General features: G+C 38.4%; 39 protein-coding genes and 2 pseudogenes. 20 read left to right on the top strand and 21 right to left on the bottom strand.

Annotated features, from left to right (window positions below):
- A partial coding sequence (locus tag J671_RS20065) for a helix-turn-helix domain-containing protein (RefSeq protein WP_230400570.1) occupies positions 1-237 on the bottom strand: 237 nt, incomplete at its 3' end.
- 773 nt (positions 238-1,010) lie between these two features.
- Here J671_RS20065 and J671_RS20060 point away from each other — a divergent pair.
- Positions 1,011-1,242: pseudogene (locus J671_RS20060) on the top strand (hypothetical protein).
- Between the two features lie 210 nt (positions 1,243-1,452).
- Here the strand turns inward: J671_RS20060 and J671_RS20055 are convergent.
- A complete protein-coding gene (locus J671_RS20055; RefSeq protein WP_031983190.1) occupies positions 1,453-2,274 on the bottom strand; it encodes a DUF4365 domain-containing protein in 822 nt (273 codons plus the stop codon).
- A 570-nt stretch (positions 2,275-2,844) separates the two neighbouring features.
- Here J671_RS20055 and J671_RS0104945 point away from each other — a divergent pair.
- The 6 genes from J671_RS0104945 to J671_RS20030 all read left to right on the top strand — a co-directional run bounded on the left by J671_RS0104945 (position 2,845) and on the right by J671_RS20030 (position 8,702).
- Positions 2,845-3,051: a helix-turn-helix domain-containing protein gene (locus J671_RS0104945; RefSeq protein WP_371864264.1), complete on the top strand. Its 207-nt coding sequence runs from the start codon at positions 2,845-2,847 to the stop codon at positions 3,049-3,051.
- Positions 3,052-3,122: 71 nt separating this feature from the next.
- Positions 3,123-3,785, top strand: a complete 663-nt coding sequence (locus tag J671_RS20050; protein WP_021510243.1) for a dUTP diphosphatase — start codon at positions 3,123-3,125, stop codon at positions 3,783-3,785.
- A 13-nt stretch (positions 3,786-3,798) separates the two neighbouring features.
- Positions 3,799-4,719 carry a hypothetical protein gene (locus J671_RS20045; RefSeq protein ID WP_021510242.1) on the top strand — a complete coding sequence of 307 codons (921 nt, stop codon included), beginning with the start codon at positions 3,799-3,801 and terminating at the stop codon, positions 4,717-4,719.
- Entirely contained in the window at positions 4,716-6,641 is a 1,926-nt protein-coding gene (locus J671_RS20040) for a hypothetical protein (protein ID WP_031983188.1), read from the top strand. Before J671_RS20045 ends, J671_RS20040 begins: the two co-directional genes overlap by 4 nt.
- The gene (locus J671_RS20035; RefSeq protein ID WP_031983186.1) at positions 6,634-7,629 is read left to right on the top strand and encodes a hypothetical protein; all 996 of its coding nucleotides are present in this window, start codon (positions 6,634-6,636) and stop codon (positions 7,627-7,629) included. The genes J671_RS20040 and J671_RS20035 overlap by 8 nt, the downstream gene beginning before the upstream one ends.
- Complete coding sequence (locus J671_RS20030) at positions 7,629-8,702, top strand: methyltransferase (RefSeq protein ID WP_031983184.1); 1,074 nt, start codon at positions 7,629-7,631, stop codon at positions 8,700-8,702. Before J671_RS20035 ends, J671_RS20030 begins: the two co-directional genes overlap by 1 nt.
- A 134-nt stretch (positions 8,703-8,836) precedes the next feature.
- On the opposite strand, the gene J671_RS25980 is transcribed toward J671_RS20030, so the two are convergent.
- The 9 genes from J671_RS25980 to J671_RS19995 all read right to left on the bottom strand — a co-directional run bounded on the left by J671_RS25980 (position 8,837) and on the right by J671_RS19995 (position 17,438).
- Positions 8,837-8,977: a Tn7-like element transposition protein TnsE gene (locus tag J671_RS25980; RefSeq protein ID WP_371864247.1), complete on the bottom strand. Its 141-nt coding sequence runs from the start codon at positions 8,975-8,977 to the stop codon at positions 8,837-8,839.
- A gap of 189 nt (positions 8,978-9,166) precedes the next feature.
- Positions 9,167-11,005 carry a glutamine--fructose-6-phosphate transaminase (isomerizing) gene (gene glmS, locus J671_RS20025; RefSeq protein ID WP_031983182.1) on the bottom strand — a complete coding sequence of 613 codons (1,839 nt, stop codon included), beginning with the start codon at positions 11,003-11,005 and terminating at the stop codon, positions 9,167-9,169.
- Positions 11,006-11,017: 12 nt separating this feature from the next.
- The gene (gene glmU, locus J671_RS20020) at positions 11,018-12,382 is read right to left on the bottom strand and encodes a bifunctional UDP-N-acetylglucosamine diphosphorylase/glucosamine-1-phosphate N-acetyltransferase GlmU (protein WP_004884978.1); all 1,365 of its coding nucleotides are present in this window, start codon (positions 12,380-12,382) and stop codon (positions 11,018-11,020) included.
- A gap of 8 nt (positions 12,383-12,390) precedes the next feature.
- On the bottom strand, positions 12,391-12,924 hold the full coding sequence (locus tag J671_RS0104940) for a phosphatidylglycerophosphatase A (RefSeq protein ID WP_004711405.1): 534 nt from the start codon (positions 12,922-12,924) through the stop codon (positions 12,391-12,393).
- Positions 12,902-13,819: a thiamine-phosphate kinase gene (thiL, locus tag J671_RS20015; protein WP_031983181.1), complete on the bottom strand. Its 918-nt coding sequence runs from the start codon at positions 13,817-13,819 to the stop codon at positions 12,902-12,904. The genes J671_RS0104940 and thiL overlap by 23 nt, the downstream gene beginning before the upstream one ends.
- Before the next feature lie 15 nt (positions 13,820-13,834).
- On the bottom strand, positions 13,835-14,284 hold the full coding sequence (gene nusB, locus J671_RS20010; RefSeq protein WP_002053850.1) for a transcription antitermination factor NusB: 450 nt from the start codon (positions 14,282-14,284) through the stop codon (positions 13,835-13,837).
- A 3-nt stretch (positions 14,285-14,287) separates the two neighbouring features.
- Entirely contained in the window at positions 14,288-14,758 is a 471-nt protein-coding gene (ribE, locus tag J671_RS20005) for a 6,7-dimethyl-8-ribityllumazine synthase (protein ID WP_001007829.1), read from the bottom strand.
- A gap of 11 nt (positions 14,759-14,769) precedes the next feature.
- Complete coding sequence (ribBA, locus tag J671_RS20000) at positions 14,770-15,891, bottom strand: bifunctional 3,4-dihydroxy-2-butanone-4-phosphate synthase/GTP cyclohydrolase II (RefSeq protein WP_002053756.1); 1,122 nt, start codon at positions 15,889-15,891, stop codon at positions 14,770-14,772.
- 239 nt (positions 15,892-16,130) lie between these two features.
- The gene (locus J671_RS19995; RefSeq protein WP_079377159.1) at positions 16,131-17,438 is read right to left on the bottom strand and encodes a hypothetical protein; all 1,308 of its coding nucleotides are present in this window, start codon (positions 17,436-17,438) and stop codon (positions 16,131-16,133) included.
- Positions 17,439-17,497: 59 nt separating this feature from the next.
- Here J671_RS19995 and serB point away from each other — a divergent pair, with 59 nt between their 5' ends.
- The 3 genes from serB to J671_RS19980 all read left to right on the top strand — a co-directional run bounded on the left by serB (position 17,498) and on the right by J671_RS19980 (position 20,199).
- Positions 17,498-18,721: a phosphoserine phosphatase SerB gene (serB, locus tag J671_RS19990; protein WP_031983180.1), complete on the top strand. Its 1,224-nt coding sequence runs from the start codon at positions 17,498-17,500 to the stop codon at positions 18,719-18,721.
- Positions 18,722-19,130: 409 nt separating this feature from the next.
- Positions 19,131-19,466 carry a ciprofloxacin tolerance protein AciT gene (gene aciT / locus J671_RS19985; RefSeq protein WP_002054010.1) on the top strand — a complete coding sequence of 112 codons (336 nt, stop codon included), beginning with the start codon at positions 19,131-19,133 and terminating at the stop codon, positions 19,464-19,466.
- Positions 19,467-19,719: 253 nt separating this feature from the next.
- Entirely contained in the window at positions 19,720-20,199 is a 480-nt protein-coding gene (locus J671_RS19980) for a hypothetical protein (protein WP_031983179.1), read from the top strand.
- Positions 20,200-20,238: 39 nt separating this feature from the next.
- On the opposite strand, the gene dtd is transcribed toward J671_RS19980, so the two are convergent.
- Positions 20,239-20,682 (bottom strand): D-aminoacyl-tRNA deacylase, encoded by a 444-nt coding sequence (gene dtd, locus J671_RS19975; protein WP_006581428.1) that lies wholly within the window; start codon positions 20,680-20,682, stop codon positions 20,239-20,241.
- Between the two features lie 168 nt (positions 20,683-20,850).
- On the opposite strand from dtd, the gene pncB reads away from it, so the two are divergent.
- From pncB to J671_RS19950, 5 genes are all read left to right on the top strand, one after another.
- Positions 20,851-22,065, top strand: coding sequence for a nicotinate phosphoribosyltransferase (gene pncB / locus J671_RS19970; protein ID WP_004711411.1), 1,215 nt, complete (start codon positions 20,851-20,853; stop codon positions 22,063-22,065).
- A gap of 150 nt (positions 22,066-22,215) precedes the next feature.
- Complete coding sequence (locus J671_RS19965; protein ID WP_031983177.1) at positions 22,216-23,064, top strand: sulfurtransferase; 849 nt, start codon at positions 22,216-22,218, stop codon at positions 23,062-23,064.
- A complete protein-coding gene (gene asd / locus J671_RS19960; protein ID WP_031983176.1) occupies positions 23,061-23,912 on the top strand; it encodes an archaetidylserine decarboxylase in 852 nt (283 codons plus the stop codon). Before J671_RS19965 ends, asd begins: the two co-directional genes overlap by 4 nt.
- A 135-nt stretch (positions 23,913-24,047) precedes the next feature.
- Positions 24,048-24,467: a hypothetical protein gene (locus J671_RS19955; RefSeq protein ID WP_002053721.1), complete on the top strand. Its 420-nt coding sequence runs from the start codon at positions 24,048-24,050 to the stop codon at positions 24,465-24,467.
- A gap of 42 nt (positions 24,468-24,509) precedes the next feature.
- Positions 24,510-25,706: an alpha/beta fold hydrolase gene (locus J671_RS19950; protein ID WP_031983175.1), complete on the top strand. Its 1,197-nt coding sequence runs from the start codon at positions 24,510-24,512 to the stop codon at positions 25,704-25,706.
- Between the two features lie 67 nt (positions 25,707-25,773).
- Here J671_RS19950 and phoR read toward each other — a convergent pair whose 3' ends face one another.
- The 3 genes from phoR to J671_RS19935 all read right to left on the bottom strand — a co-directional run bounded on the left by phoR (position 25,774) and on the right by J671_RS19935 (position 28,779).
- Positions 25,774-27,132: a phosphate regulon sensor histidine kinase PhoR gene (phoR, locus tag J671_RS19945; RefSeq protein WP_002053999.1), complete on the bottom strand. Its 1,359-nt coding sequence runs from the start codon at positions 27,130-27,132 to the stop codon at positions 25,774-25,776.
- Between the two features lie 9 nt (positions 27,133-27,141).
- The gene (gene phoB, locus J671_RS19940) at positions 27,142-27,852 is read right to left on the bottom strand and encodes a phosphate regulon transcriptional regulator PhoB (RefSeq protein WP_000650776.1); all 711 of its coding nucleotides are present in this window, start codon (positions 27,850-27,852) and stop codon (positions 27,142-27,144) included.
- A gap of 255 nt (positions 27,853-28,107) precedes the next feature.
- A complete protein-coding gene (locus J671_RS19935) occupies positions 28,108-28,779 on the bottom strand; it encodes a TetR/AcrR family transcriptional regulator (RefSeq protein ID WP_002053829.1) in 672 nt (223 codons plus the stop codon).
- A 196-nt stretch (positions 28,780-28,975) separates the two neighbouring features.
- On the opposite strand from J671_RS19935, the gene J671_RS19930 reads away from it, so the two are divergent.
- Entirely contained in the window at positions 28,976-29,809 is an 834-nt protein-coding gene (locus tag J671_RS19930) for an SDR family NAD(P)-dependent oxidoreductase (RefSeq protein WP_002053911.1), read from the top strand.
- 56 nt (positions 29,810-29,865) lie between these two features.
- On the opposite strand, the gene J671_RS19925 is transcribed toward J671_RS19930, so the two are convergent.
- From J671_RS19925 to J671_RS19905, 5 genes are all read right to left on the bottom strand, one after another.
- Positions 29,866-31,233, bottom strand: a complete 1,368-nt coding sequence (locus J671_RS19925; RefSeq protein ID WP_009503931.1) for an MATE family efflux transporter — start codon at positions 31,231-31,233, stop codon at positions 29,866-29,868.
- Between the two features lie 105 nt (positions 31,234-31,338).
- Positions 31,339-32,493: a pyridoxal phosphate-dependent aminotransferase gene (locus J671_RS19920; RefSeq protein WP_031983174.1), complete on the bottom strand. Its 1,155-nt coding sequence runs from the start codon at positions 32,491-32,493 to the stop codon at positions 31,339-31,341.
- A 27-nt stretch (positions 32,494-32,520) separates the two neighbouring features.
- Positions 32,521-33,831, bottom strand: coding sequence for a DUF445 domain-containing protein (locus tag J671_RS19915; protein ID WP_004884953.1), 1,311 nt, complete (start codon positions 33,829-33,831; stop codon positions 32,521-32,523).
- 13 nt (positions 33,832-33,844) lie between these two features.
- The gene (locus J671_RS19910; protein WP_004884951.1) at positions 33,845-34,408 is read right to left on the bottom strand and encodes a CC0125/CC1285 family lipoprotein; all 564 of its coding nucleotides are present in this window, start codon (positions 34,406-34,408) and stop codon (positions 33,845-33,847) included.
- A 58-nt stretch (positions 34,409-34,466) separates the two neighbouring features.
- Positions 34,467-35,006 carry a DUF924 family protein gene (locus J671_RS19905; protein WP_009503942.1) on the bottom strand — a complete coding sequence of 180 codons (540 nt, stop codon included), beginning with the start codon at positions 35,004-35,006 and terminating at the stop codon, positions 34,467-34,469.
- A gap of 168 nt (positions 35,007-35,174) precedes the next feature.
- Here J671_RS19905 and gshA point away from each other — a divergent pair, with 168 nt between their 5' ends.
- The 4 genes and pseudogenes from gshA to J671_RS19885 all read left to right on the top strand — a co-directional run.
- On the top strand, positions 35,175-36,752 hold the full coding sequence (gene gshA / locus J671_RS19900; RefSeq protein ID WP_031983173.1) for a glutamate--cysteine ligase: 1,578 nt from the start codon (positions 35,175-35,177) through the stop codon (positions 36,750-36,752).
- 14 nt (positions 36,753-36,766) lie between these two features.
- Positions 36,767-37,282, top strand: coding sequence for a disulfide bond formation protein B (locus J671_RS19895; RefSeq protein ID WP_006581420.1), 516 nt, complete (start codon positions 36,767-36,769; stop codon positions 37,280-37,282).
- 167 nt (positions 37,283-37,449) lie between these two features.
- Positions 37,450-40,776, top strand: coding sequence for a type VI secretion system Vgr family protein (locus J671_RS19890; protein WP_031983171.1), 3,327 nt, complete (start codon positions 37,450-37,452; stop codon positions 40,774-40,776).
- 2 nt (positions 40,777-40,778) lie between these two features.
- Positions 40,779-42,251: pseudogene (locus J671_RS19885) on the top strand (LysM peptidoglycan-binding domain-containing protein); the annotation flags it as partial.
- A gap of 5 nt (positions 42,252-42,256) precedes the next feature.
- Here the strand turns inward: J671_RS19885 and J671_RS0104930 are convergent.
- A partial coding sequence (locus tag J671_RS0104930) for an IS30 family transposase (RefSeq protein WP_000296298.1) occupies positions 42,257-42,648 on the bottom strand: 392 nt, incomplete at its 5' end.

Genomic DNA, 42,648 nt, shown 5'->3' with positions numbered 1-42,648 from the left:
CTGAGGAGACCATAAACAACGGATCGCTTCAACAATAAATTTCCAGAGGATTGAATCGATTTTGAGTTTTCTGTGACCACGTCTACGTCTAGCGAAGGTGTTATCAGAAGCATATCGAGCTTGATAAACGTCATTGATGCTATTTCTTTTAAGCTCACGATAGATCGTACTAGGATGTCTTTTAATGAGTTCAGCAAATTTTCTGGCTGAAAAGCCTTCTTTTCTTGACTCAAGCATTAATGCAGTACGATCTTCAAAGTTAAGATGATGGTATGACAATTTTATATACTCCATAAACCCTTTAAATTAATTAGGTGGTTTATGTCGCACTTCAAGTTTTACTCTGCCGACTATTAAATTAAAATTAACGATTAGTCTATTTTATTAACTAAATATATAACCCAAGTTTATATTTTAAATTTAATTAAAAGCCATAAATATAATAAGAGGGGTAATATTATTTAAATATGAATAAAATAATTATATTTAAACTTTTTTATTAAAATAAATTGACGTAATTAAAATCACCGATTATTATCTCGTTGCTGGCCTACATTGCCAGCCGGTTTTGACAGACCGAGTCTAGCGTATGGGTTATACTTCCTCAGTATTACCCGTGTGGAACCTTTGTGCCCCCTTTTTCTCTATGGTAGGGCGGAAGGGGGACGCGTACGCGCGTGCTGATCGCTAGACCAGTCTGTCAACCCTCTTTCGTTCTACCACCCTAAATTAGTTCGCGGTGATTTGGTGGTAGAACTCCATTTTAAGGAGTTGGCCATGCCATTATTCAAACTCATTTTCTCTCTTATTTAATTATTTTATTTATTTAAAATATGGGTTTTTTTGTGACCTGTTTTTTTAAATTTATAAATTGTTTCTATTCTAAAATTTTAATTATTTTATTTTTCTATATTGATGGGAGGGTTAATTATTATTTGAAAAATTATTTTAATATTTATTCGAATCATATTTTTATTTTATTTAAATTTATAAATAATCATGAGAATAATATGAAACTTTATAAATTTACATTGATTTTAAGCCTTTTGGTCGGTGCTTACAGTATTACAAATGATAACGCCAATGCTCAGCAGGAATTTAAAAGAATTTGTTCACCTCAAACCGTACAACGTTTAAAACGTACCAGTTTGCAAAGTCCTGTTCTCCCACAGGACTTTGCCCCTAACTTGTTTAGCAGCATTCAACGCTGCGACAAAACTGAAATGGGCTAAGTTCGCTTAGCTCTTTTATCTCTGTGTCGCAATGATCTCTCAAACTTTAAATCAGCGCAAAAGTAAAAGACTGTTGTGGCACGGGGGCCTAGGGGAGTGTCCTTTATGTTCTGGTATGAACGCAATAAAAAAGCCCGATAGGCAACTAATGCATATCGGGCTTTCTAATCAACAGAAGCGATCTACGTTTTTATTATAGCGAAATAGTATAAAACTAAAATTAATAAGAATGATAGTCGGTAGTATTTTCCATCAAAACATCAGCAATTTGATCTTGATTTAAGAAGTTGAACTTAATTTCCTCAAGAAAAGACATTGCAGAAGTAATAGTTTCTTCATCGGCAGAATCAATTTCTGATGTATTTGCAATGTTGTCGTAAGCAGCATGAAAAGTGTTGAAGTCTTTATAATTTCCGTTAAAAACTAGATCTTTATATTCATTAATGAATGAAGACAACTTTTGTAGCTTTCTTGCTTCTATCGCACATCCTATTGCAACAGCAGTTTGTCCTAATAACACTGATTCTGAATGAAACTTTAATGACTCATAAATTGCTAAGAACTTGACTCCCATTTTCTTTAGCTTATCATTTTTAATGATGTCGGTAATTTTAGAATCATTAGCTTGCAGATCATTTTCTTTAGGAAAATAGATGGTTACACTTTTTTGGTTTTTCCAATGCGGATTATCTTTTTCAAGCCGCGTTTCCACGTAGTTTTGCAACCATACATACTTTGTCTGCTGGGAAGTATTCGAGGTGTGGAAGATAAAAAAAGGTACGTCAAACATTAAGGCATATTTTATTGTATCAACAGGAAAACTAGAAAGTTTTACCGTCTTCTGGAACTTCTTGTCAGTACCTTTAACCTGAACAAAGATAAAATCGCCAGTCGCATCATTCAAATCAAATCTTTCTAATTGTAGATCGACTCCATAATCTCTCTCCTCAAGATTACGGACAAGCCAGTTTTCATTTAAGTGAGTAAAAATAGTTCTGATCGCCTTAGTATCAATACGATGTGTCTCTATTCTTTTTGGCATGGTAATGGCTTCCTCTCTTATCAGCTATTTTACAGATAATTTTCCATTCGATTATGAAAAACTCACAAAAAGATTCTTCTATGTGTCTAGAATTTGCGGGTTAATCAAACAATGAAATTAAAAATCATTAAAAATCTTTATTACTTCAATATTTTGAAGTAATTAGTTTTTTTTTTAAATTTCTGTTTTAGCTCTGGAAATACCGCAAGCGTTTGGTCAGATGGTTTGGTTTTTATATATCTTTTGCTTTTTAAAGATATACATACTTTAAATTTCAACAAATGCTGAAAGTCGTAGATTGTATGAAGGAATATGTTTGACTAAGTGACCTTATTGTACAATTTTGCTGAAAAGACTATAAAGTTGTTGTTTGTTTTTACTTTTCTTTTATATAAAGATTTAATTTATTCCCAATCATTGAATATCCATTCAACGATTTGTCCTTGATATAAGGAAAGATTGGTGAAACGATTTATTCCATAATGAAAAACTAGAAAAAGAAGAATATAATCCGTAGGTATTACATTCCTCAAGCAGTGATCCTTCTGTTTTTTAAGCATTTGAATGTTTATGTTAGAATTTACTATTCAATTTAGTCAATTAGTTTGTAAATACAGAGAAGAAAAAAATATGTCACAAAAGCAATTAGTACTGGTCTGTAATATGGATAGATATTACCTAGGGCGAATTGAAAGAGGTAAGGTCAATCCTACCTTAGAAAACGTTTACGATTTAGCAAAAAATTTTAAAGTATTGCCAGTGCAATTATTGTCATAAATTTAGGTGAATTAAATTTAGATAATTTGTAAAGTAGTATAGCAACAATAATTTATACCTTAAGAGTTTTTATGAAAAATCAATATGCTGAAATTATGGAAGAAATGTTAGAATTGCAGAATTCTACTAATAGTTTAATCAATAAAGAATGGAGAAATGCAAATAATCCTTGGTATAGGGCTATATGGACTGAATGTGCAGAATTAATGGATCATGTCGGTTGGAAATGGTGGAAAAAACAAGAAATTGATATTGAACAAGCTCAAATAGAGTTAATAGACATTTGGCATTTTGGTCTTAGTGATATTCTTCAAAGAAGACTCAAAATCGATGATCTTTTGAAGGGGTTAGAAAATGTTAACTTAGATCCTTTAGTAGAAATTCATCGTAAAACTATCAATAAAGCTGAAATATTAGAAAAAATTGAAGATTTCATGGCTTTTACAATACAACATAAGAAATTTGATATTGAAAGTTTCATGAACCTTTCTCTTCTGTTATCGCTTGATATAGTCGAAATCCACAAACTATATATTGCAAAGAATGTATTAAATAATTTTAGACAGCATAATGGATATAAATCTGGAGAATATATAAAGATTTGGAATAATCGTGAAGATAATGAACACTTATATGAGATTCTGAATACATATTATGAAGGTAATCTTGATACTCAATTATCAACTTATTTATATAATCAATTAGAAAAAAGATATAAGCAATTAGATAAATAAGTTGGATATAGCAATGTTTCAGAGCGATGATCAGTGGAAGTATTTTGTAGAGACAGGAGTTTGGCCAAGAAGAAATCAATTTGCTCCACAAGAATGGATGAGCAATTTTGATTCAGACGAGTCACGTTTTGCAAAAAGGTTATTAGAAAAATTCACATATTTTTCAGAAGATATGGTTAAACAATTATTTAAAAGTAGTTTTGTATCACTTTCAAAATATATTCTGACAAATAAGACGGATTCTATTTTATCAGCTAGAGAGTGGTCAGTTTTTTTAGATAATCTTTATATAATGAGGGTTACGGGAGAGGATCCAAGTGATGCGGATAGTGGTTACATATTCACAAGAAGCTCTAGAGATGTGCTAGGTATACCAGAAACACAAATAATTACCTCACAAAAGTTTATTGAAGTAATTCAATCTAATTCTGAAGCAAGCTTTGTTTTTGTCGATGATTTTGTTGGTTCTGGTAATCAATTTATTAGTTTCTGGCATCATCAAGAAATTTTACCGAATATAACTTTTCAAAAAATATATGAGCACTTCCCGAATAGGAAATTTTTTTATTGTCCAGCAATATGTACTCAGATGGGATATAACTTAATTAGCAAATTTTGTCCTGTAAAAGTACTACCTGCTCATTTATATACTGAACTTCATAGTGCATTGAATTCAGAATCCTATATATGGAGAGATTTCTCTAAAGATGGTCCAGATTTTATTAAAGAAATGAGTATGAAAGTTGGTATACCTGAATTAGAAAATGCTGGGGTGATTGTAAATGCGGATGGGACAAAGATTGTTAGTTGGCAAGGATATTTAGAATTGGGGTTAGCATTAAGTTTTTCCCACGGTTGGCCAGATGCAACACTGCCTTTATTTTATCATAATGAAGGAGGGTTTAAGCCTCTTTTGAAAAAGGGAGAGTTATGAATAATTATTTACTGAGATTAACACAAGCTCAAAATTTATTAGGTTTATATAGGGCTGAATGGTTAAGTTCAAAGCTGTTCGACCACTTCAATGAACCAGGATATTTTTCTGAATTAAAAACAAATAGACCATGTGTTTTAATTGGGGGCAGAGGAACTGGGAAAACTACTGTACTAAAGGGGCTCTCTTATGATGGACAATTCACTCTTAATCAATTGTTTACGAAAAGAGAAAAAATTAAAGATTGGCAGTTTATCGGTATTTATTATCGTGCAAATACTAATCGAGTAACTACATTCGGTGGCAATGATGTTTCTTTAGAAAAGTGGATAAGATATTTTAGCCATTATATAAACTTATGTTTTTGTAAAGAATTAGTGAGATTTTCGTTATGGTATGAGCAAACTACAGGTGAGAAAATAGAAATATCTTCAAGAAAATGGAGAAATATAAATAAAATATTTCAATTTGACCAATCAATAGAGTCTTTAGACTATTTAGATGAAGAAATTGAAATCTCTTTATTAGAGTTTGAATCATCTATAAACCAAGTAATTGATAATCCACCTACTAAAATTACCATGTTGGGCCTCCCAATTGATATTTTAAGTGAAGCCTTAATATCAAACACTGTACTAGAAGGTAAACAGTTTTTCTTCTTAATTGATGAGTTTGAAAATTTTCAAGATTATCAGCAACAGATTTTGAATACGCTTGTTAAGCATAATAATAGCTTTTATACTTTTAAAATTGGTGTAAGAGAACTGGGTTTTAGACAAAAAGCTACTTTAAATCAGAATGAGCAGTTAACATCACCTGCGGATTATGTGCGTATAGATTTAACTGAAAAATTTCAGAATGCTAGTGGAAAAGATGCTAATAAATTTAAGGAATTTGCTGAAGCAGTAATTGATAGCCGTTTAAATGATCCGAGTTTTCTTGGAAATGAGCAAGAGCTTAGAATTACTGATCTTTTACCTGCACTTACTCAACTGGAAGAGGCAAATTTACTTCTAAGAGATAGTCATCTTGAGTGGTTAAAAGAGCTAGAAAATAAATTAGATAAAGATAGCTTTAAAAAAGCAAAAGAGATTGAACCTGGGTATCTATATTTTATAAAGTATTGGAGTGAAAAGGAAAAAGATAAAAGTTTTCCTGAATTAGTTGTAGATTGGATATCAAATGGTAGAGATATTTGGAATACCAGATTAAATAATCACTTTTACGCATCACTGTTTGCCATTCGATCAGGTAAAGTAGGAATACGTAAATATTATACAGGCTGGGATACATATTTAAATCTAGCTAATGGAAACATAAGATATTTATTAGAATTGGTACATGCAGCATTACTTGAACACTTAACAGCTTTAGAAGGAAAAGAAATCAATAGCTTTATTCCTATTTCTTTTGAATTACAAACTAATGCAGCAATTCAAATTGGAAAAAAGAATCTTTCTGAATTAGAGGGACTCAGTGTTGAAGGTGCCAAACTTACAAAATTATTATTAAGTCTAGGGCGAGTTTTTGGAGTTTTGGCTGCTTCACCTTTGGGGCATACGCCAGAAGCAAATCAATTTCAGTTGATTCCTGATTCTGATGTAGCAACTGAAGATAAGGTAAAAATGATTTTAGACCAAGCAGTGATGCATTTGGCAATAACTAGAACCCCAGGTAATAAGCTTACAGATAGAGCTGATACTAAAGCTTATGAATATATGATTCATCCAATTTTTGCTCCTTTCTTTGAATTTTCACATAGAAAAAAACGCAAAATTGCATTGTCATCTAGCAGTCTTTTAAAGTTAATACATCAGCCAAAAGCAGGGATTAAAGAAGTTCTTGATAATTCTAACCGTAGTGAGAGTTTAGGAATACAGTTGCCAGATCAGCTTCAACTTTTCGGAAGCTACTATGAATAAATTAAAAAATATTCCTATTTTTACAGATACTTACAATGATGTGGCTGAATTTAAACCACTTGATAATAGTGTGTATGTTTTTGGGTTTACAGATGAAGCTAGAAGCCAACACATTGCTGAATGGAAAAGTTCTACTACTAATGTTAGTTTCATTGAAATTTCAGAGCAAACAATGAGTTCATTTATCATTAATGGAGATAAATCGAATGAAATTTTCTTAAGAAGCGATAAAAATATTGCAAGTCTTTGGCAAGGAATCCAAAAAAGTACAAATATTTATATAGATATTACAGGTCTGTCTCATTCAACTTGGGCCAGTATTTTAAAATCCTCAATTGATAATGGTTTTAAAGTCTTAGTTGTATATGTTGAACCTAGTTTATATAGTCGAAGTTCAGCCCCTTTAGAAGGTCAAATATATGATTTAAGTGATAAAATTACTGAAATTTCTCCTTTGCCAGGTTTTGCTGTTCTAGCTCCTAAGAAAGCTGAGACATTATTTATCCCACTACTTGGTTTTGAAGGAGCTCGATTAAAATATATTATTGAGCAAACTCAGCCAGCAAATGAGCATATTTTTCCTATCATAGGCCTACCAGGATTTAAACCTTGGTATGTTTTTGAAACTTTGAAAGGTAATAAAGCTTCATTAAGTGAGACTCATTCATGGCAATCAATTCGATATGCACCTGGAGATTGTCCATTTAGCTGTTATTACTTATTAACTGACTTATATAGCAGGTTTAAAGATCAACATATCAAAATAGCTCCAATTGGAACGAAACCTCATGCTTTAGCAGCAGTTATGTTTGTGTTGAATCATCCCCAAATAGAGATAATCTATGATCATCCAGTTAGAAAACCTGGAAGGACTGATGGGTCTTCAAAGCTGCATGTTTATCATGTTTCTAGTATAGTTAAGCCTAATCCAACCAGGACACAAGATTTCATCAGAAGTTTGAGAACACGTAGGGCAAGTTTAACTTAATGATAGATCAACACTTTACTCCTCCTCTTTTAGCAAGTCTTTTGGTGGATTCCTTGCCAACTGCATTTCAGCCTTCTTATATTGCAGACTTTGCAGTTGGTGAGGGGAGTTTAATTTATGCTGCTTTAAAAAAGTGGCCTAGAGGATTAAATGTTGTTGCAAATGATTTATCTATAAATACTCTAAATTTATTAAATAATGACTGGGATAAGTTCAATGTTGATTTTTTAGATAGAAGAGCTATTGCTAACTCTGAACTAAAGAAATTCGAAAATAAAATTGATTTAATTTTATTAAATCCACCATTTAGTCAAAGAGGAATTAAACCAATATTATGGGAGAATACAGAAGCGAAAATCAAATCTGGTGTGGCCCTTAATTTTATTTATAACTCCCTTAATTTTTTAAAATCAGGTGGCTTTTTAGTTGCTGTTGTTCCTAATGGCTGCTTAACAAGCCAAAGAGATAAAAAAGCACTAACCTACTTAAAAGAAAATTATAAATTTAAAATTATTACACATAATAGAGAAGCTACTTTCGATAAAGTAAGAGTAAAGACATCAATCATTATGATTGAAAATATAAAACCAACTAATTATCAGGAGGATATTCAATTATCTATTGATAGATTAAATCCAAGAGTGTTTAGAGGAAAATTTCAGATGCATACGGCATCAATTAATAGCTTCGACAAAGGTTATCCATTAGTTCATACCTCTTCATTAAAAAACAATACTATCGATTTTTTAAATTGTTTTAAAGTTGCTAATAAAAACTCTATAGTAAGGGGGCCTGCAGTTCTATTTCCTAGAGTAGGTAATTTTACTCAGGAAAAAATTTGTATCTTATCTTCAGGACTAGAAATAGTAATTTCTGACTGTATTTTTTCCATAAAATGTAAAAATTTAGCAGAAGCAGAATGTTTGAAAAAAGCTATATACATGTATTGGGACGATTTTAAAAAAAATTACTCGGGGACAGGGGCTCTGTATAGCTCCTTAGATAAAATAGAGTATTTTATAAATAGTTTGTATTTAAGCAAGTGTGCTCAATTAAAAGAAATTGCTGCTTAAATAGTATTTAGCAATCACTTGGACGATCACGCCTTTTTTTAAATCTTTATTTGTTAATATCTGATTATTTGTAGTTCCATTGCTGATATTCGAAGCTTTATTTTTTATAGCAGGTTTTTAAAGATTTCTTTTGGCTAACATAAACATCGAGTAACTACTAGCTCAAGTACTTTGGCATGATTAGTAGTATTGCAATGATTTCTATCTTTAAGTGATAAAACACGAGTTGAAAGTAGTTTCTTATTATCAGAAGTATCAGCCTCTAAGATGATAATGTTTTGTTTATTAAGCTGGAAACTAACTTCGGCTACCCATCTAGGATTGCCATCAGTTTTTACATTTTTATATCTGTTTTATATGAATCCTTTGAATCAGGCAATAAAAAAGCCCGATATGCGTTACATATCGGGCTTAATCAATCAGTTATTAAAGCAAGTGATGCCTTAATAATGATCTTTTTTGAATTACTCTACAGTTACTGATTTCGCCAAGTTACGTGGCTGGTCAACGTCTGTACCACGTAATACAGCAACGTGATAAGACAACAACTGAACTGGTACGCTATAAATGATTGGAGCGAGCCATTCGTTTACTGCCGGAATTTGTACAACGTGTTGACGATCTTTTTCTACTACGCCGCTATTTTCATCAGCGAATACGAATAATTCACCGCCACGCGCCTGAACTTCTTCCATATTTGACTTAAGCTTATCAAGCATTTCATCGTTTGGCGCAAGAATCACGATTGGCATTTCAGTATCAACAAGTGCCAATGGCCCATGTTTTAACTCACCAGCCGCATAACCTTCTGCATGAATATATGAAATTTCTTTGAGCTTTAACGCACCTTCCAAAGCGATTGGATAGTGTGTGCCGCGGCCTAAGAATAAACAGTGTTGTTTTTCAACAAACAATTCTGATAAACGTAAAATTTCAGCATCATTCTTAAGCGTATCAAGAATTACTTTCGGGCTGTGCCACAATTCGCGAGCAATCTCTTCAATCATGGCATTGCTAATACGCTGTTTTACTTGTCCAATTTTTAAGACGAGTAGCATAAGTGCAGCAAGCTGAGTCGTGAACGCTTTAGTTGATGCAACACCAATTTCAGGCCCAGCAAGGGTCAATAAGTGGTGATCAGTTTCACGTACCATTGAAGACGTCGCAACGTTACAGATAGTCAAAGTTTGAATATCGATATTGTTTGCTTTGGCACGTTTTTGAGTTTCACGTAATGCAGCTAAAGTATCGGCTGTTTCACCTGATTGAGAAATACAGATATAGAGCGTATTTTCAACAATCACAGGTGTGCGATAGCGGAATTCACTTGCGATTTCAACTTGGCAAGGCACGCCAATCAGTTGTTCAAACCAATATTTCGCGATCATACCTGAATGATAACTTGTACCACATGCAATAATCTGTACGCTTTGAACTTTGCTAAAGTCTGCTTCAGCATTTTGCAAGAAGTCTTCGCGTAAGCTGTTGCCATCCAGTGCTTGAGAAATCGTTTGTTTAATTGCTTCTGGTTGCTCATAAATCTCTTTGAGCATGTAGTGCTTGTATTCACCTTTTGAAGCATTGCTTACCGTTGCGTCAAGCTCTTTCACTGGACGTTCAACAAGTTCACCGTTTGCAAATACTTCAATTGAAGTACGAGTCAGGCGAGCAATATCACCTTCTTCTAAATACATAAAACGGTTAGTCACAGGTAAAAGCGCAAGTTGGTCTGAACTAATAAAGTTCTCACCAATACCTACACCAATCACAAGTGGTGAACCTTCGCGTACAGTGATTAACTCATCTGGGTAATCGCTATGAATAATACCCAGTGCATATGCACCTTTAAGCTGAGGAACAACAGATTGTACTGCTTCAAGTAAGCTGTCAGTGCTTTTTAGTGCTTCTGCAACTAAGTGAGCGACAACTTCTGTATCTGTTTGAGAGGTAAATACATATCCTAAAGCTTGAAGGTCATCTTTAAGCTCTTGATAGTTTTCGATAATACCGTTGTGTACGACTGCCACTTTACCCGACATGTGCGGGTGAGCATTATTTTCAGTTGGTTTACCATGTGTTGCCCAACGTGTATGAGCAATACCAACTACCCCAGTGAGCTGCTGATCAGCAACTGCATCGGCAAGATTAATCACCTTACCTACACGACGCTCACGTAAAACTTCTTCATTATTCAGTACAGCAACGCCTGCTGAATCATAACCGCGATATTCAAGACGTTTTAAACCTTCAATTAAAATTTCGGTTACACAACGCTCTGCAACGCCTCCGACGATACCACACATAATTCAATCCTCTTATTTTTCACGCTTTTGGGGACGTTGATAATTTGCCTTAGAAATTTGTTGAGCACGTTCAAAGGAGAGACTTTGTTCAGCCACATCTTTCGTAATCACAGAACCCGCACCGACTGTTGCTCCATTTCCAATAGTCACAGGCGCAACCAGCGAGCTATTAGAACCGATAAAGACTGCATCGCCAATAGTGGTTTTGTGTTTATTTGCACCATCATAATTGCAGGTAATTGTACCTGCCCCAATATTTGAGTCAGCACCGATCTCGGCATCACCTAAGTAGGTGAAATGATTGGCTTTACTTCCAAGACCAATGGTTGTGTTTTTGACTTCAACGAAGTTACCAATGTGTACTTCGTTTGCCAATTTAGCGCCTGGGCGTAAGCGTGCAAATGGACCAATTTGGGTGTTTTCACCAACAATTGCACCATCAAAAACACTATAAGGCTGAACTTTAGTTCCCGCTGCAATTTTTGTATTTTTCAAAATACAACCAGCACCGATTTCTACAAAGTCACCGAGTTCACAGTCACCTTCAATAATGACATTTACGTCAATACGGACATCGTGTCCAACTTTCACAGAACCACGTAAATCGAAACGAGCAGGGTCGGCAAAAGTTACGCCTTGTTGCATAAGTTCTTTTGCTTGCTGTTGCTGAAAATCGCGCTCAAGTGCCGCAAGTTGTAAGCGGTCATTAACCCCTTCAACTTCAAAAGCAAGTTCTGGTTGAATGGAGGCAATTTCTAAGCCATCTGCAACTGCCATCGCAACGATGTCAGTTAAATAGTATTCGCCTTGCGCGTTTTCATTAGAAAGCTTAGGCAACCATTCATGAAGTTTTGCATTGCTGACACAGTAAATACCTGTGTTGATTTCTTGAATTTGGCGCTGAGCATCAGTTGCATCTTTATGTTCAACAATCGCTTGAATTTTTCCGTCTTGGCGAACAATACGGCCATAACCTGTTGGGTTATCGACATGTAAAGTAATCATGCCAATACCGGTTTTACTTGATACTTCAACAAGTTGCTCTAGCGTTGTTTGACGAACTAAAGGAACATCACCGTATAAAATTAATGAAATACCGTCTTTAGGAAGTACCGGTAAAGTCATTTGTACAGCATGACCTGTACCTAATTGTTCTGCTTGTTCAACCCATTGAATGTTTTCTTGTGCAAACGTCTGTTTTACGTGATCGCCGCCATGTCCATAAATGGTAATGATATTTTTTGCTAATAGTTGTTTTGCTGTCTTAATAACATGTCCTAGGAGTGGGCGACCAGCTAAAGGTTGCAATACTTTAGGTAGTTGTGAACGCATTCGCGTTCCTTTGCCTGCAGCTAGGATAATGACGGTAGTTGACATGAGTAAACCTACTTAAATGGCGTTACGCCCCAGAAAGTAATAAATATGATGATACAGAGTGCCGCCCAAAGCCCTGCAATGATGTCATCCAGCATAATTCCGAAACCGCCAGCAACTTTCTGGTCGGCAACACGGATTGGCCAAGGTTTCCAAACATCAAACAGGCGGAATAAGCAAAAACCAATTAGTGCCCATTGTAACGACATTATATTAAAAAATATTAAAGGCAGAAGAGTAATTGATTGTCCTGCAAATTCATCCCAAACAATTCGCCCATCATCATGAACATCAAGGACTTTTGCCGTTTGACCACAAATATAAATTCCCACCAAGGACATGATGAGAATAGCGATTAAACTTAAGGTAAATCCGAGAGATAACCAGATAGGAATGAAAAGTAAGGCAAAAGCAGAACCAAAAGTACCGGGTGCTTTAGGAGCGAGACCAGATCCAAAACCAACCCCACAGAAAACGATGCAGCGGTTGAACCAAGACATGTTCTTAAAATGAATCGGCGGTTTATGCAAAGTGTTGGTATCCATGAATTTGCAATGGGTAATCTGAACCCAAATGCTCAAAAGTTAGTTTTGTTTGCTCAACGATCTGTCCGATCATTGTAATCTTAACGTCCAGTTGTTTTTGCAAAAGTTTTCCATAATTTTGCGGTGTTATTGTAAAACATAATTCGTAGTCATCACCACCTGCAAGTGCATACTGCCAACGTTGTTGTTCTTTTAATTGTTGCAATACAGGGTCAACAGGTAATTTTTCCAAGACGAGTCGGGCTCCAACCTTGGATGCTTTTAAAATATGTCCTAAATCTTGCGCTAAGCCATCTGACACATCAATCATGCTAGAGGCAAGGCCTTTTAGCTCTTGTCCAAGCTGACAGCGTGGTGTCGGATAGTCGAGTCTTTGCTGTAGAGGATGGCCCAAGTGCTGTAAACCGTAGGCTGCATCACCTACCTGTCCGCTCACACATACATAATCACCAACTTTTGCGCCTGAACGTAACACGGCTTTTCCGGTTTCAATCCAGCCCATTGCGGTAACGGTAATGGTGAGATGTGGGCCTTGAGTGGTATCTCCACCAATTAAGGCAACACCAAATTGATTACAACAGTCATAGATTCCCTGACTAAACCCTTTAAGCCACTCATGGTCAACTTGAGGCAAGCTGATTGCTAGTAAAATACTGTGCGGTTTGGCACCCATTGCGGCAATATCTGAAAGATTTACAGCAACACTTTTCCAGCCAATCGCATGAGGTGAGGTTTCAAGAGGGAAATGACGTCCGGCAACAAGTGTATCTGCACAGATCACCAGTTGTTGATTTGGAGGAGGAGTGATTAAGGCTGAGTCATCACCAATACCAAGCGCGACATCGGGGTTTGACTGCCGATTAAAGTACTGGTCAATAATTGAAAACTCAGCCATAGAACACCAAGCCTATTAGTTTGCTTGTTGTTTTTCTGCGCTACGCAGTGTCGAACTTAGGCGGTCTAATACACCATTGATGTATTTATGACTGTCTGCTCCGCCAAAATGTTTAGCGAGTTCGATTGCTTCATCAAGTACCACACGGTATGGAATTTCTAAATGATCACGTAACTCGTAAGCACCTAAACGTAAAGTCGCAAGCTCTACACCATCAAGTGCGTCAATTTCACGGTCAAGTACCGGAATAAGTAACGCATCAAGGTCTTCGTGCTGAGCGATGACTTGAGTAAGTAGTTCGTGATAATAGCTTAAGTCGACCTTGTGCATTGCATTTTCAGCACGGGTACGTGCTTCAATTTCGTGTACAGGGTTGTGACTCATTTGCCATTCATAAATACCTTGTACAGCAAAACGACGTGCTTTGCGTTTTGCTGCATAAGCGGCTTGCAGTGTTTGAGACATGCTTTAAATTGCCTTTAATAAATTAACCATTTCAATTGCAGTTAAAGCAGCTTCGCTACCTTTGTTTCCTGCTTTTGTACCTGAGCGTTCGATTGCTTGCTCGATGCTGTCAGTAGTTAATACACCATTGATAACAGGCAAGCTGCTTTCTAACGCAACTACACCTAAACCTTTTGCACATTCACCAGCAACAAAGTCAAAGTGAGGTGTGCTGCCACGAATCACTGCACCAAGAGCAATGATGGCGTCAAACTGGTTTGATGTAGCTAATTTTTTAGCAACGATCGGGAGTTCCCAAGCGCCAGGAGCGTGAATAACAGTAATGTTATCTTCATTTACGCCGTGACGTTTTAATGTGTCGATCGCGCCTTCCAATAAGTGTTCAACAACAAAGCTGTTGAAACGACCCACTAAAATCGCATAACGACCTTCGCTTGCGAGATGTAATAAACCTTCAATACGGCGAATTGCCATAGCAACCTCGATTATTTCGTTGTGATTTGATCAGCAGTGACATATTCCACTACTTCTAAATTAAAGCCAGATAAGGCATTGAAACGTAATGGTGAGCTCAGAAGCTTCATTTTTTCAACACCTAAATCACGCAAAATTTGAGCACCTACACCAATCGTTTGATATTGATGTGAAAGTGCTGCATTGGATTTCACCGGTTTTGGCTTGTTTAAATCATCCAACGCTGGTCCCAAGTCTTGCAAATGATCTTGTCCGATCCAGACTAAAACGCCGCGGTCACTTGCTGCGATCGTCTGTAGTGCACGGTCAAGATTCCAAGCAGGTTCGCCGTCAGCCTTATTCAGCTTAAGCAAATCACGAATTGGGCTGAAACCGTGTACACGTACCGTTGTAACACCTTCTTTTGGCTCGCCTTTAACTAAAGCCAAATGAATGTCCGGGTTACCGATCTCGCGATAGCGATAGAGCTCAAATGATCCGTATTCTGTTTGAATCGTTTTTTGATCCAGACGTTCTACAGTTTGCTCATTCGTCATACGGTAGTGAATTAAGTCGGCAATTGTACCAATTTTTAGGCCATGCTTCTCGGCAAAAATTTCTAAATCTGCACGGCGTGCCATTGTGCCATCTTCATTGATGATTTCACAAATCACAGATGCAGGTTCAAAGCCCGCTAGACGTGTTAAATCACAGCCTGCTTCGGTATGACCTGCACGATGTAAAACACCACCTGGCTGAGCCATGAGTGGGAAAATGTGGCCCGGTTGTACGATATCGCTTGGTTTTGCATGCGCTGCGACAGCCGTTTGAATTGTATGTGCACGCTCTGCTGCTGAAATACCCGTTGTAATACCTTCAGCTGCTTCGATCGATAACGTAAAGTTTGTACTATGCTGAGCACCATTCTGATCAACCATCAAAGGAAGATTTAACTGTTTACAGCGCTCACGGCTTAACGTTAGGCAAACTAGACCACGTGCATGTGTAATCATGAAGTTAATATCTTCAGGACGAACATGCGTTGCTGCCATGACAAGATCACCTTCATTTTCGCGATCTTCGTCATCCATCAAAATAACCATTTTGCCTGCACGAATATCGGCGACAAGATCTTCAACACGACTCAGCGGCATTCGCTTTCACCTTTTTTTGTCGTAAGACAATTTCTATTGAATAAATTTCGCATAGTTTACGCTGTTTATAGAATTTTGCCTATGATTCTGATTTATCCAAATTTATAACGAGACATAATAGATCTGGATTTATTTATCTGAATAAATCATAAGAGAATAAAATTATTTAAACTAAATACCATGAATTTAAATAAAAAAAACCTAGCCTTTTGGCTAGGTTTAAATGCGCACAATGACTTTTAAGAAGCTGCACTACTTGGGCTATCATTTTGTGGAATTGATTTTTTGCCCATCAAAATTTCAGTTCGAATATTTTGCGCAAGCTCTGCACATTCAGCATTCATGCCGTTAATCATAAATGCATGGCGAGTCATGACATTACTTGGGTTTGGCATAGCAACAAGCTGATAGCTGTCTTGAATCGCTTTAAGCTGATCATTATCAAGATAAAGTGCAGACTCTTTCGCATGAAGATGTTGTGCTAAACGCTGAGCAGCTTCTTTGGCATCAATTTGCATTGCTTCTACAGCATGACACACGGCACTACGGGTTTGCAGTGCAAAGCGTTTATCTTCACGGTAACGCTTATATAAAACGTCTGACAGTAATTGGAACACTGTACCTACCATAAGTAGGCACTCTACAGCGTGTGCATGTGAAGTTGAGATTGCGAGTGTTGCGCCTTCGGCATGGAACTCATCTACTACCTCAATATCTGTAGACTTTAAATGATAATGCTTCGTGCATAGCTCAATACTTTTATTTAAAAAGAGCTGACAAAGTTTAAAGTAAGGAACAGAAACAGACTGGTTAACGCTACTTAACAACTGTTTAGGGTCATAAAACTGAATATTAAGTGCCAAGGTATCTTGATCTGGAGACTCAGCGCTTTTTTCTGGTTGTGTACGAACCAGTGGTTTAGCTTTAGCTTGCTGCTGAGCTTGTGCGACCAAGGTCACTGTATTTTGCTTTTCTAGTGCGAGTGCTTGAGTTAACTCTTGAATCTCATGTTTTAAACGATTTTCTTCGTTAATACGGGCCAAGTATTCGCTACGGGTTGGACGAGCGATAGCACGGTAAGCAAGCCATAATAAAATATGTAGGAACAGTGAAGCTAAAATCGCAAGCCATTGGGTACGAAGAATTTCCCCAATACTTGGTTGAATAAGCGTAATTTCAATAGAACCGACTTTCTTCTCGTTTTGAAGAGCATCACGAACAAAAATTTCACCTTCGCGAGTTTTTGACATGCCGCTTGTTGCCAAAACTTGTTTATTGGCATCAAGAATACGGATAGATGCCACACTTGGATTGGTCGCATAGCGATTGGCAATAAGCGCCAAAGATACCGTATTGGCAGGTTCAAGCTCAGATAAGCTGTCTGCTACGAGTTGACTGGTCATGAGCTGACCTTGACTCGCACGGTTTTCATTGAGCTGGTGTGTCGTTGCAATCACCAATAAAAAGGTATGCAATGCAAAACTAATGATCAGTAGGCTAGCAAATAGCCCTTGTCTAGGCGCAATCAAGTTAAACTTCCAAGGCAATTATATTGAAATTCGATTATGATTCTTACAATAGTTGTCACTCAGACTAGAGTCAATTCATGCGAGAAATCATTCTTATATCCTTTTTAGGACCGGACCAACCAAACCAGTTTACCCGATTAATGCAAGTACTATCCGTACATTCATTGCAAATACTGGATGTAGGTCAGGCCGTTATTCATAATCAACTGACATTGGGCATCGTGGTCGCCTCTGAAAATGAAACTGCGACAGCGTTGGCAATGAAAGAGATTTTGATTTTAGCACATGATATTGGCTTAACAGTGCGCTTTAAACCAATCTCGGGCACAGAATACGATCAATGGGTAAGCGAAGGTGGACGAACCCGTTATATCGTCACTGCTTTAGCGCCTGAACTGACTGCTGCACATTTACAAGCAGTTACACAAATTGTGTCTACACAAGGCTTTAACATTGAAACTGTCACCCGTTTATCTGGCCGTGTAGACCTTGAAAAAGACAGTACCTTGCCTCGTCGTGCCTGTGTTCAGTTTGGTTTAAGTAGTGGTCCAACTTTAGATGCACAAGCGATGCGTGCTGCTTGTTTACTTCTTTCAAGCGAATTAAATATTGATGTCGCTGTTCAAGAAGATAACGCTTATCGACGTAATCGCCGTTTAGTGTGTTTCGATATGGATTCAACTTTAATTGAACAAGAAGTGATTGATGAATTGGCGCTTGAAGCAGGGGTAGGCGCGCAAGTAGCTGAAATTACTGAAAGAGCAATGCAAGGTGAGTTGGACTTCCAACAAAGTTTCCGTGCACGTGTTGCATTATTAAAAGGTCTTGATGCATCTGTTTTACCTAAAATTGCTGAGCGTTTGACCATTACCGAAGGTGCGGAACGCCTTATTTCGACTTTAAAAGCACTTGGATATAAAACGGCAATTTTATCTGGTGGTTTCCAGTATTTTGCTGAATATTTACAAGCTAAATTAGGTATTGATGAAGTTCATGCCAACGTTTTAGATGTACAAGATGGCGTTGTAACAGGTGAAGTAAAAGGTATAATTGTTGATGGTGCGCGTAAAGCAGAGTTGCTGCGTGAGCTTGCCAACAAACTTGGTATTTCACTAGAGCAAGCGATGGCTGTTGGTGATGGCGCAAATGATTTACCAATGCTTGCGATTGCGGGTCTTGGTGTCGCATATCGTGCTAAACCGCTTGTTCGTCAAAATGCCAATCAGGCGATTTCAAGCGTTGGTTTAGATGGTGTCTTGTATTTACTCGGTATGCATGACAAAGATTTAAGCCGTGCCTAAATAATACTGAACAATCATTAAGCGCTGCTCAAGAGTAGCGCTTTTTTTATGCAGAATAGTCATAAAAACAAGCAAGTTATGACAAAATGATGCACAGAAAAAAGGCAATAAAAAAAACTGAAAAAAACTTATTTTGAGGCAAAAAAACAGCATAGTTTTTTGTAATGACACGCCAGAATTGACGCCATATAGGAAGTAGAACTTTTTTAAATTTGCAAAAATGTAATGACAAAAGAATGTTGCGACAAAGTATGTCGCTTCGACAAATAACAGGTCTTTTTTTCTAAAAAAAAACATCCATAATGCTTTCTAAGCTTCAACACAAATCATGAATTAAAGTTGTTTTTGGAATGAGGTCTGGTGTTCAGACCGAATGTTTTTAGACGTTTTCATTAAGACGGAGGTTTCTATGGTAACAGCGAATTTTGCCGCTATCGCCGGACTCAGCTTAATTGCTGTCGCGCTTGTTGCTGTGTTCTTTTCTCCTTACCGTCGTTGGCTTGGTTTTATGCTTGCAGGGATGTTTTTTTGGGGGCTATTGGAAGTGGTCCGTTTTGGAGTTCAAGTCACTTTTGAAATGCCAGTCACATATAGTTATTTAACTGCACTAAGTCTAGCGATGGTAATGGTCACATTTATTTTATTACGTGAGGATAAACAGGCACAGAAGGCTTTGGCAAATCGCCAATATATAGAACATACGCCAGTATATGAAGATGATCAGCAGCAATGTTCTAGCCGATAATTAAATTGTTATCTAACGGTAAAAAGGTATGCACAGCATGCCTTTTTTATTTACGAAAACATGATTTTTATTATACAAAGCATTTATTAAAAAATAGCCAGTTATGCTACGATAGGCTGGTCTGTTGACGTTTCATATATAGATTGCGTTGCCAATTAGAATATCATCAGTCGATGCACAAAACAGGCAATGGGGAGCCCTTGCTGAGTTTTGCCCCAAGGTTTTCATAAAAATACAATAGGCGTGAATGTTCATGAAACTTTCTTCTATACCTGTAGTCAAGTTACCACTTGTTGATGTCAGTACAGACCCGTTAGATTTATTGGTAGCAGGTTTGGCACTGCGTATGAAACAGTTGGCACGTACAAGTCCTAAGTTTATTGAGCTAGTGCATGACCGCGCATTCCGCATTCAAATTGGTACTGATTTAGGTGTGGCTCGCCAAATTATTATTAATCATGGCCATATCGATACAGTCGCTGGCTCACCTGAAAAAGCTGACTTTATTTTGCAGTTTGCAAATAGTGAACAAGGTGTAAAAACCTTACTCAAAGGCGACCCAACTGCATTCATGACGGGTATGCAAGAGGGTAGTATCAAAATGGAAGGCGATTTCAGCCTACTTGTTTGGTTTAACCAGGCAGCTAAATTGATTCCACCAAAATTACCAAAACCAGTAAAAGATAAAGTACGTCAGGCGCGTGCTTTTATTAAAGAAAAGACTGGTCGTTAGGACTTAAAAAAAAACTCCCGATCGGGAGTTTTTTTATATCTATGCTTCAACTTCTAAATTGAAAGTAACTGGTCCATCATTAATGAGGTGTACTTTCATATCAGCAGCAAAAATACCTGTTTGAACATTTTCAAACTGTGAACGGGTATATTCAACCAACTGTTCATAAAGTGCTTTTGCGTCGCTCGGTGGCATGGCTGGACCAAAGTCTGGACGTAAGCCTTTTTGGGTTTGTGCCATGAGCGTGAACTGAGAGACAAGCAGGACTCCGCCATTTGCTTGAGATACATTCCAGCCCATTTTGCCTTGCTCATCATCAAAAATACGATATTTCAAAATCTTATCGATAAGCTTCTGACCTGTGGCTAAAGTATCGTCTCGGCCAATTCCTAAAAAAACCAATAAGCCATTCTGGATTTCACCGGTCGTTTCACCGTCTACCACCACTTTAGCTTCAAGAACTCGTTGTATTAAAGCGCGCATTGTTAGAGAGAGTTTCTGCAATTATTTGAATTGATGCAGTTTAGCAGAAATTAATTTAAATGATTTTTAAAAGGAAATTTCATGGAGTTGCAACAATGGTATAAAAGCTCATAATTCATCTATAAAAATATGCTTTAATGCTAAGAAGCAAGCGAATAATCATTGACTATGTCTCCAATTATCCATTCTTTACTTGATACAGACTTGTACAAATTTACGATGCTACAAGTGGTTTTGCATAAATTCCCGCAAACACATAGTGTCTACCATTTTCGTTGCAGAAATTTAGAAGATACTGTTTATCCATTAGTGGATATTTTGGATGACTTAAACGAGCAACTCGACCATTTATGTAATCTCAAATATAAAGAAGACGAACTACAATATTTAAGAAAATTACGCTTTATTAAAAGCGACTTTGTCGATTATTTAGAATTATTCCAACTTAAACGACGTTTTATTCAGGCCAGTATTGATAATGAAGGTCGACTAGATATTCGGATTGAAGGGCCAATGGTTCAGGCCATGATGTTCGAGATTTTTGTTTTAGCGATTGTAAATGAATTATATTTTAGCCGCATTAAAACAGACGAAGTTTGGGCGGAAGGCGAACGACGTTTACAAGCAAAGCTTGAATTGATTCAGCAGTACGAAAAATCTCAACAGCCGAATGACCCTCCATTTTTAGTTTCTGATTTTGGTACACGCCGTCGGTATAGTTTTGAATGGCAAAAACATGTAGTTGCTGCATTTCATAAAACTGTGCCAAATGTATTTCGTGGAACAAGTAATGTTTTGCTGGCTAAAGAATTAAATATCACGCCAATTGGAACCATGGCACATGAATTCTTGCAGGCGTTTCAGGCGCTTGATGTCCGTTTACGTGATTTTCAAAAAGCTGCTTTAGAAACATGGGTTCAAGAATATCGTGGAGACTTGGGAATTGCTTTGACTGACGTTGTTGGGATGGACGCTTTCTTACGTGATTTTGACCTGTATTTTGCCAAACTATTTGATGGCTTACGTCATGACAGTGGTGACCCATATGAATGGGGTGATAAGGCTTATGCGCACTACCGTAAATTAAAAATTGACACCAAAACTAAAATGTTGACCTTTAGTGATGGCCTTAATTTGCCAAAGGCTTGGGAGCTACATCAATATTTCAAAGACCGTTTTCAGGTGAGTTTCGGTATTGGTACGAATTTGACTAATGACATGGGCCAAACACCGCTCAATATTGTATTGAAACTGGTTGAGTGTAATGGCCAGTCGGTTGCTAAAATTTCGGATAGCCCTGGCAAAACCATGACTGATAACGATACGTTCTTGGCTTATTTACGTCAGGTTTTCCAAATTGAAGAACTTGATGAAGCTGTTTAATCACAATGTAGTCTGACAGTTTGGCAGCTACTTAATGCTTGTGAATGTTTATATCTGATTTTCTGCTAAACGGTAGCAGAAAATCAGAGTTTGATAGATATAAGCTTATGCTAAGATGAAATTAAGCTGGTATAAAAAGTAACCATGACGATGACACTCCCTGATTTTAAACTCGATTTATTAATAGAAGCAGAAGAGTTAGTGCCTTATTTAGGCAATGAATATATCCGTATTGTAGATTTGAGTCGTGCATCAGTTTATGAGCAGCTCCATATTCCACATGCAATTCATATACAGCCTAAATGGTTGGTCGCTCAGCATGAAGAAGCCACTGGTATTTTGCCAGATGAAGCAGGTTTACAAGCCCTCATTGAAAAATTGAATATTTCACCAAATCACCATGTAGTGGTCTACGATGATGAAGGTGGAGCATGGGCAGGACGTTTAATCTGGAATTTGCATTGCTTAGGATTTACACGTACGAGTTTAATTAATGGCGGTATTCATGCATGGCTTGGGGCAGGTTTACCGACTACAGCTGAGGTTGAAGAACTGCCTCGAGTTGATGATTTAATCCAGATTGATTTATCACATGCTGCACAGTTCCGAGTGAACTATGAAGAATTACGTAAACAGGTTGAACAAGAAAGCATTCAATTGTGGGATTGCAGAACGATTGATGAGTACAGCGGTGTTCGTTTAGCAGCGCGACGCGGTGGTCACATCCCAAATGCACTCCATTTTGAATGGAGTACTGCACTTAATCGACAAAATCATCTAAAATTGCATCCGCTTGAACGCACGCGGCAGCGTCTTGAACAACTTGGGTTCGATTTAAAACAACCTGTAGTCGTATACTGCCAGTCACATCACCGTTCTGGTTTGGCCTATATTTTGGCTAGACTTTTGGGTTGGGAAGCAAAAGCCTATGATGGTGCGTGGAGTGAATGGGGCAATCGCCTCGATAGTCCTATCATTACTGGAGAATCGCCGTCTTGAGTTTTACATCTCGCTTAAAAAAAGAATTATTTATTAAGGCACAAAATCTTGTTCCTCAGCATCAGTTAAGCCGTGTGGTGGGTAAAGTTGCTGCAAGTGAAAATCCGGTATTAAAAGCTGCGGTTATTCATGCATTTAAAACCAAATACGGTATTGACTTGTCGATTGCTGAACAAGGCAATGCACTTAAATATAAATCTTTTAATGATTTCTTTACTCGTGCATTGAAAGATGGCGTACGACTGGTTGATGAAAACCCAGTTAGTATTGTTTCACCAGCAGATGGCGCAATTTCTCAAATTGGTAAAATTACTGCTGGCGAAGTTTTTCAGGCAAAAGGCCAAAGTTTCTCTGTAGAAAAATTAATTGGTGACCCACAACTTGCTCAACCTTTCCAAGAAGGTGAGTTTGCAACGGTTTATTTGTCTCCACGCGATTATCACCGTGTTCATATGCCATTTTCAGGCACATTAACTGAAACTTTATATGTACCGGGTGAGTTATTTTCAGTAAATCAGGTGACTGCTGAAAATGTACCGGGTTTATTTGCCCGTAATGAGCGTATGGTTTGCTTGTTTGATACTGAACTTGGTCGTATGGCTGTTGTTTTAGTCGGCGCTATGATTGTTGCAGGTATTGAAACTGTGGCAACAGGTAAAGTAAAACCATCGGGTCGTATCGAATTACAGCATCATCAGTTGAAGCTAGAGAAAGGTGCGGAGCTTGGTCGTTTTTATTTAGGTTCTACTGCTATTATTTTATTTGAAAAAGATAAAATCGAGTGGGAAAAACGTTTTAAAGCCGAGTCAGTTGTTGTCATGGGCGAACGTATGGGCCACACGATTTAACTCATAAATAATAAAAAAAGAGAGCATTTGCTCTCTTTTTTTATTCACATTTTTATAATTAACTATATTTTTAAATATAATGTTTATCAGTAAATAAATTTTCAACTCATTATAAATACTTACTAAGAGAATAAAATGTCCCAAACTCCTATCATTAGCCTATATTTTGCTTCGGTTTTGACTTTTGTGGCCGCGTTACTTCATTTTATTTGCGTGTTTTGGGGAGCAAATGGTTTTCGGTTTTTAGGGGCTGGGAAAAGTATTGTTCAGATGGTCGAAAAAGGGCATTGGTACCCGAATTTTATGGCTATAGCTGTAGGTTTTATTCTTTGTATTTTCTCTTTCTATGCTTTTTGCGCAGCAACTCGTTTTATGAATTTACCATTTGAAAAAATGATTATTTCTCTAGTTGCCATTCCATTTATTTTGCGTGGTTTGGCATTTCCATGGTTAAAGGCTAGATTTAGTGGAAATAGTGATCTATTTTGGTATGTGAGTTCTTTCATTTGCCTCTTGTTGGGTTCGTTATATGCAATAGGGGCATATTCTTTATAAGTTCAATTTGAAATGATGATTAGAAAGTAGAGGAGTAATCCCTTGATTAAAAAAAGTAATTCTTTATTAAAATTTTTATTGAGCAGTATTTGTTTGGCATCCGGTTCTGCTATGGCTACTCCAATGACAGACTTGAGTAAGCAAATAGTGAGTGAAAAACCGGGTTCTATACTGTCCATTGAACAACAAGATGTGACGAGTTTATTTCCTCATGCAGATCAACGTTTGCTGGTCAATTATCGTAGTCGAGGTGTGAATGGTGAACCTATCGTTGCCTCAGCATTTATTTTATTACCAAAAGGAACGCCTCCAAAAAATGGCTGGCCTATACTGGCTTGGGCGCATGGCACGACCGGAGTTGCTGACACCTGTGCACCTTCTGGTGACTATGTAGGTGGCCCTGTTCATTCTTATCAAGAAGTTGCTTCCAAAGCTTTAGATTCTTGGCTTGCACGCGGCTATGCGGTCGTTGCACCCGATTATCAGGGATTAGGTACGCTAGGTGCACATCCTTATATGAATGCCAAGAGCCAACTGCACACGGTGGTAGATGCCGTACGAGCGTTACATGCAGTTAAGCCAAAAGATTTTAATAAACAATGGCTAGTGATGGGCCATAGCCAAGGCGGAGCTGCTGCTATTGCCGTGGCGGCTTATGGGCAAAAAGATGCACCTGAACTAGATTTAAAAGGAGCGATTGCGCTTGCGCCAGGTGGCTATCAATATGAAGGTATTGCAGAATATGTAAAAACTAATCCGAACCCAGAACCTAGTGTGGCAGCTTTCTTCCCGATTGTGTTATTGGGAGCGCAAGCAGCAGAACCAAGTATTGTCCCTGAAAATTTAGTTAGTCCCGAAATGAACACTGTACTAACGCAAGCACGTAGCCGCTGTTTATCTGAACTTCAATCTGACTTGAAGAAATCTCCTTCTAATATATTTAAAGCTAATGCAGATTTAAGACCTCTTTTGACTTATCTGAAGCAGCAGTCCATTGAAAATATGGTGCCTAGCGTACCATTAATGATCGTACAAGGTTCTAAAGATCATTTGGTTGACCCGAGAGGGACATATGCTTATTACCAACAGCTATGCAAATCAAAAAAGCCAACTATTTATCAAAAAATTGATGGGGGAGATCATCGCGATGCACTGCGTCAGAGTAGTACTTTTGCCACCAACTTTTTAAATATTATAGAAAAAAATCAGACTAAATCTTATTGCTCTAATTTTAAATAAATAGTTTGAAATGTGACAAAAAAGCCGACTTTTCAAGAGTCGGCTTTTTATATGTGAGAAGGCAACTTTAGGTCATGTTATATAGTCTTTCTTTTGGAAAAACTGCGGTAAAGGTTGACCCTTCATTTTCTTTAGATTGGACGTCTAAATAAGCACCATGCTGCATCAGTACGTGTTTTACAATCGCAAGGCCTAAACCCGTTCCACCTGTTTGGCGACTACGGTCACTATCTACGCGATAAAAGCGTTCGGTCAGACGCGGTAAATGTTTCGGGTTAATCCCGATACCGGTATCTTGTACGCTAAAGTAAGCATGTTCACCGTCATCATGCCAGCCAATAGTAATGGTTCCACCTTTGGGTGTGTATTTAATGGCATTGGTAATTAAATTACTAAATGCGCTGGCAATTTCCATGTCGGAACCAATCAGGTCACAGTGGCTATCAATATGCAAATTGAGTGTGTGGCCATAATCGGCATTGTAGGCCTGAGCATCATCAAACAGTTGATTCATTAAGCTCGGCATTTCAATAATCTGATTTTTTGCAATTTTTTTGTTATTTTCTAAATTTGATAACAGCAATAAATCATTCACTAACGCATTCATACGTTTTGTTTGTGATTGCATTTGGTCAAATGCACGTTTCCAGCGTGGGCTAATATCTTCTTGGTCGGTAAATGTTTCGATATAGCCGCTCAGTACAGTTAAGGGGGTGCGAAGCTCATGCGAAATATTATCGACGAAGTCCTTACGCATTTGCTCAAGGTTGTGCATACGCGTTACGTCGTAAGCTACAAGTAAGCGACTTTCTCCACCGAACCGTGTGAGCTTAACCTGTACATAACGGTCATCATCAAGATTAGAATGGAGTTTAATCCCATCGGGCGCTTGATCAATATTGTTAAAATATTCAATAAAAGTAGGCTGACGCAAAATAGTTAATAAGTTGCGACCACGGTCAAGTGGACTAATTCCCAGTAAACGCTCTGCGGCTGGGTTCCACCATTCGATTTGATGTTGATCATCAATTAAAACAACTGCCTCAGCTAGGGCAACTAAAGAAGATTGGGCACGGTCAATTAGCCCAACCATTTCGGCCTGAACAATTCGTTCCTGACGCTGAGCACGATACACATTAAATAATAATGCCCCCCAAATACCACTTAGGTTGGGAGGAACATCGTAAGGATTGTTGGCAATCCAGTCATTCACCAAATATAAAGAACGTAACTGGAGCGCAAAAAACACCACGAAGGCGATAAAAATACAGCTCCAGAAATACCCAACCCCTAAACCGACTAACCCTGCAATAATCAGGAAAAATAATAAAAGTCGTAAATCTTGTTTAGCAAACGTCCACAAACTACTGTAACGGGAAAGCTTTTGTTCACGTACCTGTTCAGGGACGGGGTAGGGTTCATACATAAATTTTGGTTAACCTGCGGCTAAATCTGCACGTGTAGAGAAACGATAACCTGTACCACGTACGGTTTGAACAAATCGGTCAACACCAAAAGGTTCTAACACTTTACGCAAACGACGGATATGTACATCGATGGTACGGTCTTCGATGTATACATTACCGCCCCACACCTGATCGAGCAACTGGGCACGTGTATATGCACGTTCTGGATGGGTCATAAAAAATGCAAGCAAGCGATATTCTGTTGGTCCCATATCTAAAATGCTGTTACCAAAGCTTACGCGTTGGCTTACAGGATCAAGAATTAAACCATTGGCATCAATTGTTTTTTCACCGCTTAGCGCATTTGCACGGCGTAAAACAGCTTTAATACGAGAAACCAGTTCACGTGTTGAAAATGGCTTAGTCATATAATCGTCTGCACCGGCATCTAGACCTTGTACCTTGTGGTCTTCCTCACCGCGCGCGGTGAGCATAATGACTGGAATTTCTGCTAGGTTTTCATCGCGTTTTAAGCGGCGGCATAAATCCACACCACTTACGCCTCCAGGTAACATCCAATCAAGCAAGATAAGTGCTGGACGTTGGTCGACGATAATTTGATGGGCCTGTTTGGCATCTTCAGCCTGTAAACATTGAAAGCCTGCCATATCCAAAGAAGTATGGATCATTTCACGAATAGGAAGCTCATCATCGACAATTAAAATATAGTCATCTTTCACAGCGTAATACCTTGTAGATTTTAACGGTGAACCGTTTTGTAGTTATGACAGGCTTATTACAAAGATTAATTATGACAATTTCATTGCAGAAAAGTCTATAAAATCGAATTTAGCAATAATTTGTGACAAAAATACGGCAAGCACATGACCGAATGATGACAGGGATGCATAAATTTTCTTAAAGCCATTCAATATGTTAACAGTTTGCTTCCAGCTAGGTTTTTAGCCTTAAAGCAGTGTCAAAAAACTTTAATATTATTTTGAAACTTGTGCCAACAAAGACAAGAAAACAATACGGCAGGCTGTTAAAACTTGTTCAAGAGACTGCTCAAAACCACCCATGACCCATCGAATCGCGATTTGAGTCACATATCCGTTTAAGCCCGTTGCAATTAAAGAGAGCTCATTTTCCTTGTGCTGTATTTGCGGCATGGTCAGCATAACGAACGCTTGAATCATACGGTCAAACTGGGCAAGGGTTTCTTGAATCGTTGCCTGATTATGTAATTCCTGCACCAGAACTGCATCAACGTAGACGATACGAGCTAAACGAGGGTCATCTTTTAAGGTTGTCAGTAGCGCTCTTAACCCTGCATCGACCATTTTTTCCGGATCGGGTGCAGCCTTAATCACAGCTTGCATTAAGTTTTGCTGTAATTCTTCAATCATTTTTAAAAAGATAGTTTGGAATAAATCCTCACTCTTTTTAAATGATTCATAAAAATAACGTTCAGTGAGTTTTGCTTCTTGGCAGACATCTTTTACCGTCACTGAAAAAAAGCCAAGGGTTCCATAAGTCGCAATACCGGCTTCAATGAGTTTTTCGCGGCGTGCCTCTTTGCGCTCAGACAGAGATAATCCTTTGAACTGGCGTTCTTTACCCGCAGTTTTTGTTTTCTTTTTATTGGTTGAGTCGTTTGTCGCCATAAATAAATGGTTTCCTGATTTATCGGTTTTTCAGCAAGTATGAGGCTTATGATAAAGCTGTCAGCAGAATTGTGCCAATCTATCTGAAATTACAGTGTACTATATTGACAATGAATATTGTCAAAATTATATTAAAAGAGTCTAAAGTGCACATGCAATGAACCGGTTGTGCAAATCGAAAAACAAAGGATGGACAATGAAAAATTTTAAAAACAAAGTCGCTGCAATCACAGGTGCAGGTTCTGGCATTGGGCAACAATTAGCAATTCTGTTGGCGAAACAAGGCTGCCATCTTTCATTAAGTGATATTAATGAAAAGGGTTTAGAGAAAACTGTTGAGCTATTAAAACCGTACAGTAATATTACTGTAACAACTAAAAAGTTGGATGTTTCTGATCGTGAAGCGGTAAAGCAGTGGGCACAGGAAACCGTTCAAGATCATGGCTCTGTTAATCTCATTTTTAACAATGCTGGTGTCGCTTTAGGTTCAACTGTAGAAGGCGCAAGCTACGAAGATTTAGAGTGGATCGTTGGAATTAATTTTTGGGGCGTGGTTTACGGTACCAAAGAATTTTTACCGTTCATTAAGCAAACTCAAGATGGGCACATTATTAACATTTCGAGCTTATTTGGTTTAACAGCTCAGCCAACTCAGTCTGGCTATAATGCAACCAAATTTGCAGTGCGTGGATTTACCGAATCGTTACGCCAAGAGTTAGACATTGAAAAATGTGGCGTAAGTTCGCTATGTGTACATCCGGGAGGCATTCGCACCAATATTGCTAAAGCTGCAAAAATGAATGACAGTTTGAGTAGTTTGGGTATGGACCCAGCTAAATCTATTCAAAACTTTGATAAATTCCTACGTACTCCACCAGAAGAAGCAGCTCGTCAAATTCTAGATGCCGTTTTGAAAAATAAACGCCGTTTATTGATTGGTAGTGATGCAAAATTTCTTGATGCACTTCAGCGTTTGTTCCCAACTGGATATCAACGTGCTTCAACCGTTGTAACCAAATGGATGAAATAAGATTTAAATTAAAAAAGCCATCAATTGATGGCTTTTTTTATAAGGCTTAAGCTGTTTTAAATAAGAACTTTGATCTTCTTTTTCTTCCAGATAAACTGGTAATACAAGCCTTGAACGATACAAAGGCTCACAAATGCCAAGGCATAAGCAATCCAGATTCCTTTAAGCCCCCACATTGAGCTAAACCAGTAAGCGCATGGGATTTCAATTAACAAAATAGCCGAGATATTTAACAGCATTGGGACGGTAACTGTACCGCTGGCCCGCATGATTGATGCAAAAATAGCACCTGCACCAAAAAATAAAATTGCCCAAAGTACAATAAATAAGAGCTGCTGTCCTAATACCACCACAGTTGGGTCGGTAATGAATAAGGCCATCAAATATTTTGAAAATAGATAGCCAAGTGCAATTAACACACCTGTGAATAAAAAGTTCATGCCTAAAGCTGTGCGTGTAACACGTGCGAGTAAGTCTGATTTACCTGCACCAATTGCTTGAGCTGCAAAAATTGAGGCTGCAATTGAGATAGACAAAGCAGGGAACTGAATATAGTTGAGTACTTGGTTGACGGCACCATAGGCAGCTGTGGCATGAGCACCAAAGCGGTTAACTAAACCTACAATCACGAGTCCCGCCATAGAGGTGGTAATCATTTGAATACCAGTTGGCACACCCAGACGTAAAATGATCTTGCTCAGTTCTGGGTTGTGGCGGATATGCTGCAAAAGCTGGCGGTTCGGTCGAAGTGGGTGCTTTTTCTTATTTAGATAAATCGCAAGAAAAATTAAAATCGCAATATAACTAATAATTGATGCTATAGCGGGTGCAATAATCCCTAGAGCAGGGAAGCCAAAATAACCTTTAAGCAAAATTGGGGTAATAATCACACCGATTACACTGGTTAAAGCCAGTGCCAGTAAGGGCGTGGTGCTGTCACCTACCCCACGTAAAATTGAGGTATAGATAATATAAACAAATAGAAGTGGACTACCTGCGAGCATCCATTGCACATAAGGTAAAGCAAGATGCATCACCTTGGGATCAGTACCTAAAAGCTCTAAAATATCATGGGCGAAGAATGCCCCAATAATCGCGGTAATGATTCCACCAATGATAGTCATAAAAAGAGTAGAACCCACCACACTTTGAACTTTTTCTATATCCTGCGCGCCCCATGCCTGTCCTACTAAAACAGTAGTACCAGTTGAAACTCCAATAATAAAGGCAAGTAGTAAAAACAAAATGGGGAAATATACAGAGACGGCGGCAATTGCATCGACCCCCATCATTTGTCCAACAAAGATGGTATTAATGGTGCCAGATAAATTTTGCAAGATATTGGTAGCAATGAGCGGCAATAAGAAAACAAAAAATGTTTTCCATAGATTTTGCTGATGTATTAAAGACTGTCTTGGTGGCATGTGTTCTCCATCGCCCATCTCTTTGATGAGCGGGGCGGACATTCAACTTAGCATATTTAGTTGAAATTTCTTGTAGTGTTTTACTATGCTAAGTTTCTAAATTTATTAACATTCATTCAAGATTTCTCCTGCTTTTTGCAATGTTTCATCATTTTTAGCAAAGCAGAAACGAATCAGGCGTAAAGACTCAGGTGCTTGTTGGTAAAACACTGAAACAGGAATAGCCACAATTTTATGTTGCTCGGCAAGAAACTGGCACATTTCAACATCGTTTAAGTCGGGTCTAATCTGACTGTAATCAAGGTTTTGGAAATAAGTCCCTTGAGATGGTTTAAATAAAAAACGACTATTGTGAATTGCCTGATTAAAACGATCTCGTTTAGTCTGATAAAACTGTGAAAGTTCCTGAATATGTTCTGGATGTTGCTGCATATATTGCGCAAGCGCAATCTGACAAGGGGTCGTACCACAGAAATTTGCATATTGATAAATTTGCCGGAATAGACGCATTAATTCAGGTGCAGCAACACAGTAACCGGTTTTCCAGCCTGTCACATGAAAGGTTTTTCCAAAAGAGCCAATCACAAAACTACGTTCTCTAAGCTCTGGAAAATGCAACGCGCTAAAGTGCTGTTGACCATCAAAAACTAAGTGTTCATAGACTTCGTCGGATAAAACCAAAATATTTTTATCTTGAATCAGTTCAATAAGTTCTAACCAGTCCTGTTTTTCCCAAATGGTGCCAGTTGGATTGTGGGGTGTATTCACCACAATCATACGGGTTTTATCGTTAATCAAATCTTTAACTTGTTGCCAGTTCACTTTAAAGTCAGGTGCTTGTAGAGCAATACGAACAGCTTTACCGCCTGCTAACTCGACAGAAGGTCCATAGCTGTCATAACTCGGATCAAAAATAATGACTTCATCACCTGCATTGATGCAGGCTTGTATGGCACAGAAAATTGCTATGGTCGCGCCAGGGGTGATTGTAATTTCTGTGATAGGGTCAAGTTGAATTTGATCACGCTGCTGAAACTGTAAAGCGAGCTGTTCACGTAGCGCGAGAATGCCATCACCAGGTGGGTACTGGTTATGTCCAGCCAAAGTTGCCTGAGCTAGAGCTTGGAGCAAAGCAGGCGGTGCAGGAAAGTCCGGGAAACCTTGTGAAAGGTTAAGTGCACCTAAGCGCTGTGCCATTGCCGTCATGGTACTAAAAATAGTTACCCCTTGTGCGGGCAATTTTGACTGAAGCTGTAGCATGTTATTCTCTTAAGATAATTATTAACGTTATAAAATCGATTCAATCGCTGCGCGAATTACACCTAGAGTTAAACCGATAAATGCACCGACCACAACACCGTTGACACGAATCATGTGTAAGTCACCACCGACTTCATTTTCAATTTTTCCAATCATTTCACGTGAGTCCCATTCATGAATGCGCTCACTCACATAGCGTATGATTTTATGGCTATATTGGTCCGTAAAGTTCATGGCAAGTCCTGTCATTTCTTTGTTGAGAACTTCACGTACTTTTACATTTTGAACAAGGTTTTCACCCAACTGCTGAATGGCAGCTCTGAGGTTCATTGCAATACCAGAGTCTTCTTTCATTAAATCTTCTTTAATGGCATCACATAAAATAGTGACAGCACCACTAATGAAATTTAGGACTTGAGGGCTATCTAGTAGCGCATCTTTACCGCTATTTAAGCGTTGACTGGCAACACTATCAGGATTTGCTAGCTCCAGCATAAGCGAATGGGCAATAGTTTCAATTTCCTGTCGCCATGGGTGCTCGTGGTCGGCCAGCATGGATTCTACTTTTTCCACCAATGAATCGATGGTGCGCTGCTGAACATCAATACCAATCCAGCTTGCACCTTTTGCAAGTGACCAGACACCCAGTGCTTTAAACATTTTTCGGGTTAATTCACGAGTTTTATCCGGGTTTTGTACCACCCACTCATGCGCGATATCGAGACCACGCTGCAATACATCTTGGTGGAAATCATTCTCCAATACTGCACGCAGCATTTCACTCGCAAGTTTATTGACTTGAGTGTTACGCACCCATTGCACGCTGTTGTTTTGCACGAAATTGGCAATTTGTTCTTGGCTCACAAATTCAAAAACTTTAGGTACAGTTTGCTGAATAAGCTGTACCACTTGCGTATTGTTTTGTGGGCTTGCTAGCCATTGACCAATGGCAAGGCTTAGGTCAGTTTTTTCTAAGCTTCGCTCTACCACTTGAGGTGACAGAAAGTTTTCCTGCACAAAGCGGCCCATTGACTCTGCAATACGGGCCTTATTGCGCGGAATAATTTCGGTATGATCCCGCAAAAATTTAGGGATAGGAAGCTTACCAAATGGGTTTCGAAACAAAACGGTAATCGCATACCAGTCTGCTAGTCCACCCACTACGCCAGCTTCCGCACCTAACATCAAAATATGAATTAAGTTTGTATACTCAGGCAGAAAGCGATTGGCAATCAATAACCCAATCCACAGCACTACTACAATAACCAGCGCCATGGTAGCGAAATATTTGCTGCGCTTCAGATTGGGTGCATGGTGTACTTCTTCTGCCATATTCATACAGTCATCCTATTCATTTTTGTTTTACTGGCGGTTCAGGCGGTGGCAACAACTCTCCTGTCGGACTTAAGCCATATTTTTGTCCGATGGATTTGAGAATTAACGTTGCATCAAAAGCGTCTTGAGGGGCCTGCTTTTGATCCCGATAACATTCAATAGTATACGACACTTGAACAGGGTCGATATTGACCACTTGTGGGAAATCATAGAACGGATCATGCCAGAAACCCGGATAACGACGCCCATAACCATACGGATAAAAACTCGGTGCAGCTGGATAAACCACAGCCTGACGAGGTGGTTTTTGGCTTTGATTACTTGGGTCATTTTGTACTTTAAAAAAGCGGAAGCCTTTTTGTACGGTCGTTTGTGCTGATTTCACTAAAGTAATTTCTTCAGCTGTTCCATAGCTCATGTTTGAGTCAGCTTGGAAACTGATTCGAAACGTTTGAGCATTTAACGGATAGGCTGAAAACTGGCCAAGCTGATCGAAGGTTTTTGGTTTGCTTGGTATAGTTGAACAAGCACTTAGAGTTAAGGCAGTGCCTAAAGCTAAACAAAGAGAGAGATATTTCATGGTGAACTCCCAGCTGAGCATGGAAGAATGGATGACTCAGCATTAAAAAAGAGAAGTCTTAAAAACTACTGTTCGGTTCTAGTAAAAATTCGGTTTCCTCTGGTGTTGAAACACGTCCAAGGATGGCATTGCGATGAGGATAACGTCCAAAGCGATCAATAATCACTTTATGCTTTTTCTCAAAGCTTAAATTAATTTCATTGCCGAGGCGTTGAAATAACTTTAAAGCAAACTCATGGATCAATTTTGATTCACTATGCATAAATGGCATATACAAAAATGAGCGCTGGTCAGGATTAAGCTGTGCATCGAGTTGTAAGCTAATTGCTTCTTGTGACAGTGCTAAAGCGAGGCTGTCATATGCAAAAGATTCAGGTTGATCACGATAAATGTTGCGAGAAAACTGATCTAGCACAATAATCTCTGCAAGACGACCTTCTGGGGTTTTCCGCCAAGACCAAAGTTCTGCTCGAGTTGCCTGCTGATGAATATCTGCAAATTGATCACGGATTTTTTTGTCAAAATCATCACTTTTTGCAAACCAAAGTGAACGGTGTTCAGGTGAAAACCAGAAGTTTAAAATGTCTTGATCGTTCATGATATTGACAACTCTTTAGCAATTATTCTTCAATAAAATCACAATTCTTTCGTGTCTTAAATAACAAGATTGTGATAAAAATTGCCAAACCGAAATGATGTGATCATATCAACATCCATATCATGTCACGATTTTGTATATAGTGATCTTTTATAAGCGAGCAAATGCATGAGTCAACCCACTACACCATCTCAATCAGTTATTCCTGCTTGGGTGGATTCGTCGCTACTACAAGGCATGTTACGTGGAATAGAACGTGAAAGCCTACGTATGCAAAGTAATGGGTTCTTATCACAAGAGTTACATCCAAAGGCATTAGGTTCAGCTTTAACACATCCAAAAATTACGACTGACTATTCAGAAGCGTTGATGGAGTTTATTACTTCACCACAGCCAACGATTGGTGATGCCTTGCATGAACTCACCGATATTCATGCGGTTGTACACCGTCATTTAGAAAATGGTGAAAAGCTCTGGCCGTTGTCTATGCCATGTATGCTAGATGACAACGAAGAACGAATTCGTTTAGCTCAATACGGTACTTCTAATATTGGTCGCTTTAAAACGCTTTATCGCCGTGGTTTGGGTATTCGTTATGGTCGCCGTATGCAGACCATTTCGGGCGTCCACTATAATTTATCTTTCCCTGATTCACTTTTTTCTGCCTTGCAGGAACATGAAACTGACGAAAAATTAAAAGCACTCAGTCTGCAAGATTATCGTAGCCACCGTTATTTTGGGCTTATTCGTAACTTTATTCGTCTGACCCCACTGGTTATGTTCTTAGTCGGGGCGAGTCCATCGGTTTGTCGTTGTTTCTTGACCGGACATGAACATCATTTGTTGCCTTTAATCAAAGGGTCATACTATTTACCTTATGCTACAGCATTACGGATGGGACGTTTAGGCTACCAAAACTCGGCACAAAAGAGTTTAGGTATCCATTACAACAACTTATCTGGTTATCTGGCTGGTTTACAAAAAGCAGTACATTCTCCTTACCCGCCATTTAGCCGTTTAGGGTTAAATGATGCCTCTGGTGAACCGTTGCAAATTAATGATCATGTTTTACAGATCGAGAATGAATATTACAGTCTCGTGCGTCCAAAACAGGTCCCGCACGCGGGAGAAACACCTTCTCAGGCCTTGCAAAATCGAGGAGTGGGTTATGTTGAACTTCGTGCAGTGGATGTAAATCCATATTCACCAATTGGTGTAAATGAAACAACGGCTGGTTTCCTTGAGGCACTGGCGCTTTATTGCTTACTCAGTGGTAGCCCTGAGTTGTTATGTCCCGAGCAAGATTTGATTGAGAAGAACCAGACAGAAGTGGTCAATCGTGGCCGAGCGCCAAATGCGACGATTACTGATTTAAACGGGTCTTACCATATTGAAGATTGGGCACGTCAGCACATTTCTAATATGCAGGATTGTGCCAAGTTACTCGATCAGACCTATGCGACAGATCTGTACAGCTCGGCTTTGGCCGTGATGCAAGAACGTATTGATGAAGTAGATGAAACACTATCTGCGCATGTGATTGATGACACGTTAAAGCATGGTGGAACCTGGAGCTTTGGCAGTCATATGGCACAGATGCATGCTGAAAGTTATGAAAAGCATGAAATCAGTGCAGAGACTTTGCAATATTTTGAACAATTGGCTGCACAATCTTTACATCAGCAAGAACAACTTGAACAAGATAGTCAGATCAGTTTTGATCAATATCTTGAACAATATAGATAAAAATGAGGTTTTACATGCGATTAAGTTACCGTTTGGTGAGTGGACTGCTTGTACTGGCAAGCATTGTCGGCATGTCTTTTGCGTTATATTTGGAACATGTAAAAGGGTTAGAGCCATGTCCGCTCTGTATTTTTCAACGTGTTGGCTTAATGGCAATGGGGTTTGTGGCGCTCATTGCATTTTTGCATAACCCAGTTTCTAATGCGGTTAAACGCTTCTATGCATTTTTAGCAGGCATTGCAATTTTATGGTCAGTGGGCGTGGCAGGCCGTCATGTTTGGCTACAGCATTTACCACCAGACCAAGTACCAAGTTGTGGACCAGGTTTAAATTATTTAATCGATGCACTACCCATGAAAGCAGTTTTACAAGAAGTCCTTTCTGGTTCAGGTGAGTGTGCTGCAATTGACTGGACTTTTTTAGGTCAGTCTTTACCAGTATGGTCTTTGGTTTATTTCCTTTTACTTTTACTGGTCTGTTTATGGCAGTTATTCCGTTTTTATCCGGCATTTAAGACTGCTAAAAAGTGAATTTAATATGATTAAAAAAAGCCCAACTTAAGTTGGGCTTTTTTTAATCATATTCGAACAAGTGAAAATATAAGAAAAATTGATAAAAATAACGCATAATTTTGTAGACAGATAGTTCTGTTTTTTATAAAGTGCAGCCGTTTATATATCCTAATGATTATAAAAAAATGGTTTTTAATATATTTAGTGTCTTGGAAAAAATAGGGCTAAATGCTCAGAAACGTGCTATCCATGTACAATTTTCTAATGAACTACTCAATAACCAAATATTCTTACAACGTATAGAAGGTCAACATCAGTTGAATGGTGGCCTAATGGCGGAATTGATCTGCCTTTCAACTAATGCCCAAATTGCATTGAAGCAATTTATTGGTGTTCAAGTCGCTGTTGATCAGGTCACTGATTCGGGGCAATTGTTCCGAACTACAGGTATTGTGACTGAGGCCAGTTATGGACAAAGTGATGGCGCTTTAACGCTTTATAAGCTGACTATAGAAGATGCGACAAATTTATGGCACAAACGCCGTAATAGTCGTGTTTTTATGAATAAAAGTATCGTAGAAATTACCGAAGTTTTATTTAAAGAGTGGCAAGAAAAAAGTCCACTGTTTGCTGCGAGTTTAAGTCTTGACTTGAGCGGCTTAGGTCAAAACTATGATATTCGACCTTTTACTATGCAGCATAATGAGTCTGACTATGACTTCCTTACGCGTTTATGGCGAAGTGAAGGTATTAGTTGGCTCATTGATGAAACAGAGCTTTTTGTTCCGCATTTTACTGCGCCAATACAAACTCAAAAACTAAGATTAATTGATGACAATAGCCAGTATCAGGCTTTAGAGCGTCGTAGTATTCGCTATCACAGAAGTAGCGCAACCGAATATCAAGATAGTATTACTGGCTTTGTTGCAGTACGGAGTTTGCAACCGACAGCGGTACATGTGCAGCGCTGGCAACCCGATGCCCTTACACAAGAAGAGGGTAATGGTTCGGTTGTTACCACGCATACACATTCAGACAGCTTTGACTCCGCCACTTTAAGTCTTGAGCAAGCATGGCATGTAAGCCCGGCTTGGATGCAAGATTTAAAAGGGGAAGATCAGGCAACGGCTTCAGGCAGTAGTCAATTAGAAAAACTAAATCAGCACTTCACCGACATGCATGCGAGTCGGGCTAAATACTTTAAAGCCTATAGTAGTGTCCGCGATAGCCAAGTCGGGTATTGGTTTAATCTACGCGAGCACCCTGAAATTGATCAGCATGAAGGGGCAGATCAAGAGTTCTTGATCATTGCTAAAAACTTCTATAATCAAAATAACTTACCTAAAGATTTACACCAGCAGGTTAGCCAGTTATTAACCCAAAGTCGTTGGGATCAAAATGGTTATGATGATATCGAACGTCAAGGTAATGAGCTGACTCTAATACGCCGTCAAATCAAAACTGCGCCTGAATATAATCCAGAACAGCATCGCCCAATTGCCTACCCACAACGAGCAAAAGTCGTGGGACCAGAGGGAGAAACCATTCATGTCGATGAATGGGGACGCATTAAAGTACGTTTTCTATTTACCCGTAGTGATGATCATGGCCATGATGGTGGTGCAGGTAGCAATGACAATGATACCGACTCGGCTTGGGTGGATGTACTGACTCCTTGGGCAGGAGAAGGTTATGGGGCACGTTTCTTGCCGCGTATTGGTGAAGTGGTTGTTATTGACTTCTTTGACGGCAATATTGACCGTCCATTTGTGACTGGGCGCATCCATGAAGCGCAGCGCTCACCCACTAAGTTCGATGTAAAAGGGCAACTTCCTGCAACTAAAAAACTGAGCGGGATTCGCAGTCAGGAAATCAATGGCAGTGGCTTTAACCAATTACGTTTTGATGACACAACCGGGCAAATCAGTACCCAACTCCAAAGTAGTCATGCAGCAACACAGCTGAATTTAGGTAATTTAAGTCATCCAAAAGAACAAGAGACGAGCCAAGGCCGTGGTGAAGGCTTTGAGCTCAGAACAGATGCTTGGGGAGCTGTGCGTGCGGGTAAAGGCATGCTCATTAGTACCTATGCACAAGAGCAAGCGATTGCAGATCATTTAGAGGCTGCACAAGCACAATCTTTACTTTCACAAGGCTATGAAAGCATGAAAATGCTCAGTGAAGTTGCAGCCAAGCAACAAACTGATGCTTTAAACGTGATTAATCGCTTACCCAAATTCATCCAGTCGCTTGAGCTAAAAACCACAGGTCAGGCATTAAATAGTACGGTAAATCTGTTTAAGGAAGGCATTAATAACGACCCTATTCATGCACTCAAAAGCTGTGGCGGCTTTATTGAGGATATTGGTGCTCTAGGCGGAAACGCAAAAGGCGTTGTAGATGAATTTAATGCTTTCTTTAGCGATGCCAAAGATGCAGTGGAAAACTTAAAAGCATTCATCGAAAACGTTGAAGAACATGGTGCCGACATCGTTAAAGGTAAACTTGCCAGCATAAAAGATCGTATTCATAAAAATCCATTTGAGAGTATTAAAGAGGTTGGAAAGGTCTTAGCGAATGTCGAGGCTAAGGACTTTGACCTAATGAGTGTATGTGGAACTTTTAGTAAAGGCAGTAAATTGGAAGTGTCACCTTCTAAAGCATTGAGTTCTTTACAAGGCTTTATGGAGGGTTATACCCAAGGTTTAGAAAGCAGTTCCGATACTAAACAGCAAGAGCAAGGCAAGATCTTCAGACAAGCCCTTATGTTGTTAGCATCGCCAAATGGCATTGCTTTGACAACACCTGAAAATATTATTTTGCAAGCGTCGCAAGATATTGCCGAAAGTGCTAGCGGTTCAATTAATTTGAGTGCACAGAAAAATATTATTGGGCATGCACAAGACAAAATTAGTTTCTTCGCTGCGCAAAAAGGTTTGCGCGCTTATGCAGCAAAAGGAAAGCTCGAACTACAAGCACAAGACGATGCTATTGAAGCAATTGCCAAGAAGGTCATTAAGCTGATTTCTACTGAAGATAAAATCGAGCTTACGAGTCCAAAAGAAATTGTATTAACCGCAGGTGGGTCACAGCTCAAAATTAATGCCAATGGCGTGTTTTCAACAACAGGCGGTAAGTTTGAAAGTAAAGCTGGGCAGCATTTGTTTACGAGTGGGGCCAAGGTTTCATATGAGGTTCCTAAGATGCCTAATACACCAAGTTTTAGTAATCGTTTAGATATATATGATCTATTTTGGGAAAGTGACTTTAGTAAGCTTAGCTATAAGGCATTCATTCCAGAGACAAATTCATTTACTTCAGGGGCTGTAGATGAGCATGGACGTACAGGAAAAATTAGTAGTGCTGATCCAACAAATGTTCAAGTTTTAATTGGTTCTGATGATGAATGGGGGCTATTAATTGATAGCTTTGATGAAGATGACTTTTTAGAAGATCAGAGCATAAATGGTAATAACTCTGGAATTGATAATAATACTGAAGATAGGGGCTGAAAATGAATAAAAAATCATTAGTTACAATACAAATTTTAGATTTATTTGGCAGCCCAATTTCAAAAGCACAATATGTAGTAAAAAACCAGAAAACTGGGCGAGTTATCGCGGCGGGACCAACAAATTCATCTGGGTGTATTGTTGAAATCAGCCAAGATAAAGGAACTGCTTTAGATGTATATATTAAAAGTATGTTTAAAGGCTCAATGGTTAAAGTACAAAGTTTTGTAATGTCTAAAGACCGAATGATTGTAAAAATTACAAGTCCTAAAGTCCTTTTGGATTTAAAAACATTAACGAATCAAGGTAATAATGGACAATATAAAAGGAAAACACATATTGTTAAAAAGGGTGATACGCTTTTTGAAATAGCACAAAAAAATCATACGACTGTTCGAGCACTAGAACGTTTAAATAAAATAGACGATCCCAATAAGATTAGTATTGGACAAGTCATTAAATTACCAGTTCATATTCCTGCTTCTGGAAATCATTCACACCAAGACAAACCTAAGCACAAGCACTCAGCTCAATCTACAAATAAACCTACTGCTAGTAGTGCAAAAACAACCCCAGCTCCAGTAGCAAAAAGACCAGCTAATCCTTCTTCTCAAACAAAACAAGAAAATGGGCTTCCAGAAAAAGCACATCAACTTTATGAAGATACTAAAAAAGCATTGAATGAAGCTGCAAGTTCAGTTTCTAAAATTTTGACTATTGATGATCGTAGTCAAGATGGAGGTACTCCTAAAGCAAATACTACAAATATTTGTAAAACCAATCCTCAATGTATTTCCAGTGGTAAAAGTGAGTTAATCAGAGAAGTTAATATTCGCTTAGCAGGTTTTGGTGGAGCATTACCAACAGATGAATTTACAGAACTGACAGCAACATGTATTAAACAATTTCAACGGGATTATATGGGGGTTCCAGACACTGGTAAGATTTGTGGTTCTGTTTTAGCTGCCTTAGATAGATTCAGAGATGAATATGGAATAGCTTCTTACTTTGAATCGATGAAATGTCCATGTAAAGATTATGGTGGAGGAAAACAATGTAATGGGTTTGGTGCAGGTAGAACAAAACAGTATAAAAATAAAAATGGGACATTAGGCAATTTTGCAAATGAATATTCAGGTATACATAGATCGGTTATTTGGATCTTAAAAGCCACTTTATTTTATATTAAAAGAATACATAACAAAGAATTCACATTTAATAAAATTGATTCAGGATATCGTTGTATTGAAAACAACGATGGTCATAATGGACAGAGAGAGCATAGAACTACAGTTAATCATATTGGGTTAGCGTTAGATCTACATTTTAACAAAAATGGAAAACGCACTAGAGAAGAGAGTGACATGAACTTAATAAGGTCAGCTCTCTTCGGTACATTTATGAATGCATCAAGTGCGAGAGCTAAAAATAAAATATATTTAGAACCAGCTTGGTATGGGAAGAGTGAAGGTGGGCGAATTCAAACATGAGGTGCGACAGTTTCAAAAGCCATATGATAATCAACAAGCTGAGCAAATTTCTCTAATGGTGTAAGCCAATCTAACGCCTTTCTAGGACGAGTATTCAGTGACATGGCAACTTGATTTAAATAATGCTGATCTGCCTGATTTAAATCAATCCCTTTAGGTAAATATTGCCTAATTAAACCATTCATATTTTCGCATGTGCCTTTTTGCCAAGGTGAATGTGGGTCACAGAAATATACATCTATGCCTAAATCTTCTTCGAGTATTTTATGTTCTGACATCTCGCGTCCACGGTCATAGGTCAACGTTTTACGCAGTTCTGCAGGTAAATATTTCAGAGCTTCAGTTAAAGCCTTGCGCACTGATTCTGCCTTTGCATCAGGTA

Source organism: Acinetobacter sp. 1130196 (genome assembly GCF_000588095.1).
GTDB lineage: Bacteria > Pseudomonadota > Gammaproteobacteria > Pseudomonadales > Moraxellaceae > Acinetobacter > Acinetobacter nosocomialis.
The sequence above is the reverse complement of the archived record's forward strand: the minus strand, read 5'-3'. Positions and strand labels throughout refer to the sequence as shown.

What these genes read in the sequence shown, in the direction of transcription:
- phoR (WP_002053999.1), bottom strand. Translation starts at nt 27,132, where the DNA reads ATGTATGAACCCTACCCCGTCCCTGAACAGGTACGTGAACAAAAGCTT.
- J671_RS19935 (WP_002053829.1), bottom strand. Translation starts at nt 28,779, where the DNA reads ATGGCGACAAACGACTCAACCAATAAAAAGAAAACAAAAACTGCGGGT.
- J671_RS20040 (WP_031983188.1), top strand. Translation starts at nt 4,716, where the DNA reads ATGAATAATTATTTACTGAGATTAACACAAGCTCAAAATTTATTAGGT.
- J671_RS19930 (WP_002053911.1), top strand. Translation starts at nt 28,976, where the DNA reads ATGAAAAATTTTAAAAACAAAGTCGCTGCAATCACAGGTGCAGGTTCT.
- J671_RS0104945 (WP_371864264.1), top strand. Translation starts at nt 2,845, where the DNA reads ATGTTAGAATTTACTATTCAATTTAGTCAATTAGTTTGTAAATACAGA.
- nusB (WP_002053850.1), bottom strand. Translation starts at nt 14,284, where the DNA reads ATGTCTCAAACACTGCAAGCCGCTTATGCAGCAAAACGCAAAGCACGT.
- thiL (WP_031983181.1), bottom strand. Translation starts at nt 13,819, where the DNA reads ATGGCTGAGTTTTCAATTATTGACCAGTACTTTAATCGGCAGTCAAAC.
- J671_RS19905 (WP_009503942.1), bottom strand. Translation starts at nt 35,006, where the DNA reads ATGAACGATCAAGACATTTTAAACTTCTGGTTTTCACCTGAACACCGT.
- J671_RS20030 (WP_031983184.1), top strand. Translation starts at nt 7,629, where the DNA reads ATGATAGATCAACACTTTACTCCTCCTCTTTTAGCAAGTCTTTTGGTG.
- J671_RS20035 (WP_031983186.1), top strand. Translation starts at nt 6,634, where the DNA reads ATGAATAAATTAAAAAATATTCCTATTTTTACAGATACTTACAATGAT.
- J671_RS19915 (WP_004884953.1), bottom strand. Translation starts at nt 33,831, where the DNA reads ATGAATATGGCAGAAGAAGTACACCATGCACCCAATCTGAAGCGCAGC.
- serB (WP_031983180.1), top strand. Translation starts at nt 17,498, where the DNA reads ATGCGAGAAATCATTCTTATATCCTTTTTAGGACCGGACCAACCAAAC.
- pncB (WP_004711411.1), top strand. Translation starts at nt 20,851, where the DNA reads ATGTCTCCAATTATCCATTCTTTACTTGATACAGACTTGTACAAATTT.
- J671_RS20050 (WP_021510243.1), top strand. Translation starts at nt 3,123, where the DNA reads ATGAAAAATCAATATGCTGAAATTATGGAAGAAATGTTAGAATTGCAG.
- J671_RS19920 (WP_031983174.1), bottom strand. Translation starts at nt 32,493, where the DNA reads ATGCTACAGCTTCAGTCAAAATTGCCCGCACAAGGGGTAACTATTTTT.
- J671_RS20055 (WP_031983190.1), bottom strand. Translation starts at nt 2,274, where the DNA reads ATGCCAAAAAGAATAGAGACACATCGTATTGATACTAAGGCGATCAGA.
- J671_RS0104940 (WP_004711405.1), bottom strand. Translation starts at nt 12,924, where the DNA reads ATGGATACCAACACTTTGCATAAACCGCCGATTCATTTTAAGAACATG.
- J671_RS19910 (WP_004884951.1), bottom strand. Translation starts at nt 34,408, where the DNA reads ATGAAATATCTCTCTCTTTGTTTAGCTTTAGGCACTGCCTTAACTCTA.
- gshA (WP_031983173.1), top strand. Translation starts at nt 35,175, where the DNA reads ATGAGTCAACCCACTACACCATCTCAATCAGTTATTCCTGCTTGGGTG.
- J671_RS19980 (WP_031983179.1), top strand. Translation starts at nt 19,720, where the DNA reads ATGAAACTTTCTTCTATACCTGTAGTCAAGTTACCACTTGTTGATGTC.
- ribBA (WP_002053756.1), bottom strand. Translation starts at nt 15,891, where the DNA reads ATGCCGCTGAGTCGTGTTGAAGATCTTGTCGCCGATATTCGTGCAGGC.
- dtd (WP_006581428.1), bottom strand. Translation starts at nt 20,682, where the DNA reads ATGCGCGCTTTAATACAACGAGTTCTTGAAGCTAAAGTGGTGGTAGAC.
- J671_RS20045 (WP_021510242.1), top strand. Translation starts at nt 3,799, where the DNA reads ATGTTTCAGAGCGATGATCAGTGGAAGTATTTTGTAGAGACAGGAGTT.
- glmS (WP_031983182.1), bottom strand. Translation starts at nt 11,005, where the DNA reads ATGTGTGGTATCGTCGGAGGCGTTGCAGAGCGTTGTGTAACCGAAATT.
- aciT (WP_002054010.1), top strand. Translation starts at nt 19,131, where the DNA reads ATGGTAACAGCGAATTTTGCCGCTATCGCCGGACTCAGCTTAATTGCT.
- ribE (WP_001007829.1), bottom strand. Translation starts at nt 14,758, where the DNA reads ATGGCAATTCGCCGTATTGAAGGTTTATTACATCTCGCAAGCGAAGGT.
- J671_RS19895 (WP_006581420.1), top strand. Translation starts at nt 36,767, where the DNA reads ATGCGATTAAGTTACCGTTTGGTGAGTGGACTGCTTGTACTGGCAAGC.
- J671_RS19955 (WP_002053721.1), top strand. Translation starts at nt 24,048, where the DNA reads ATGTCCCAAACTCCTATCATTAGCCTATATTTTGCTTCGGTTTTGACT.
- J671_RS19965 (WP_031983177.1), top strand. Translation starts at nt 22,216, where the DNA reads ATGACACTCCCTGATTTTAAACTCGATTTATTAATAGAAGCAGAAGAG.
- J671_RS19890 (WP_031983171.1), top strand. Translation starts at nt 37,450, where the DNA reads ATGGTTTTTAATATATTTAGTGTCTTGGAAAAAATAGGGCTAAATGCT.
- J671_RS19925 (WP_009503931.1), bottom strand. Translation starts at nt 31,233, where the DNA reads ATGCCACCAAGACAGTCTTTAATACATCAGCAAAATCTATGGAAAACA.
- glmU (WP_004884978.1), bottom strand. Translation starts at nt 12,382, where the DNA reads ATGTCAACTACCGTCATTATCCTAGCTGCAGGCAAAGGAACGCGAATG.